Source organism: Kitasatospora sp. DSM 101779, assembly GCF_025655475.1.
Taxonomy (GTDB): domain Bacteria; phylum Actinomycetota; class Actinomycetes; order Streptomycetales; family Streptomycetaceae; genus Kitasatospora.
In genome coordinates this window covers 8,297,620-8,353,426 of record NZ_JAHTIK010000001.1, presented here as the reverse complement: position 1 = coordinate 8,353,426, position 55,807 = coordinate 8,297,620, and the positions used below count along the sequence as shown (strand labels likewise).

At 71.0% G+C, this 55,807-nt stretch carries 54 protein-coding genes and 9 pseudogenes; 27 read left to right on the top strand and 36 right to left on the bottom strand.

The annotated features are described in order from the left end of the window. The first annotated feature begins 1,243 nt into the window (after positions 1-1,243). Positions 1,244-2,266, top strand: coding sequence for an alcohol dehydrogenase (locus KSNIM_RS38260; protein WP_263107776.1), 1,023 nt, complete (start codon positions 1,244-1,246; stop codon positions 2,264-2,266). Positions 2,267-2,326: 60 nt separating this feature from the next. Here the strand turns inward: KSNIM_RS38260 and gndA are convergent, their stop codons facing one another. The 3 genes and pseudogenes from gndA to KSNIM_RS38245 all read right to left on the bottom strand — a co-directional run bounded on the left by gndA (position 2,327) and on the right by KSNIM_RS38245 (position 5,320). Continuing rightward, positions 2,327-3,769, bottom strand: a complete 1,443-nt coding sequence (gndA, locus tag KSNIM_RS38255; protein WP_263107775.1) for an NADP-dependent phosphogluconate dehydrogenase — start codon at positions 3,767-3,769, stop codon at positions 2,327-2,329. 9 nt (positions 3,770-3,778) lie between these two features. Then, positions 3,779-4,039 (bottom strand): co-chaperone GroES, encoded by a 261-nt coding sequence (locus KSNIM_RS38250; RefSeq protein WP_263107774.1) that lies wholly within the window; start codon positions 4,037-4,039, stop codon positions 3,779-3,781. Between the two features lie 277 nt (positions 4,040-4,316). Continuing rightward, positions 4,317-5,320 (bottom strand): annotated as a pseudogene (locus tag KSNIM_RS38245) (IS5 family transposase). Between the two features lie 388 nt (positions 5,321-5,708). Between KSNIM_RS38245 and KSNIM_RS38240 the strand changes: the two are divergent. From KSNIM_RS38240 to KSNIM_RS38230, 3 genes are all read left to right on the top strand, one after another. Beyond that, the gene (locus tag KSNIM_RS38240) at positions 5,709-8,039 is read left to right on the top strand and encodes a hypothetical protein (protein ID WP_263107773.1); all 2,331 of its coding nucleotides are present in this window, start codon (positions 5,709-5,711) and stop codon (positions 8,037-8,039) included. Between the two features lie 161 nt (positions 8,040-8,200). Beyond that, the gene (locus KSNIM_RS38235) at positions 8,201-8,437 is read left to right on the top strand and encodes a hypothetical protein (protein ID WP_263107772.1); all 237 of its coding nucleotides are present in this window, start codon (positions 8,201-8,203) and stop codon (positions 8,435-8,437) included. A gap of 790 nt (positions 8,438-9,227) precedes the next feature. Then, on the top strand, positions 9,228-9,863 hold the full coding sequence (locus KSNIM_RS38230) for an HAD-IA family hydrolase (protein ID WP_263107771.1): 636 nt from the start codon (positions 9,228-9,230) through the stop codon (positions 9,861-9,863). Here KSNIM_RS38230 and KSNIM_RS38225 read toward each other — a convergent pair. Beyond that, entirely contained in the window at positions 9,846-11,129 is a 1,284-nt protein-coding gene (locus KSNIM_RS38225; RefSeq protein WP_263107770.1) for a helix-turn-helix domain-containing protein, read from the bottom strand. The two genes, KSNIM_RS38230 and KSNIM_RS38225, sit on opposite strands and share 18 nt — an antisense overlap. Positions 11,130-11,263: 134 nt before the next feature. Here KSNIM_RS38225 and KSNIM_RS38220 point away from each other — a divergent pair, with 134 nt between their 5' ends. The 9 genes from KSNIM_RS38220 (at position 11,264) to KSNIM_RS38180 (ending at position 18,523) form a co-directional block, all read left to right on the top strand. Then, positions 11,264-12,028, top strand: coding sequence for a 6-carboxytetrahydropterin synthase (locus KSNIM_RS38220; RefSeq protein ID WP_263107769.1), 765 nt, complete (start codon positions 11,264-11,266; stop codon positions 12,026-12,028). Further along, the gene (locus tag KSNIM_RS38215; RefSeq protein WP_263107768.1) at positions 12,025-12,750 is read left to right on the top strand and encodes a 7-carboxy-7-deazaguanine synthase QueE; all 726 of its coding nucleotides are present in this window, start codon (positions 12,025-12,027) and stop codon (positions 12,748-12,750) included. The genes KSNIM_RS38220 and KSNIM_RS38215 overlap by 4 nt, the downstream gene beginning before the upstream one ends. Then, positions 12,740-13,255 (top strand): phosphoribosyltransferase, encoded by a 516-nt coding sequence (locus tag KSNIM_RS38210; protein ID WP_263107767.1) that lies wholly within the window; start codon positions 12,740-12,742, stop codon positions 13,253-13,255. The genes KSNIM_RS38215 and KSNIM_RS38210 overlap by 11 nt, the downstream gene beginning before the upstream one ends. Then, entirely contained in the window at positions 13,252-14,358 is a 1,107-nt protein-coding gene (locus KSNIM_RS38205) for a glycosyltransferase family 4 protein (RefSeq protein ID WP_263107766.1), read from the top strand. Before KSNIM_RS38210 ends, KSNIM_RS38205 begins: the two co-directional genes overlap by 4 nt. Positions 14,359-14,445: 87 nt before the next feature. Further along, the gene (gene folE, locus KSNIM_RS38200) at positions 14,446-15,069 is read left to right on the top strand and encodes a GTP cyclohydrolase I (protein WP_263107765.1); all 624 of its coding nucleotides are present in this window, start codon (positions 14,446-14,448) and stop codon (positions 15,067-15,069) included. Then, a complete protein-coding gene (locus KSNIM_RS38195; protein ID WP_263107764.1) occupies positions 15,066-15,737 on the top strand; it encodes a thymidylate kinase in 672 nt (223 codons plus the stop codon). The genes folE and KSNIM_RS38195 overlap by 4 nt, the downstream gene beginning before the upstream one ends. Next, the gene (locus KSNIM_RS38190; protein ID WP_263107763.1) at positions 15,734-16,786 is read left to right on the top strand and encodes a radical SAM protein; all 1,053 of its coding nucleotides are present in this window, start codon (positions 15,734-15,736) and stop codon (positions 16,784-16,786) included. The genes KSNIM_RS38195 and KSNIM_RS38190 overlap by 4 nt, the downstream gene beginning before the upstream one ends. Further along, on the top strand, positions 16,779-17,870 hold the full coding sequence (locus KSNIM_RS38185) for a DegT/DnrJ/EryC1/StrS family aminotransferase (RefSeq protein ID WP_263107762.1): 1,092 nt from the start codon (positions 16,779-16,781) through the stop codon (positions 17,868-17,870). Before KSNIM_RS38190 ends, KSNIM_RS38185 begins: the two co-directional genes overlap by 8 nt. Continuing rightward, positions 17,858-18,523 carry a PolC-type DNA polymerase III gene (locus KSNIM_RS38180; RefSeq protein WP_263107761.1) on the top strand — a complete coding sequence of 222 codons (666 nt, stop codon included), beginning with the start codon at positions 17,858-17,860 and terminating at the stop codon, positions 18,521-18,523. Before KSNIM_RS38185 ends, KSNIM_RS38180 begins: the two co-directional genes overlap by 13 nt. A gap of 9 nt (positions 18,524-18,532) precedes the next feature. On the opposite strand, the gene KSNIM_RS38175 is transcribed toward KSNIM_RS38180, so the two are convergent. Next, on the bottom strand, positions 18,533-19,027 hold the full coding sequence (locus tag KSNIM_RS38175) for an NUDIX domain-containing protein (RefSeq protein ID WP_263107760.1): 495 nt from the start codon (positions 19,025-19,027) through the stop codon (positions 18,533-18,535). A 148-nt stretch (positions 19,028-19,175) separates the two neighbouring features. Between KSNIM_RS38175 and KSNIM_RS38170 the strand changes: the two genes are divergently transcribed. The 4 genes from KSNIM_RS38170 to KSNIM_RS38155 are packed head-to-tail and all read left to right on the top strand — an operon-like array spanning position 19,176 to position 22,994. Next, the gene (locus tag KSNIM_RS38170; RefSeq protein ID WP_263107759.1) at positions 19,176-20,156 is read left to right on the top strand and encodes a hypothetical protein; all 981 of its coding nucleotides are present in this window, start codon (positions 19,176-19,178) and stop codon (positions 20,154-20,156) included. Next, positions 20,153-21,748 carry a PEP/pyruvate-binding domain-containing protein gene (locus tag KSNIM_RS38165; RefSeq protein WP_263107758.1) on the top strand — a complete coding sequence of 532 codons (1,596 nt, stop codon included), beginning with the start codon at positions 20,153-20,155 and terminating at the stop codon, positions 21,746-21,748. The genes KSNIM_RS38170 and KSNIM_RS38165 overlap by 4 nt, the downstream gene beginning before the upstream one ends. Then, positions 21,745-22,152, top strand: coding sequence for a hypothetical protein (locus KSNIM_RS38160; protein ID WP_263107757.1), 408 nt, complete (start codon positions 21,745-21,747; stop codon positions 22,150-22,152). The genes KSNIM_RS38165 and KSNIM_RS38160 overlap by 4 nt, the downstream gene beginning before the upstream one ends. Further along, a complete protein-coding gene (locus KSNIM_RS38155) occupies positions 22,035-22,994 on the top strand; it encodes an HAD-IA family hydrolase (RefSeq protein WP_317634121.1) in 960 nt (319 codons plus the stop codon). The genes KSNIM_RS38160 and KSNIM_RS38155 overlap by 118 nt, the downstream gene beginning before the upstream one ends. Positions 22,995-23,385: 391 nt before the next feature. Here the strand turns inward: KSNIM_RS38155 and KSNIM_RS38150 are convergent, their stop codons facing one another. Beyond that, positions 23,386-23,742 carry a hypothetical protein gene (locus KSNIM_RS38150; protein WP_263107756.1) on the bottom strand — a complete coding sequence of 119 codons (357 nt, stop codon included), beginning with the start codon at positions 23,740-23,742 and terminating at the stop codon, positions 23,386-23,388. Between the two features lie 426 nt (positions 23,743-24,168). Between KSNIM_RS38150 and KSNIM_RS39260 the strand changes: the two genes are divergently transcribed. Then, positions 24,169-25,497 carry a transglycosylase family protein gene (locus KSNIM_RS39260; RefSeq protein WP_317634100.1) on the top strand — a complete coding sequence of 443 codons (1,329 nt, stop codon included), beginning with the start codon at positions 24,169-24,171 and terminating at the stop codon, positions 25,495-25,497. A gap of 43 nt (positions 25,498-25,540) precedes the next feature. Here the strand turns inward: KSNIM_RS39260 and KSNIM_RS38140 are convergent, their stop codons facing one another. Further along, on the bottom strand, positions 25,541-25,702 hold the full coding sequence (locus KSNIM_RS38140; RefSeq protein WP_263108270.1) for a hypothetical protein: 162 nt from the start codon (positions 25,700-25,702) through the stop codon (positions 25,541-25,543). Here KSNIM_RS38140 and KSNIM_RS38135 point away from each other — a divergent pair. Next, a complete protein-coding gene (locus KSNIM_RS38135) occupies positions 25,701-26,444 on the top strand; it encodes a helicase associated domain-containing protein (protein ID WP_263107755.1) in 744 nt (247 codons plus the stop codon). The genes KSNIM_RS38140 and KSNIM_RS38135 overlap by 2 nt on opposite strands. Positions 26,445-26,678: 234 nt before the next feature. Here the strand turns inward: KSNIM_RS38135 and gvpJ are convergent, their stop codons facing one another. Continuing rightward, positions 26,679-27,089 (bottom strand): gas vesicle protein GvpJ, encoded by a 411-nt coding sequence (gvpJ, locus tag KSNIM_RS38130; RefSeq protein ID WP_263108257.1) that lies wholly within the window; start codon positions 27,087-27,089, stop codon positions 26,679-26,681. Positions 27,090-27,152: 63 nt separating this feature from the next. Between gvpJ and KSNIM_RS38125 the strand changes: the two genes are divergently transcribed. From KSNIM_RS38125 to KSNIM_RS38115, 3 genes are all read left to right on the top strand, one after another. Then, entirely contained in the window at positions 27,153-27,473 is a 321-nt protein-coding gene (locus KSNIM_RS38125) for a hypothetical protein (protein WP_411543834.1), read from the top strand. Positions 27,474-27,777: 304 nt separating this feature from the next. Further along, positions 27,778-29,610, top strand: coding sequence for a hypothetical protein (locus KSNIM_RS38120; protein ID WP_263107754.1), 1,833 nt, complete (start codon positions 27,778-27,780; stop codon positions 29,608-29,610). A 397-nt stretch (positions 29,611-30,007) separates the two neighbouring features. Continuing rightward, on the top strand, positions 30,008-30,502 hold the full coding sequence (locus KSNIM_RS38115) for a hypothetical protein (protein ID WP_263107753.1): 495 nt from the start codon (positions 30,008-30,010) through the stop codon (positions 30,500-30,502). Here the strand turns inward: KSNIM_RS38115 and KSNIM_RS38110 are convergent. Together KSNIM_RS38110 and KSNIM_RS38105 are read right to left on the bottom strand one after the other, a co-directional pair. Next, positions 30,468-31,034 carry an IS5 family transposase gene (locus KSNIM_RS38110; RefSeq protein ID WP_263108256.1) on the bottom strand — a complete coding sequence of 189 codons (567 nt, stop codon included), beginning with the start codon at positions 31,032-31,034 and terminating at the stop codon, positions 30,468-30,470. The two genes, KSNIM_RS38115 and KSNIM_RS38110, sit on opposite strands and share 35 nt — an antisense overlap. Before the next feature lie 86 nt (positions 31,035-31,120). After that, a pseudogene (locus tag KSNIM_RS38105) lies at positions 31,121-31,252 on the bottom strand (IS5/IS1182 family transposase); the annotation flags it as partial. Between the two features lie 356 nt (positions 31,253-31,608). On the opposite strand from KSNIM_RS38105, the pseudogene KSNIM_RS38100 reads away from it, so the two are divergent. Next, a pseudogene (locus KSNIM_RS38100) lies at positions 31,609-32,612 on the top strand (IS5 family transposase). A 19-nt stretch (positions 32,613-32,631) separates the two neighbouring features. Here KSNIM_RS38100 and KSNIM_RS38095 read toward each other — a convergent pair. The 3 genes and pseudogenes from KSNIM_RS38095 to KSNIM_RS38085 form a co-directional block, all read right to left on the bottom strand. Then, positions 32,632-33,443 (bottom strand): IS5 family transposase gene (locus tag KSNIM_RS38095; RefSeq protein WP_263108255.1). Its coding sequence is split into 2 segments (ribosomal slippage): positions 32,632-33,092 and positions 33,092-33,443, totalling 813 coding nucleotides; the frame shifts between segments, so codons are not numbered across the junction. Positions 33,444-33,561: 118 nt separating this feature from the next. After that, a complete protein-coding gene (locus tag KSNIM_RS38090) occupies positions 33,562-34,308 on the bottom strand; it encodes a hypothetical protein (RefSeq protein WP_263107752.1) in 747 nt (248 codons plus the stop codon). Positions 34,309-34,637: 329 nt separating this feature from the next. Beyond that, positions 34,638-35,120 (bottom strand): annotated as a pseudogene (locus tag KSNIM_RS38085) (IS5 family transposase); the annotation flags it as partial. Here KSNIM_RS38085 and KSNIM_RS38080 point away from each other — a divergent pair. Next, positions 35,081-35,889, top strand: a pseudogene (locus tag KSNIM_RS38080) (IS5 family transposase). The pseudogenes KSNIM_RS38085 and KSNIM_RS38080 sit on opposite strands and share 40 nt — an antisense overlap. Before the next feature lie 256 nt (positions 35,890-36,145). Here the strand turns inward: KSNIM_RS38080 and KSNIM_RS38070 are convergent. The 3 genes and pseudogenes from KSNIM_RS38070 to KSNIM_RS38060 all read right to left on the bottom strand — a co-directional run. Next, entirely contained in the window at positions 36,146-36,337 is a 192-nt protein-coding gene (locus tag KSNIM_RS38070) for a hypothetical protein (protein WP_263107750.1), read from the bottom strand. Positions 36,338-36,663: 326 nt separating this feature from the next. After that, the gene (locus KSNIM_RS38065; RefSeq protein ID WP_263107749.1) at positions 36,664-36,921 is read right to left on the bottom strand and encodes a hypothetical protein; all 258 of its coding nucleotides are present in this window, start codon (positions 36,919-36,921) and stop codon (positions 36,664-36,666) included. Positions 36,922-37,105: 184 nt separating this feature from the next. Next, positions 37,106-37,240, bottom strand: a pseudogene (locus tag KSNIM_RS38060) (VOC family protein); the annotation flags it as partial. A gap of 8 nt (positions 37,241-37,248) precedes the next feature. On the opposite strand from KSNIM_RS38060, the pseudogene KSNIM_RS38055 reads away from it, so the two are divergent. Next, positions 37,249-37,491, top strand: a pseudogene (locus KSNIM_RS38055) (hypothetical protein); the annotation flags it as partial. A 221-nt stretch (positions 37,492-37,712) separates the two neighbouring features. Here the strand turns inward: KSNIM_RS38055 and KSNIM_RS38050 are convergent. The 17 genes and pseudogenes from KSNIM_RS38050 to KSNIM_RS37970 all read right to left on the bottom strand — a co-directional run bounded on the left by KSNIM_RS38050 (position 37,713) and on the right by KSNIM_RS37970 (position 50,794). Continuing rightward, positions 37,713-38,108, bottom strand: coding sequence for a nuclear transport factor 2 family protein (locus KSNIM_RS38050; RefSeq protein ID WP_263107748.1), 396 nt, complete (start codon positions 38,106-38,108; stop codon positions 37,713-37,715). A gap of 500 nt (positions 38,109-38,608) precedes the next feature. Next, a complete protein-coding gene (locus KSNIM_RS38045) occupies positions 38,609-38,815 on the bottom strand; it encodes a hypothetical protein (RefSeq protein WP_263107747.1) in 207 nt (68 codons plus the stop codon). After that, a complete protein-coding gene (locus tag KSNIM_RS38040; RefSeq protein WP_263107746.1) occupies positions 38,815-39,204 on the bottom strand; it encodes a carboxymuconolactone decarboxylase family protein in 390 nt (129 codons plus the stop codon). Before KSNIM_RS38040 ends, KSNIM_RS38045 begins: the two co-directional genes overlap by 1 nt. A gap of 349 nt (positions 39,205-39,553) precedes the next feature. After that, positions 39,554-39,790: pseudogene (locus KSNIM_RS38035) on the bottom strand (DUF4193 domain-containing protein); the annotation flags it as partial. Between the two features lie 180 nt (positions 39,791-39,970). After that, on the bottom strand, positions 39,971-40,504 hold the full coding sequence (locus tag KSNIM_RS38030) for a hypothetical protein (protein WP_263107745.1): 534 nt from the start codon (positions 40,502-40,504) through the stop codon (positions 39,971-39,973). A 14-nt stretch (positions 40,505-40,518) separates the two neighbouring features. Then, the gene (locus tag KSNIM_RS38025) at positions 40,519-40,722 is read right to left on the bottom strand and encodes a cold-shock protein (protein WP_263107744.1); all 204 of its coding nucleotides are present in this window, start codon (positions 40,720-40,722) and stop codon (positions 40,519-40,521) included. A 538-nt stretch (positions 40,723-41,260) separates the two neighbouring features. Beyond that, positions 41,261-41,893, bottom strand: a complete 633-nt coding sequence (locus tag KSNIM_RS38020) for a hypothetical protein (RefSeq protein WP_411543833.1) — start codon at positions 41,891-41,893, stop codon at positions 41,261-41,263. 232 nt (positions 41,894-42,125) lie between these two features. Next, positions 42,126-42,608, bottom strand: coding sequence for a hypothetical protein (locus tag KSNIM_RS38015; protein ID WP_263107742.1), 483 nt, complete (start codon positions 42,606-42,608; stop codon positions 42,126-42,128). Positions 42,609-42,948: 340 nt separating this feature from the next. Next, positions 42,949-43,533 (bottom strand): SigE family RNA polymerase sigma factor, encoded by a 585-nt coding sequence (locus KSNIM_RS38010; protein ID WP_263107741.1) that lies wholly within the window; start codon positions 43,531-43,533, stop codon positions 42,949-42,951. A gap of 517 nt (positions 43,534-44,050) precedes the next feature. Continuing rightward, entirely contained in the window at positions 44,051-44,830 is a 780-nt protein-coding gene (locus tag KSNIM_RS38005) for a polysaccharide deacetylase family protein (RefSeq protein WP_411543832.1), read from the bottom strand. Between the two features lie 31 nt (positions 44,831-44,861). Then, complete coding sequence (locus tag KSNIM_RS38000) at positions 44,862-46,013, bottom strand: acyltransferase family protein (protein ID WP_263107739.1); 1,152 nt, start codon at positions 46,011-46,013, stop codon at positions 44,862-44,864. Positions 46,014-46,031: 18 nt separating this feature from the next. Next, positions 46,032-46,835 (bottom strand): class I SAM-dependent methyltransferase, encoded by an 804-nt coding sequence (locus KSNIM_RS37995; RefSeq protein WP_263107738.1) that lies wholly within the window; start codon positions 46,833-46,835, stop codon positions 46,032-46,034. A 90-nt stretch (positions 46,836-46,925) separates the two neighbouring features. Next, on the bottom strand, positions 46,926-47,882 hold the full coding sequence (locus KSNIM_RS37990) for a transporter (RefSeq protein WP_263107737.1): 957 nt from the start codon (positions 47,880-47,882) through the stop codon (positions 46,926-46,928). After that, positions 47,879-48,691 carry an ATP-binding cassette domain-containing protein gene (locus KSNIM_RS37985; protein ID WP_263107736.1) on the bottom strand — a complete coding sequence of 271 codons (813 nt, stop codon included), beginning with the start codon at positions 48,689-48,691 and terminating at the stop codon, positions 47,879-47,881. Before KSNIM_RS37985 ends, KSNIM_RS37990 begins: the two co-directional genes overlap by 4 nt. 93 nt (positions 48,692-48,784) lie before the next feature. Beyond that, positions 48,785-49,216, bottom strand: a complete 432-nt coding sequence (locus KSNIM_RS37980; RefSeq protein ID WP_263107735.1) for a GntR family transcriptional regulator — start codon at positions 49,214-49,216, stop codon at positions 48,785-48,787. A gap of 38 nt (positions 49,217-49,254) precedes the next feature. Beyond that, positions 49,255-49,734, bottom strand: a complete 480-nt coding sequence (locus KSNIM_RS39255; RefSeq protein ID WP_317634120.1) for a helix-turn-helix transcriptional regulator — start codon at positions 49,732-49,734, stop codon at positions 49,255-49,257. Positions 49,735-50,494: 760 nt separating this feature from the next. Beyond that, positions 50,495-50,794: a DUF4193 domain-containing protein gene (locus KSNIM_RS37970; RefSeq protein WP_263107734.1), complete on the bottom strand. Its 300-nt coding sequence runs from the start codon at positions 50,792-50,794 to the stop codon at positions 50,495-50,497. 1,055 nt (positions 50,795-51,849) lie between these two features. On the opposite strand from KSNIM_RS37970, the pseudogene KSNIM_RS37965 reads away from it, so the two are divergent. Next, positions 51,850-51,951, top strand: a pseudogene (locus KSNIM_RS37965) (IS5/IS1182 family transposase); the annotation flags it as partial. 503 nt (positions 51,952-52,454) lie between these two features. Here KSNIM_RS37965 and KSNIM_RS37960 read toward each other — a convergent pair. Next, positions 52,455-52,763: a hypothetical protein gene (locus KSNIM_RS37960; RefSeq protein WP_263107733.1), complete on the bottom strand. Its 309-nt coding sequence runs from the start codon at positions 52,761-52,763 to the stop codon at positions 52,455-52,457. Positions 52,764-53,084: 321 nt separating this feature from the next. On the opposite strand from KSNIM_RS37960, the gene KSNIM_RS39600 reads away from it, so the two are divergent. Continuing rightward, positions 53,085-53,186 (top strand): hypothetical protein, encoded by a 102-nt coding sequence (locus tag KSNIM_RS39600; protein WP_411543831.1) that lies wholly within the window; start codon positions 53,085-53,087, stop codon positions 53,184-53,186. A 52-nt stretch (positions 53,187-53,238) separates the two neighbouring features. Here the strand turns inward: KSNIM_RS39600 and KSNIM_RS37950 are convergent, their stop codons facing one another. Beyond that, on the bottom strand, positions 53,239-54,153 hold the full coding sequence (locus tag KSNIM_RS37950) for a DNA ligase (RefSeq protein ID WP_263107732.1): 915 nt from the start codon (positions 54,151-54,153) through the stop codon (positions 53,239-53,241). A 19-nt stretch (positions 54,154-54,172) separates the two neighbouring features. Further along, a complete protein-coding gene (locus tag KSNIM_RS37945; RefSeq protein WP_263107731.1) occupies positions 54,173-55,336 on the bottom strand; it encodes a Ku protein in 1,164 nt (387 codons plus the stop codon). Positions 55,337-55,807 lie beyond the last annotated feature (471 nt).

The following is a 55,807-nucleotide window of genomic DNA, read 5'->3' as shown; positions in this document are numbered from 1 at the left end:
TCTCAGCAGCCGCGGCCTCGGTCCGTGCACCACCCGAAGGCTGCACCACTCGAAGGCCGTACAGCGTCGGCGCTGCTGGTCACCGCAGAACGTGAACCGGGACGACCGGCCACCAACTCCATGACGCCGAAGACCGCGCCGTCGGAATCGGTGCCGTAGTCGTGGACAGCGACGACATGCCGGTCGCAGATGCGGCCCAACGCCCGGGCCTCGGCGGCGAGACGCCGCTGAGCACGCAGGTCGCCATAGGCGGAGGGCAAGGTCCTGACTACCACCGCAGGGCCGATCCGCTCCTGGACGGCCCGCCAGACAACCCCCATTCCGCCCCGACCGAGAACCTCCTCCAACCGGCACCGCCAAGCCGACGGAGCACCGAAGGCGTTGTGCTCGCCGAGTGCCGGGTGCTCGCCAAGCGGCCTGCCGGGGAGGCCGAGCCGGTCCAGTTCTGGCTCTCCGACCCCCCGCCAACACCCCGCTGCCTACCAGGACCGAACTGTTCTGGCGGTCCGCCGGCGAGGTCGGCGAGGTCTTCACCATGCCCCCGCAGCCGCCCGCGATCCCGTTCGAGGGCTACCTGCCCGAGCCGTGCCTGCTCTCCCCGGAGCAGGTCACCGAGTACTCCTGGCCGCGGATCTGGACCCGGACCTCCGCACGCAGGTCCGGGCCTGGAGCGCCCGCCAGAAGACCGGCTTGGAGCCGCGGCACTGCCCGGAGCGGAGGACGCCTCCTACGACCGCGAGTTGTCCGTCGCGCCCGGTTGGAAGACCGGTGGCTGGGCACCCCGGAGCTTCACCGATCCCGCTCCCCGGTACTGCCGCGTCCGCGACAGCCGGATGGAGCCGCTGCTGACCCTCGCCACGGCGCAGCGGCACGCGGACCTCCACAGCTGGAGCCCGTACGAGGACCGGGCCACCGATTCCGGGCACACCAACTGCCCCGACCCGGCGAGACCGACCATGATCACCGTCGGCGACGCTACAACCAGCAGCTCTACGCCTGCCCGGCATCGCCGGAACACCCGCACACCGCACTGCCCCAGTAGCCGGTCGGGGTGCCGGCAGATCCGCACGCCGTTCACCCGATCGGCACAGGCGCGCAGCCGTGCACGGCCGAACCCGTACGTCCACAACCCGCTGCCCGCCGTGCGCGATCGAGCCGAGACTGATGTGTTGGGCGCGGGAATGCCTTCTGCGGGGGCTGCCGTCGCAGTACCTGGTCGGCCAGTGCTTGGGAGAGATCCGGATTGAGTACCTATCGAGTCGCACAAGTCCCGGCCGCCGGCGGGCGCTTCGAGATCGTCGAGCGTTACGTGCCCCAGCCGGGCCCGGGCCACGTACGGGTGGTGGTGGAGGCGTGCGGGATCTGCCACAGCGACACCGCCTTCGTGGATGCCCTCCTGCCGGGCGTTCGGTTCCCGCTGGTGCCAGGCCACGAGATCGCGGGGCGCATCGACACCGTGGGCGAGAGCGTCCACTCCAGTTGGCAGGTGGGCGACCGGGTCGCGGTCGGCTGGTTCGGCGGCAGCTGCGGCCACTGCCGGCGCTGTCGACAGGGCGACTTCATCGTCTGCGAGAGCCTGAAGGTGCCCGGTTGGGCCTACGACGGGGGGTACGCCGACGCGATGATCGCACCGGTGGACGCCCTGGCCCGGATTCCCGACGGGCTGTCGGCGGCCGAGGCGGCCCCGCTGGGCTGCGCGGGCGTCACGACGTTCAACGGACTGCGGCGCAGCTCCGCCAAGCCGGGCGATCTGGTCGCGGTGCTGGGCATCGGCGGTCTCGGCCACCTGGCGGTGCAGTACGCGGTCGCCATGGGCTTCGAGACCGTGGCCATCGCCCGCGGGGCCGCCAAGGCGGACTTCGCCAAGGAGCTCGGCGCGCACCACTACGTCGACAGCACGGCGGGCGCCGGCGTCGGGGAGGCGCTGCAGTCGCTCGGCGGAGCACAGGTGGTCCTGGGAACGGCCGCGAATTCCGGGGCCATCACGGCGACGGTGGACGGTCTGGCCACCCGGGGCGAGCTGGTGGTGATCGGCGCGGACGCCGCACCGCTGGGCATCAGCCCGAACCAGCTACTCATGAGCGGCAAGATCATCCGCGGCCACCCCTCGGGCACCGCGCGGGACGTGCAGGACACCATGGAGTTCAGCCTGCTCCACGGCATCCGCCCGATGGTCGAGACGGTACCGCTCGAAGGGGTCACCGCGGCCTACGACCGGATGCTCGCCGGCGCCGCCAGCTTCCGGATGGTCGTCACCACCGGCTGACCGGCGCGCCCGCGTGCCACGGCCCCACCGGGCGAACCCGGTGGGGCCGTGGCACGCCGGTCAACGCTCCTCGGGACGGCTCGGCTCCTCCCAGCGGGTGTGGAAGACCCCGTCGCGGTCGACCCGCCGGTAGGTGTGCGCGCCGAAGAAGTCCCGCTGCCCCTGGATCAGGGCCGCCGGCAGCCGCTCCGCCCGCAGGCCGTCGTAGTACGCGAGCGCCGTCGCGAAGCCCGGTGCCGGCACGCCCAGCTGCGCCGCCGTCGAGACCACCCGCCGCCAGGCCGCCTGCGCGGACCCGAGCGCCTCCCTGAAGTGGACGTCGGTCAGCAGGGTGGGTAGCGCCCGGTCCTCGTCGTACGCGGCCTTGATCCGGTTGAGGAACCGGGCCCTGATGATGCACCCGCCGCGCCAGATGGCGGCCATCGCGCCGGGGTCGATCTGCCAGGAGTACTCGGCGCTGCCCGCCTGGATCTGGTTGAAGCCCTGGGCGTACGCGACCATCTTGGAGGCGTACAGGGCCTGCTCGACGTCCTCGGCGAAGCGGTCGAAGGCAGCGCTGTCGAGCCAGGTCTCGGTCGGTCCCGGCAGACCGCGGCCCGCCTCGCGCAGGGGCACGCTGCCGGACAGCGAGCGGGCAAAGACTGCCTCCGCGATGCCTCCGACGGGGACACCGAGCTCCAGCGCGGTCTGGACCGTCCAGCGTCCGGTGCCCTTCTGCTCGGCCCGGTCCAGCACGACGTCGACGAAGGGCCGCCCGGTCTCCGGGTCGGTGTGGGCGAGGATGTCCGCGGTGATCTCGATCAGGTAGGACTCCAGCCGCCCTCCGTTCCAGGTGCGGAACACCTCGGCGATCTGGGCCGGCTGCATACCCGCCGCGTGGCGCAGCAGGTCGTACGCCTCGGCGATCAGCTGCATGTCCGCGTACTCGATGCCGTTGTGGACCATCTTGACGAAGTGGCCGGCACCGTCCGGTCCGACGTGCGTGCAGCAGGGCCTGCCGTCGACCTGGGCCGCGATGTCCTCCAGCAGCGGCCCCAGCAACCGGTACGCCTCCTCCGTGCCGCCCGGCATGATGCTGGGCCCCTCCAGCGCACCCTGCTCACCGCCGGAGATGCCGCTGCCGACGAAGTGCAGCCCGCGCTCGCGAAGGGCGGACTCCCGACGTCGGGTGTCGAGGAAATGGGCGTTCCCGCCGTCCACCAGCACGTCGCCCTCGTCGAGGAGCGGGACGAGCTCGTCGATAACGGTGTCGGTCGGATCACCCGCCTTGACCATGATGACGATCATGCGTGGGCGTTCGATCGCCGCGACGAAAGCCTCCGGCGACTCGGCCGGGACGAACTCGCCTTCGTGGCCGAACTCCTCCAGCAAGGCGTTGGTCCTGGCCTGCGTGCGGTTGTGCACGGCGACCCGGTAGCCGTGGCGGGCGAAGTTCCTGGTCAGGTTGCGGCCCATCACGGCCAGTCCGGTGACGCCGATCCGGGCCTTCGGCTGCTCGGCCATGTGGCTCTCCTACTCGGCGGACAGCGAGAGGACCTCGTCCTCGGGGACCTCCAGGTACGTCTCCCCCTCAACCTCGATCGCCGTACCGGAGAACGTGGCGAAGACGATTCGGTCGCCGACCTTGACGTCCACCGGGTGCGGCTTGCCGCTCTCCAGGGGCCGGCCGGGTCCCACCGCCACCACCTCGCCCGTACGGGTGTCGGCGTCCGCGACGGGCTCCCCGATCGGCCTGACGACCAGGCGATCGTGCTCCGGGTGGAAGTCGGGCATGGGGTGCTCCTCTGAACTGGGCGGTACGGGTGCAAGCAGGGGGACCGGCGGAACCGGGCGACGGAGGCGCGGACGAAGCGGTCCATATTCGATTCTGCCGGGGTTCCCGGATCCTGCACTGTATGACCCCAAGCCTTCGGCCTCACGGAGTCGGGGCCACCCGGCTGCCCGACGCCTCGCCCGCCGAAGTGCGGCTCCGCAGGATCGCACGGTGGCGGACATACCCACACCCAGACGAACCTGACCAAGCCCTACTAGGGCGCGTATTTGGTTGTGATCAAGCGGCGGTCTTGGTGAGGTCTTTGATCCAGATCATTGCGCCGTGGAGGTGGAGGCCGGCGAGGTAGCTCGCAGGGGTCTTGTCGAAGCGGGTGGCGATGCCGCGCCAGGCCTTCAGCTTGTTGATCAGGCGTTCGACGGTGTTCCGCTCCTTGTAGAGCTCGGTGTCGTGGCCGACGGGCCGCCCGCCGTTGCGGCCCTTCTTCTTCCGGTTGGCGGCCTGGTCCTTCTTCTCCGGGATGACTGCCTTGATGCACCGTTCCCGCAGGTAGGCGCGGTTACCGCGGGACGAGTACGCCTTGTCGCCAGCGGCCGCGTCGGGCCGGGTGCGGGGACGACCGACCGGTCCACGAACCCGCGCTTTCTTCAGCACGGGGATGAACTGCGGGCTGTCGGCAGCCTGTCCCTCGGTCAGGACGAACGCCAGCGGGCGGCACTTCCGCTCGCCGGCGACGTGGATCTTGCTCGTCTGCCCTCCCCTGGAGCGTCCGAGCAGTGCGGCCTTCAGCCTCAGCTTGCGCCGACGCCGGACGCGTCGCCGCTCTTCCCGCTCCGCGGCGTCTGAGGTGTCATGCCCGTCTTGTTCTTCCGGGCCGCCCCCTTTTGCCGGGCCTTCTCCGCCTCGTCGGCGGCCTTCTCCAGGACGGTGAGTGTGTCGGGGCTGAGGTGCATCCCGGCAGCATCGTGGTGAGCCCGCACGGTCGTGGAATCCACGCTGACCAGCGACAGGTCCACCTCGCCGCGCTTCGCGGCTTCCGCGATCAGGCCCTCCAGCAGGGCTTCGAAGACACCGGCCTCCCTCCACTGCCGGAAGCGGTTGTGGACGGTCGACCAGGCACCGAACTCCTGCGGCATCTCCCGCCACTGCCCGCCCGTCCGAAAACGCCAGATCACGCCCTCGAACTGCTGCCGCAGCCGCTCGGGATACGGGCCGTACTCGCCGATCGGCAGGTACGGCTCGATGAACTCCCACTCCACGTCCGTCAGTTGCACTCGAGTCACGCAACATGATCTACCGGATCAGACCCAGCCGTGAAGGCGGATCCCGCAGATTGATCACGACCCGATACGTGCCCTAGCACACGGCCTCGCCAGCCCGACCGCATCACGTTCGACCCGCCGAACATCTCCCACACGTCCGGGGCGCTCGAGGCGCACGCACTCGCTCATCACGGGAGGACCGGAGACGAACTCCATCCGATACCGAGTTCCGACGCCGAACGGTCCATCCGTGACCTTCTCGACGCCCTTCATCCTGACATTCCACTGGGGCTCGTTCATCGGAACTCTCGGGGCGCATCGGACCCCACCCCGCCCCGTCCGGCGCAGCCCGGCCAGGCTCTGCCCACCCATAACTACCGAACGTGACCGATCAGACAGGAGACCGGCCATGACCCCGACCCGCACCACCCCCCGACGCACCCGACCCCCCGCCAACAAGACCCCCGCCAAGGCCCCGCCGAAGGCGCCCGAGACCCACCCGGACACCACCGATGAGACCCCCGATGAGACCCCCGCGAAGTCCTCCAAGACGGCCACGACGCAGTCGGACACCGACCCGGTCCTGGCAGATGCCGCCGCCCGCGCGGCCGACATCCTCGCCGAGGACCAGGCGCGCGCCGTCCTGGCGCACGCCGACGAGCAGTCCGGCCGTGAGCTGGCCACCGCCGAGCAGTGGGCGAGCGAGGCCGAGCAGCTGCGCGCGGACGCCGCGGCCGAGGCCGAAGCCATCACGCAGCGTGCCGAGCGGGCGGTCCGGCGGATCCTCGACCTGGCCCCCGACCAGGCCGACCTGCTTCGCCAGGCCGCCGCCGAGGACGCCCAGCGGCGGCGCAAGGAGGCCGACGCCGGCGCCCAAGCGGCGGCCGACCGGCTGCTGGAGGAGGCCACCGAACGGACCGCGGCGCTCCTGGCTGAGGCCGAGCGGCGCGCCGCCGCCGTCCGTGCCCAAGCCGGGCAGGAGGCGGCCCGGATCGTTGCCGACGCCGAACAGCAGGCCCAGGCCGTGGCGGCCGGCATCACCGCCACCGCCGAGGAGCAGGCCGCCAAGCTGCTCGCCGAGGCCGCGCGCGAGGCCGAGCGGACCCGCCGCCGGACTGCCGCCGACCTCGCCGACGTCCAGGACCAAATCGCCGACGCCCGCCAGGCGCTGGAGCACACCCGGACCCGGACCACCGAGGACCGCGCCCAGGCCGAGCACGAGCTGACCGGCGCACGGGAGCTCGCCGCGACCGTCCAGCGCGACGCCGCCGCGGCCGCCGGACGCACCCTCACCGAGGCCGCCGCCGAGGCCGAGGAGATCCGCGCCCGAGCCGCCGCCACCGCCCGCCAGATCGTCAAGGCTGCCGAGGAACTGGCCAAGGAGACGCGGCAGGAGGCTGAGGCAACGGCCGGCCGCATCACCGAGGCCGCCCGCGCCGAGGCCGACGCGATCCGCGAGAACGCCGACACCGAAGCCCGTCAGCTGCGGGAAGAGGCCGAAGCCGAAGCGCAGGAGCTCCGCGAGGAGGGCGCCCAGCAGGCCGCCGACCTGCGCGAGCGCGGCCAACAGGCCGTGCAGCGGCTACGCGAGGACGCCCAGGCCGCCATCGACGAGGCCAAGCACGCCACCAGCGAGCAGCTGCGCCAGGCCGCCTCCGCCCGGGGCAAGGCCGAGGCCGACGCACAGCGGCTCCTCAACACGGCACGCAAGGAGGCCGAGCAGGTCACCGCCGACGCCCTGGCCGAACTCGCCGAGATCGAGCAGCACGTCACCGAGCTGCGCGCCGAGCAGCGGCACCTGGAGCAGAAGCGGGCTGGCCGGAACAAGGGCCGTCTGCGCCGGGCCTGGCGCTGGTGGGAGACCAGCATCCCGAAGCTGCTGCCGAAGGTCGCGCTGTGGGCGGGGGTGGCCTACACCGCGGCGGGCGAGCACCACCTCGCGGTGATGGCGGGCATCGACACGTGGCTGGCCTGGCTGTTCCCGGTCGCGGTGGACGTGTGGGTGGTCGCCGCCACCCGCGCCCACGCCACGGCCGACGCCGAGGAGGAGCGCAAGCGGATCGCCTGGGAGGTGGTCATCGCCCTGGTGGTGATGATGGCCTGCCAGATCGCCGCGCTGCTCGCCGAACTCCACATCTTCGGCGTCGCGCCGCGTAACGGACAGTGGCGGGTGCAGTGGGGCCTCGCCGTCCCGCTCGCCATGGTGGTGCCGGTGGTCATCTGGCGCGTGCACGCGCTCATGGGCCACGGCCCTTCCGCTCACGACGAGCACTCGGCGCCCACGGCCGCCCCCGGCGCGCTCACCGATGCCCCGACCGGCGCTCACGAGGACACCGGGCCGTGCCCGCCGCACGGCGGCCAGCCGCTGCCCACCGTCCACGGCATCCTGCTCCCCGCGCAGGGCGTTCCCACCGAGCGCTCACATGAGCGCGAGATCACAGCAGGTCGCGGGACGAGTGACGCTCACCGCGCGCTGCCGAGCGCGCACCCGCAGGGCGCCGGCGCCCACCCGGCTCCGGCCCTGACCGGTCCTGCGCTCATGTACGCGCGCAAGGCGCTCGTCCGCCCGCTGTACGACGCTCTCGGCCGCCGCCCGCGCGTCACCGAGATCCACGCCGCGCTCACCGCCAAGGGACTGCTCACCGGCGACGAGAAGCAGACCCGCTCGACCTGCCAGCGCGTGCGCGACGCGGTCGAAGAGGCCGAGCCCACACTCCGGCCTGTCGTGCGCTCGGCGTAACCGAGCGCGCTCATACGCGAGTGGCCCCCGGGATGAAGAACGCACCCCGGAGGCCAGGCACCCGAGGGTGCCGGCGGGCCGGTCTCGTCCCCGGCCCGCCCACATCCTCCCGCACCACCCCGCCGCACCCGCACCCCCCTACCGGAAGGAAGCCGCACCCCTTGTTCGCCGTAGAGCGCGACACCCAGATCGCCGCCCACCGCGACGTCCTCCACGAGCGCAGTCAGCCCCTCGCCAACGTCCCCGTCGGCTCCCGCGCCCACGCCCGGCTGCTCGCCGAATGCGAAGACATCAGCGACGAGATCGAGCGCCTCAAGCGCTGCATCAGCATCCCCCGCGCGGCCCTCGCCGCCCTGCTCGTCGCCCTGCTCCTGCTGGCCCTCCTGCTCCTCGGCTGACCGCACCACCTACCTGCTGGACCCGGGCTGGCCCCTGCGCACCTGCACAGGGGCACCCGCGCCCGCCGATCCATTGCGCGGCAGCGGCGCGCACCCCGAACCGCCGGCCTGCGCAGTTGCGCAGCACCGGTGCGCACCCACTCGCACCGGCTGCGCAGCACCCTGCACACCTCGCCTGGCACAGCTGGCCGGCCGTGTACTGGGGCATCAGCGCCGGAATGCTCCTCGGCGCCGCACACGCCGCCCTACTGATCGTCAGCAGGAACGCCGACCGCAAGACAGAGATCGCCTTCGGACCCGCGCTGCTGGTCGGCACGGTCGCTACCTTGATCCTTCCGAGCTGGCGACACTGTCCCAACTGCCACGACTGCAGCACCAACAGCAGGTGGCGGAGGGAGTATCTCCGCGGGTAACACGCCTTCCAGCAGCCATTAGAAATTCACGTCGGCGAGATCCTGCGAACGCGAGGCAGACAAGCCCACCATGGGCACTGCCAACGCACAGCGGAGAGATCCCCGCACGTGCGGGGCCGACCGGTCCTGTCAGGCGCGCAAGACCTCGCAAAGGTTTGTTACGGCACGCTCGCCGGAATCACGCACAGCAAGTCCGCCGTTGACACGCCCGCGAGCGCACGAGTCTGATCCGCTGGTCGGCGGGGAGCTCGGCCAGGATGTTCACTGCCCGCCCGGCAATTGTCGATGGTGTCACCGGCGTGGTGGTCGCAGAGCGCCGCATCGATCGGATCACCAGAGGCCACCCGGAACTTCGCGTTGCGCCGTAGGCTTTTGGGATGGTGAAAGCTGGAGCGTCCGCCTACCGCGGTTTGATCCTCGACTTCTTCGGTGTCTTGACCTTCAACATGGTCGAAGTGATCTCCGCGTTCGAGGGCCGGGAAGGGATTGCCCACGGGACCTTCCTTCGTGCCTGGGCCGACCCTCGGGGGCAGGAGCTTTTCCGTCAGCTTGAACTGGCCCGCATCTCCCAGACCGACTGGAACACCGGGTTCGCTGCCTTGATGGGTGTAGCGCCGGACAACCTGATGGCCCGGTACCTGCACGATGCCTTCCCGGCTTACCCGGTCATCGAGGTCGCACGGCAGGCCCGGGCCGCCGGGGTCAAGACCGCGGTGCTGTCGAACAGCCTCGGGCGAGAGCCCTACGACCCCTACGCCGGGTTCGACCTCGCCGGCTTGTTCGACGAGGTGGTGCTGTCGGCCGAGGTCGGTCTACGCAAGCCGGCCCCGGCGATCTTCCGCCTCGTGCTGGACAGGCTCGGTGTGTCGGCCGAGGAGTGCCTGCTCGTCGACGACAGCGAGCAGAACCTGGCCACCGCGGCGGAGCTTGGAATCACCCCGCTGCTTGGGCTGGACGAGAAGGTGGTGGCCGGCCGGCTGCGCGAGTTGCTGCGCCTACCAGGCTTCTTCTAGGAAGTCTCGGACGGGGCGGTAGGCGGCGTGCGGGGCGAGTTTCTCGCACAGGCTCTTGAGCTGGGAGGTCGACCGAACGGAGTCGACGGAACCGAGGCAGGAGGCCGCACGGCGGGCGGTGGCGACGGCCGCGTCAAGGTCGTCCAGCGCGAGATGGGCCTCCGCAGCACGGGCCAGGTAGATGGCATGGCTGCGGGGGAACTCCTCGTCTCCGGGGTATGCCCGCATGCTGGCCTCGAAGCGGCGCAGTGCTTCGGCCGGGTCGTCGAGATCGAGCGCTGAGGACCCGGCGATCATCTCGATCTCGCCATAGGTCACCCAGTACAGGAAGTCGGGGTCGTGGTCTCTGAGCCCCTTGTCCAGGGCGGCGTGGGCCAGGTGGAGCTGGTGCCCGGCGGCCCTCTTTGCCCCGGTCTTCGACAGCGCGCGGGCGGTGCGGGCGGCGAGCATGGCCTCCATCCGCGGGGTGCCCTGTCCCCTTATCGCCGTCCGGGCTGCGTCGAGGAGCGCCACCGCGCGGTCGGCCTGGCCTGGGGTGGAGTAGCACTGCACGGCCGAGAAAGAGAGCGTGTAGGCGCCGCCGATGACGTCACCGGCTTCGGCGGAGGCCCGCAGGGAGGCGTCGAAGTAGCGCTGGGCGGTGCCGTGGCGTCCCTGGTCGAAGCTGCACCACGCGACCTGCCGGGCGGCTTCTGAGGCGATCCGGTACAGGCGGGTGGAGGAGGCTCCGGTGTAGCGCCCCGTCTTGAGCAGGGTCACTGCGAAGGACAGTTCGCCGGCTGCTTGCTTGCGGACCTCGCCGCTTCCGAGTTCGTCGTCGACCCGTCGCAGGTGGTCCAGGCGGTGCTCGATGTTCGCGAGCAGTTCCGGGCCGCCGCCGGCCACGGCGGGATGGTCGGCGCGGGTTCGACCGAGGGCCTTCTCCCAGTGCCCGGCCGAGGCCGACAGAGCGACACCCGCGCTGATGAAGCTCCTGCGATCCACTCTTCTCCCATCCACCAGTTCGGCAAGGACAGTCAAGGCCGCTCCGTCCTCGTCCCAGCCTGCGGTCGACGGCCCATCAGCCGCCAGTGCTCGGGCGAATCTCCCACCCGACCGCAGAACCCGGTCATAGGCGGCGGCCACGTCGGCGGTCACGCCTCGGTTCCCGTTCTCCACGTTGCGCAGATACGCCGGGCTGAAGCCCACATCCCGGGCGAAGCGCTCCCAGGACAGTCCGGACTCCCGGCGCGCCTCTCTCATACCGTTCCGCAGTCGCTCGGACATCGCGACGCTCCTCGGATTTGGGATCGCTGTTGGATCGCCCGGCTCCATTGTCCCTGCCTCGCTGGCGGTGTGTGCTCGTTTCAGCACAGAACGCAACGACCGTAGGCCAGTTGGCCAGTCCAGAAGGGGGCACGATGCCGAACCCCGAACCACTGCTCCGGCCCTCGCCCCGGGCGGGCGCGCCCTCCCGGGAGCCGAGCCTGGCCGGCACCTACACCATCGGCAAACTCGTCGGATTCGACGCCGCCCGCACGGTGCGCGGAGTCGACAAGAGCGACCTGATCACCGCGGAGATGACGCTGACGGCGCGTGAGCTGACCGCGCCCGGGTTCGTCACCGACTTCGGCGACCTCGCCGCGTTCCGCACCCACATCGACACGGTCCTCGACCACCGCGACCTGGACCAGGTCGTCGTCGACACCAGCGACCAGGGCATCGCCGAGCACCTGCACGCCTGGGCCGCGGGGAACCTGCCCGACGACGCCCGCGACCGCCTGCACACGATCCGCGTGCTGACCGGCCGGCTCCCGCGTGCCGACCAGGCGCACAGCGTCCAGTTCAGCGCCCGGCACTGGCTCGAAGGCCTGCCCGACGGGCACAAGTGCGGCCGGCAACACGGCCACGCCTACCTGGTCACCCTGCCGTCCGGGCCGGACGGCGACCGGCTGCTGCCCGTGCCTGGCGAGCTGCGCGCCCTGCTGGCATCCGGGTTCGAAGGGACGATCCTCAACCGGGTCGTCGACGTCACCCCGACGTCGGAGCACATCGCCGCGCACCTCGCCGGGTGGCTGGCCGTCCGAGGCCTGGCGGACGCGCAGGGCCGGCCGTTCGCCGTCCGGGTGTCGGAGACCGAGAGCACCTGGGCGCAGTTCACCCCGGACGCGCGGGTGCCCGCATGACGACCACAGACGTGATCCTCAGCCCGACCCGGCCGCAGAACGTGCTGGTGTGCGAGGTGTTCGGCCCCACGATCCAGGGCGAGGGCCCGTCGGCCGGACAGCTCGCGTCGTTCCTGCGCCTCGGCGACTGCAACCTCGCCTGCGACTCCTGCGACACCCCGTACTCGTGGAACTGGAAGCGCTACTCCCGTGCCGAGCAGACCAACCGGATGCCGGCCGAGACCCTCGCCGCCGAGCTCCTCCGGCACCCGACGAAGCTGGTGATTATCACCGGCGGCGAGCCAATGATGCAGCAGACCCAGCTTATCCCCGTCGCCGGCCGCCTCACCGGCGCCGGGCGCCGCATCGAGATCGAGACCAACGGCACGATCGCGCCCGATCCCGCATTCGACCGGCACGTCTCGCTCTACGTCGTCTCGCCGAAGCTCGCGCACATGGGCATGCCGGCCTCACGCCGGATCAAGCCCGCCGTGCTCAAGGCGTTCCAGGAGAGTGGCCGGGCAGTGTTCAAGTTCGTCCTCGATACCCCGGCCGACGTCGAGGAAGTCGCCGCCCTCCAGGACGAGCACGGTTTGGAGCGGGTGTGGGTCATGCCGCAGGCCACCACGGCCGCGGCCGTCATCGCCGGCCTGCGGGCCATCGCCGGCCCCGCGATCGACCGCGGCTGGAACGTCTCCGGGCGCCTGCACACCCTGATCTGGGAGGACGAACGTGGCCGCTGACGTCACCACCAAGCATTTGACCTGGGACGACATCGCCGAGCAGACCGAACGGATCACCCGCGGCCTGCTGCCGGACCCTCTGCCGCAGACCGTTGTCGGCGTGGTGCGCGGCGGCCTGGTCCCCGCCGTGATCCTCGCGCACCGGCTCGGCGTCCGCGACGTGCGCGCGCTGGAGATCACCCACACCGTTGACGACGCCACCAACGCCGCGAAGACCGCCCAGCCGGTGACCCGCAACAGCGCCTCGCTGGGAGATGTCGCCGGACGCGACGTCCTGGTGGTCGACGACGTGGCCGGCACCGGCGAGACCCTCGCCGCCGCCGCACACCTGATCGGCCAGGCCGGCGCGGCCCGGGTGCGCACCGCGGTGCTGGTGGTCAACACGTCGAACTGGAGCGGCGACCGGCCGCCGGCCCAGGCGATGACCGCAATCGGGAAGACGGCGCGCGGCTGGGTCGTCTTCCCGTGGGAGAGGGCCGCGGCCCGGACGGGGGAGAGCTCGTGAGCACGGTCGCGTTGTGCCTGCTGTCCTACCGGCTCGACCAGCCCTCGGGGATCGACCGGTCCATCGGCGCCCTGGTCGAGGGCGTGCGCAGGCTGGGACACACGCCGCTGGTCTTGGCGGCCGGACCCGCCCCGAACCGGCCCGAGCCGGGTGTGATCCGGCTGAAGAGCATCAGCCTGCCGCAGCCGGCGACCAACGCCGACGTGCTCGCCGCGCTGACCGACCCCCGCCCGGTGGTCGAAGAAGTCCGCGGCATCCTCACCGACTACCGGGTGGACGCCGCCTGCTGGGGCGACACCCTGTGGGGCCTGGGCTACCTCGACCCGGCACCGGACGGTGTCACCACGGCGCTGATGGTCCACAAGATCCGCCCCAGCGGTGAGGACCGGTGGCGGCGCGCGCTGACCGCGGCCGACGTCATCTGCCCCGCCAGCGACTACCTCGCCGACGGCGGCGCCGCGGCTTGCCTGGACACCAGCCCCTGGGTCACCGTTCCCAACGCCCTGCACACCGTCTTGCCGCCCACGCCGGCCGGAGAACGGGAGAGGCTGCGGGAGGCGGGTCCGGTGCGCATCGTCTCGCGTGCCGACCCGGCCAAGGGACTCGCCGAACTCCTTCACGCCCTGCCCGACGACTGGGACCGGCCCGTCGAACTGGTCCTCGCCGAGGCCGGCTTCGAGCTCCAGCCCGGCGGACAGGCCCAGACCCTCGCTGCCTGCCGGGCGGTCGCGGCCCGGCGCCCGGACATCGTGTCGGTCCTGCCGGCGCTCGGCTGGTCCGAGGTGCCCGGCTTCTTCGCCGGCGCCGCGGCCACCGTCATCGCCACCCGCGTACCCGAGACGTTCTGCTTCACCGCGGCCGAGGCCCTGTCCGTCGGCACCCCGGTGGTTGGCTTCGATCTCGGCAACGTGCCGCTGCTGGCCGGAGCGGCCGGACGCACCGTCCCGCTGGACGCCGGCCCGCAGGCACTGTGGCCGGCACTCGGCGCCCTGCTGGCCGACCCGGACGGCTACCGGCAGGCGAGCACCGCAGCTCCCCAGCAGGTCGCCCGGTTCACCCCCGAGAAGTCCGCCCGCGCGCTGCTGAACGCCCTGGGCCTGTAGCGCCACGTACCTGAGCAACACCGCCGCGCCGCGCGGGCGCACCGCGCGGCCCCGTCGCTCCTTCCCACGGACAAGAGGAGGACCCCCGTGTCCCACACCCTGACCATTCCCGCCCCGCCGGCCCCCTCCTGGGCTGCCGCCGGACCGGTGGACACCGCGGCCGTCGAGGACTGCGTGCGCCAGCTGCTGCGCGCACTCGGCCAGGACGTCGACCGACCCGGCCTGCTGGAGACACCCGCCCGCGTCGCCCGCTTCTGGGCCGAGTTCCTCGGCCACGAGCCCGGCTCCACCGGCACCCTTTTCGAGCACACCGTGCAGGGCGAGGACTGCGTCGCCGTCGGCGGCATCCGCACCGCCAGCATGTGCGAGCACCACCTGCTGCCCTTCACGGTCGAGGTGTCCGTCGCCTACCGCCCCGACGGGCAGGTGCTGGGCCTGTCGAAGATCGTGCGGATCGTCGAGCAGCACGCCCACACCTTGCAGCTGCAGGAGCGCCTCACCGCCCAGATCGCCGAGGACGTCGCCCGACTGACGGGCAGCCAGGCGGTCGCCGTGTGGGCGGTGGGCGAGCACCAGTGCATGACGGTGCGCGGGGTCCGCGCCCACGGCGCGCGCACCGCCACCCAGTACCTGCTTCCCGCCCTCGCCGGCGACTCGCTCCTCACCGAGCGGCTGCGCCGTGCGGCGGCGATGACGGGAGCCAGCCGGTGACCGCCTGGGTCGCGCTGGAAGGGGTGAACGGGGTCGGCAAGAGCCACCTCGGCCGCCGGGCCGCCGCCGCACTGGGACAGCGGTGCGAGGCGCTGGTCGAGCTGCCCGACTCCCCGCCTGCAGGCCTGCCCGGCCAGGTGATCGCCGCGCTGCACGGCGCCGGCGACCGGTTCCTGCGCACCGGGCACCCGCACACCGAGACGCTGCTGCTGGCCGCGCTCCAGGTCCACCGCTGGGAAGCGCTCGCGCCGGTGGCCGCCGGCCGGGTGGTGCTGGAAGACCGCGGCCCCGCCTCGGTCGCCGTCTACCAGGCCGCCGTGCTTGCCGAGGCGGCCGGCACCACCGACACCCGGGCGCTGCAGCAGGCCCTCGCCATCCAACGGACCATCACCGCCTGGCGGCCCGCGCCCACCACCACCGTGCTGCTCACCGACGACCCCGCGGTGTGCCTGGCCCGGTTCGAGGAGCGCACCGGCCGCCAGGCCTGCGCCGACGAGCGGGCGCTGATGGCCCGCGCCCACCGCCTGTACCACCTGCTCGCCGCCGACCGGCCCGAGCAGTACCTCGTGCTCGACCGGCGCGTCCTCGGCGAGGACCAGGCCGTCGAGTCCATCACCGAGGCGTGCCGCACCGCGGCCGCCACAACCCCGGAAGGGGTGACGTCGTGAAGCCCGTCAAGCCGATCAGCCTGCTGTGGGGGCTGCGTTCGTACTGCGCCTCCCACGGCTGCCTGTACTGCTACTTCGGGACGATCAGCGAGCACCGCGAGCAGATGCCCACCGCCCCCGGGGTGCTCTCCCACCTGTCGCCGAACGACCTGACCGCTGCCGACGTCCTGGCCTTCGCCGAGACGCTGCACGACTCGCCGGTCGGCAGGGTGTTCCTCGCCGGCGGCGAGCCGTTGCTGTGGAAGCCGATCATCAAGCTGATCGAAGTCCTCAAGGCGGGCGGCCTGGAGGTGGTGGTGTGCACCAGCGGCGTCGCCCTCAACCGCCCGGACCTGCGCGAGCCGCTCATCGAGCTCGGTATCGACGCCGTGTCGGTGTCGCTGGACAGCGCGGACCCTGTTCACAACGACCGGTGGCGGCCCCCGCGCCGGGACGGCGACGGCTGGGAGGCCGTCGTGTCGGGCATCAGCGCGCTGATCGCCGCCCGCGGCCCCGGGCCCCGGCCGAAGGTCGGCATCTACAGCGTCATCACCCGCCGTAACCTCGCCGACATCGTCGCCGTGCCCGAGCTCGCCGCGAGCCTGGGCTGCGACTACGCCGTCCCGCAGCCGATCGCCCTCGACTCCGACCACCGCCTGGCCGCCAAGCTGTCGCTCACTGCCGAGCACCTGCCCGAGCTGCGGCAGCGGTTCGACGACCTGTACGCCGCCGAGATGCCGTTGGTCCTGCCCGAGCGCAGCTATGCGGGCCAGGTCGCCTCCGCCGTCGCCCGGCCGACCGACCTCGTACCGGGCTGCTTTGGCGGCGACACGCTCTTCTTCGTCCAGCCGGACGGCACGGTGTGGGACTGCCCGTCGTCCCTGAAGATCGCCGCCACCCCGCCCGGCCGCCACCGCAGCATCAAGGGCGCCCGTGCGCGGGAGCTGTTCCCCGCCCCGACCGGCTGCGGCAGCGACTGCGCGCTGTTCTCCGTGGACTGCGTCAACATGTGGCCGCTCACCGGCTTCCCCGTCCTCGCGCCGACCGGACCGGAGGTCCCCCGTGCCTGAGAACCCTGCTCACCGGGCGATGGCCGCGGCCGTCGCCCGCATGCCCGACCCGACGAGCTACCGGGAGGCCACTCTCCTGGAGGCCGAGCTCGCCCACGTCTTCGGTGCCCGCCGGGCCGTCGCCGTCTCCTCCGGCACCGCGGCGATCACCACCGCGCTGGCCGCCTGCGGCATCAAAGCGGGCGATGAGGTCCTGCTGCCCGCCGTCACCGTCGTCATGACCGTCGCCGCCGTCGCGGCCTCCGGCGCCCGCCCCGTGTTCGTCGACGCCGCCGCCGACGGGCTGGGCATGAACCTCAAGGACGTCGCGGCGAAGACCGGACCGGACACCAAGGCCGTGGTGGCCGTGCACCTGGCCGGCCGCACCGACGGCATCCACGAACTCGCCGCCTACACCCGCACCGCAGGGCTGCGCCTGGTCGAGGACACCTGCCAGGCCCAGGGCACCACCACCCGCGGCCGCCACGCCGGCACCATCGGCGACATCGGCTGCTTCTCCCTCAAGGACGGCAAGATCATCTCCTGCGGCGAGGGCGGCTACCTCCTCACCGACGACGACGCCCTCGCCGACCGGGCGGCCGCGCACCGCACCCACTGGCAGACCCCCGCCCCCGGCGCCCCGGCCGGAAGCCGGCTCGGCTTCAACCACCGCCTGGCCGAGCCGCTCGCCGCTCTCGCCCGCCACCAGCTCGCCCGCTTCCCCGAAGCCCTGGCCCTGCGCCGCGGGCAGGCCGCCGCCCTACACCGGGCGGTCGACGGCACCCCGGGCCTTGAGCCGATCCCACCGGCCGCGGGAGAGGAACCCAACGGCTACAGCGCCCTGTGGCGGCTGACCCTGCCCCGGCCGCGCGGCTTCAGCATCCGCCTGGCCGAGGCGGGTGTGCCCAACAGCGTCGGCACCCACCGCCTCACCGCGGCCCACCGCCACCCGGCCTGCGCCCGTTTCGCGACCTGCGATCTTGACCGCGCCCAGGCTACTGTGGATGCCCTGCTGGCCGTCCCATTCACCGCGCACGACAGCGAACAGGCAATCCAGCAGCTGGCGTTGACGATCCAACAGGAGGCCGCAGCGTGGACCGGTTGATGCAGGACCCGCGCTTCACCGGCACGACCTTCGTCGTGATCGACTTCGAGAGCCTCACCCCGGCCGGCCGCCCAGCCGAACCGATCGAGGTCGCAGCCCTGGCCCTGCGCGCCGACGGCGGCCGCCTGGTCGAGGTCGGACGGTTCGAGTCCCTGATCCGCCCGCCCGCCGACGTCCCCGTCACCGCGTTCGACACCGCGCAGACCGGCATCACCGCGCAGAACCTCGCCGCCGCCCCTGCGGCCCCCGAGGTGATGGCCCGCCTGGACGCGCGCCTGAGCGTGCCTGCGTACCGGCTGGTCGCCCACCACGCCTCCACCGAGGCCGGACTGATCGCCCACCAGGCCGAGCACTGCCCGACCCTCGCCTCCACACCGCTGCTGGACACGGTGCGCCTCGCGAAGGCCGTACTGCCCGGACTCGGCACCTACCGGCTGGACAACCTGCTCGGCTACTACGGCATCCCGCGGCCCGCCGACCGGCACCGGGCGATGCCGGACGTCGAAGTTACCGCCCAGCTCCTGGCCCGGTTGCTGGCCGAGGGGTGCGCCGCCGGCCGGTGGCGCACCCTCCTCGACCTCGACGCGGCCGCCGGGCTGCAGCCCAAGCGCCTCAGCGCCGAGCCGGTGCTGGAGCAGAGCGCCCTGTTCTGACCCAGGGGCTCACGCCGACAGGCGCAGCGAGCCGTCCGCGATCATCGCGAAGAGCTGCTTCACCTGAAGACGCGAGTCCTCCGACAGGCCCTCGACCTCGGCGATCTCCTGCTCTGTGAACCACCGCACCTCGTGCACCGCGCCCTGGTCCACCGGGCCGTCGTGGACCTGGGCGACGAAGACGTGGTCGATGTGGACGTGCGCCTCGCGGGTGTGGTTGTCGGCGCAGGCGTCCATCTCGACCACCCACCACGGAGCGGGAACCGCGCTGTGCGGGAATCCGGCCGGAAGGGGCAGCGACGGGCCGGGCAGCAGTTCGGCCCGCAGCCCGGTCTCCTCCCCGACTTCGCGCAACGCGGCCTCGGCCGCACTCTCGTCCGCCTCCACGTGCCCGCCGGCCGGCAGCCACAGCTCCAGCCGCGGATGCCACACCAGAGCCGCCCTCGGGACGCCGTCCCCGCGGGTGCGGAAGACGAACGCGCTGGCCGTCGGTTCCTTGATCACTTCTACTCCTCGGCATTCGGCCCACGGCGCCGCCCGGGCCCACCCCCGGGTGGCAGGGGCCGAGCCTTTCACACCCCGCACCGCCCACATGACCAAAACGTCACCGATCCGGCCACCGCGCCGCCCGGCCCCGGCAAAGGAGAACCCCGTGGACGAAGTCTGGAAGGGCCTGCTCACCTGCGACTACGAGCACACCAGGCCCGGCAGCACCGCGCTGGAGCTCGACCTGTACACCACCTCGCTCACCCGCTGGCCGCTGGTCTTCATGGACGACCCCCGCCCGTACGGGCGACTGCGGCGCGCGGGCATCGTCGACATCCCCGAGCCGGATCACCTCGCCCTCACCGGCCGCTGGCACCACCTGCTCGCCGACCCCGCCTACGCCACCGCGATGGTCACCGCAGCCGAGCAGCGCCACCGGCGCACCGACGCCGCACTCCTCGCCCTGGAACACCAGCTGGACAACGGCGAGGCGCCCGAGCGGCACCTGGCCGGCGCGACCGAGGCGTTCCTCGGCGTGATGAGCGCCCACATCGTCAACTGGCTCTTGCCCGACGACCAGTGGCAGAAGCTGCTCGCCGGCCTGCTCGGCAGTGACGCCGACGGGCGGTCCTGCCGCCTCGCGTTGAACACCCCCGACGCCACCGGCCACCTCCTGGACGCCCACCTGGTGCTGCTGGACGGCGCCGCCGCCCTCGCCGAAGGCACCGACCTCGCCACCGCCGCCGGCACCCTTGCCGCCCGTGCCGGAACCCTGTACGGCGACGGCTCCCCGGCCGCCGCCGCGATGCCGCTCGAAGACCGCACCCGCGCCGATGGGCTGCTCACCGCCGCCGCCACCGACACCGATGGCCAGCGAGACCGCATCGACGCGTCACGCCGCCGAGCGGTCCAGCTGCGCGACGCGTGGGCGCTGGCTTCCCAGCTTGCTGCCGCCGGCAACCCCACCGCCACCGCGCGGGTAGAGGCGCTGACCTGCGTGTGCCGGTGGGCGGCCGGCAGCGAGGAGAGCCGCAAGGTCCATCGGCACCGCTTCCTCGCCGCCGCCCGCCGCTGGTGCCAGCTGGCCGCCGCCGACCCTGTCACCATCACCACCGCCGACCTGCTGAACTCGGGGAGCGTCCGATGACCGCCACCGACCTGCCCTCGCTCGACCAGGATTTGCACGCCGAGATGGCCGGAGCGAAGGCCGCCACCCTGGCCCGCCTGGCCGCCGCTGGCCTGCCCGTCCCCGCCGGGATCGTCATCCCCGTCGACCACCCCGACGAGTGTCTGCCGGCCGCCGTCGCCGAGATCCTCGCCCGCTGCCCCGCCCCCCGCGGGCTGATCGCCCGCTCCTCCGCCGTCTCCGAGGACGGCACCACCGCGTCCTTCGCCGGCCTCTACACCTCCCGCATCAGCCCCGCCCGCCCCGAGGCGCTGCTCGACGCCATCCGCGCCGTCCGCGCCTCCGTCCACCACTCGACCGTCACCGCCTACAGCCAGGCCCGGGGCGTCATCGCCCTGCCGCGCATGGCCGTTCTCGTGCAGCCCGCCCTGCGCCCGGCCTGCTCGGGTGTCCTGGCCGCCGCCGTCACCGACGGCCTGTGCACCCGCTGGCGGATCGAGGCTCTCCGCGGTCTGGCCGAGCCGCTCGTCAGCGGCACCCAGACCGGCGAGATCCACACCACCGGCCAGGGCCACCGCGCCACCGTCCGTTTCACCGTCCAGGACACTATCCAGCTGCCCGGAACACCGGAGGAGTTGGAGATGCCCCCGGGCGAGTGGGTGCGCCTCGACCCGGCCGGCTCCGTCCGGGCGAAGATCCAGACGTCCGACGCGGGCGTGCTCCACCTCTACACACCAGCCCAGCTGGCCGAACGCCCCGTGCTCACCCCAGATGCGCGCGAGCGGCTGCTCGCCGCCGCCACCACGGCCGCCACCGCCCTCGGCCTGCAGCACATCGACGTCGAGTGGGCGATCGATCCCCACGGCAGGCTCCACCTCGTCCAGGCCCGGCCGCTCACCGTGCCCCTCACCGACCACGCCACCGCCGGCCAGGCAGCCGCCGACGACGACCAGGTGCTTCACGGGATCGCGGCCGCTCCCGGCCGCGGCACCGGCCCCACCCTCCACACCGGCGACGACATCACCGGTCAAGTCCTGATCTGCCGGGCACTCGGCCCCGAAGCGGTCCCGGCACTGCTCACCGGTCCGGCCGCCGTCGTGGCCACGACCGGCGGTGAGCTCTCCCACACCGCGATCATCACCCGCGAACTCGGCATTCCCTGCGTCACCAATGTCACCACCGCGCTGACCGCCCTCCTCCCCGGCGCCGTCGTCGAAGTCGACGGAGGTGCCGGCACTGTCCGCCCCGCCCCGACCGTCCCCGCCCAGCGCAATACTCAGGACACCGGCACGCTCTGCGCCACCGCGGTCCTCACCCGCGCCCTGGAGCAGCCCGTGCCCGACGACGGCCGCGCCGCGACCCTGCTCTGGCACGACACAGGCGGCCCCGCCCCCGACCTGCCTACCTTCGGCACCGGCGCCTCGCACCCCGTCGGCGTGCTGCTTTCCGGCGACGCCCCGGTCCCGGTCACCGTCCCGGCCGGATACTGCCCGATCCGGCTGCCCGGGTTCGGCATGATGCTGTGGCCGCAGGACGCCCCGCCCCCGCCCTCCGAGATCGCCGTCCTCGGTCCCGACCGGCGGATCCTCTACCGCAGGACGGTGTACCGGTGACCGCTCCTGCCGCCCTTCTCCGCCATGCGCAGGCGCTGATCGTGGACTGGGACGGCACCGTGGTGGACAACACTGGCATCCGCCGCGCCGCCGCGCTCGCCCCGTACGGCATCCCGGTCCCCGCCGAGCGCTACCGGGCTCTGGCCGGCCTGCCCGTGCGCGAGGTGATCGCCCGGCTCGCCGCCAACTCCGCCCTCTCGCAGCCCCCGGCCCAGGACGTGGTGGTGCGTAGCCGGGCCGCGCTGCTCGCCAGCCCGGCGCCGCCGTCCCCTGCACCCTCAAGCTGCTGCACATCACCCGCAACCTCGGCATTCCGCTGGCCGTCGCCTCCAGCGCCGCCGCGGTCCCCGTCCACGACGGCATCCAGCGACTCGAGCTGCGAGCGCTGCTGCCGGTGGTCGTGACCCTCGAGAACGTGCCCCGGGGCAAGCCCGCCCCGGCCGCCTACCTGGAAGCAGCGCGCCGCCTCGGCGCCGCTCCGGCGCGGTGCCTGGCCGTCGACGACGCCGACGACGGCAATGCCGCCGCCCTCGCGCTGGCATGCAAGCCCTCACCATCCGCCACGGCCGCCTCGTCCCGGCCTCCACCGCCAACACCTCGGGAGCTGTCCGTGCCGCGCAACCCTGACGACCAGCTGGCAAGACCGCAGTCCGTGCTCGCCGTGTTCGCCCACCCCGACGACGCCGAGCTATGGGCCGGCGGCACGCTCGCCCTCCACGCCCAGCACGCGCCGGTCCACATCGCCGTCCCCCTCCATGACCCGGTCCGCGACGCCGAAGCCCAAGCCGGAGCCGCCGTCCTCGGCGCCGCCCTCCACCAGCTCCCCGAACTCACCCCAACCGCAATCCGGGCCCTGCTCATCGAGCTGACGCCCCACGTGGTCATCACCCACCCCGTCCACGACACCCACACCGCCCACCGGCGCACCGCCGAAGCCGTCCTCGAAGCCCTACCCGAGGCAAAGATCGAAACCGGCCGACCACGCCGCCTCTACACCTGCGACACCTACAACTCCCTCACCCTCATCGGGCAGGTCACCCCCACGGTGATGGTCGACGTCACCGCCACCTTCGCCACCAAAATGCAGGCCCTGCACTGCCACAAGTCCCAACCCATCGACCAGCACTTCGGCCCCATGGCCGAAGACCTCGCACGCCTGTGGGGACGGCGCAGCGGCGCCGACTTCGCCGAGGCGTTCACCGCCCTGCCCGTCCTCGGCCGCGTGCCCGGAGCCGCCCACCTGTGACACCGACGGCAGAAGGCCGCGATCAGGCGTGACTACTGTCGAAGCAGGCGCCGGGTCCTCCAGCTGACCGCCGTCCGGCGGCTTGTGCGTGCCGCCCACCGTGGCACGCACAGGCCCCGGCCCCGCACCCACCGGCAGGCCGGTGCAGCCGCCCCGCCGGGCTACTGGACGGGCTTGTTCTGGGCCAGGTTGACGGTCAGGTTGCGCAGGCGCACCCCGCACCCTTCGCGCTCGCCTCACCCAGCGTGGTGTCCCGGACTCCTGCTCGACGGCCCGCTGCTCGACGGCGGCCATCTTCGCCGCGCTCGACGACTGGGCCCACCTTCTGCCAACGGCCGCCCATGCGACGCCTGTAGGCGTACGAAAATCGGGTACCCCGACCGGGGAGCTCTTAGGGCTCATGTCCACGATGCACAGGATCGACAGGCGTGCCCCGTCCGCTGCGGCGTACTGGGTGGGTTGTCCCATGTACTTTGGTGCGGTTGCTGGGAGACGGGTATTTTGGCTCGCTCACCCGGACGCCGCGCTTGTACTGCTTGCTCCAGGTCATCATCAGCCCGATGCGGCCGATGGCAGTGAACAGGCGGCAGAACGCCTGGAGTTGCTGCTCGTCGTATCCGGCGTGGCGGAGGCCCTCGTACAGGGCGAGCAGCCGCTCGTCGAAGACCGGGTAGTTGGTCAGGGTTCCATCGCGTCCGCGATCGTGAGTCTGTGCCGTCCGGCGGCAGCTGGGGCGGTCGGGCCGCATGCTCGGACAACTCTTCCACTGCCTGCAGAACCGGCAGCGAACACCGCGCCTTCAGCTCGCCATCTGTCCCATCGCTGACGACCGCGGCTTGACTCCCTGGCTCCCTGAGATGTCTTTGATGGGTCAGGACGGCAGTATGCCGGGCGCCGGGCCGCCCCGGACGTGGCCCCGCCCGTACTGCTCGCCGGGGCGAGGGCCACGTCGTGGAGAGACCGTACACCGGGCCACCGACAGGCCCTCCCTGAACCGGCCCGGGCGGCGGGGCAGGGCCGGGACGGTGTGGTGCGGCCACCCGGCTGCGCGCGGCCGGGCGGGTGACCCCGGCGGGATGTCGCGGGTCCCCGGCGGCGGGGTGTGCCAACGGTGGAGGGCGGTGCCCCGGGGTGCCGGCCGTCCGATCGCCGACCTCTCGGGGAGTGTTCCGCCGTGTCCATCGCCCACCGGATCCTGCAGTTACTCCTCGCCCTCGCCTGCGCCACCGGGTTGTGGGCCGCCTTCGCCGGCCCCGCGCAGGCTGCCCCCTCGCATGCCGCGTCCGCCGCAGCGGGCGCGGTCGCCGCAGCGGGCGCGGTCGCCGCAGCGGGCGCGGTCGCCGCAGCGGGCGCGGTCGCCGGGGCCGTTCCGGCCGCCGGGCAGGGCATCGACTGGGACAAGGTCGCGGCCTGCGAGAGCTGCGGCCGCTGGCACGCCAACACCGGAAACGGCTACTACGGCGGCCTCCAGTTCAACCAGCCAACATGGAAGGTCAACGGCGGCACCGCGTACGCCGCCCGCCCCGACCTCGCCAGCCGCGAGCAGCAGATCACGGTCGCCGAACACCTCACCTCCCGGATGCTGCTCCAGGTGCACGACGAAATCGTGCTGGAGCTGGCCCCCGACGAGCGTGCGCAGGTCGAGGCGATCGTCCGCGAGCAGATGGCCGGCGCCTACCCGCTGCGCGCCCGCTCGACGTCTCCATCGGCGTCGGCGCCAACTGGGAGGCCGCCGCGCACTGACTTATCGTCACGTAGGTGGCGGGCAACCGGAATTACCGCCCCCCGCCACCTTCCGGCCGGTCGCGTCCGGCTCTACCGTGGCGGTATGGCTGATCGTGCGCCGCTTCGCCCCGGACCAGACTCCACCACCGACCTCGTCCTCCACGAGGGCGGCGGCTCCCGCGCGTGGGTGGTCCCGATCGTCCTGACCGGGGCCGCGAAGTCGCTGCTGGTGCCGGTGGCGCTCGGCGCCATCACCGGGGCGGTCGCCGTCTTCGCGCTGGTGACCGGCACCGACGCCGCGACCGTCGGACAGGTCGTCCTCGGGATCGCCGCCGTCGAAGCCGCGCTGGCAGCACCGCTGACCGTGTGGATAGAACTCACCACGGTCCGCCGGCTGCGATTCGCCCCGGCCCAGGCCCCCACCCGGTTCCGGACGGTCCGCGCCGCCCGCCCCGGCCCCTGGCAGCCGATCACCCAGCTGTGCGGAATCGGGCTGGAGCACCGAGTCACCGAGCCCTACCCGGGGGACCAGCAGCCGGCGACCGAACAGCTCACCGTCCGGTTCGACCTCGCCGGCGACGAACTGAAGTGGACCCCGCCCGCCCTCACCTCGCCGCAGCGGCTGTACGAGGCCCTCACCGCGCTGCTCGGCCCCGCCGGGGTACGGGTCGAGCTGGTCACCGAACGCACCGTCCGGGCCCGCCCGTCGCGCGGGCCCGGCTGGACCGGCGGCGGCTCGGCCTCCGCCAACTCCGGCGGCTTCTCGGGCGGGGGCTGACCTCCCCGCCGCGGCGGCGCCGCGGGTTCGTCGAGGACGGGCCCTACCTGCGGGCGTTGGTGCGCCGGGTGGGCTCGGCCGTGGCCGGGTCCTCCGGCCAGGGGTGGCGGGGGTAGCGGCCGACCTGGCCGTGGAAGCCCAGCAGGGTCAGGTCGGCGGTGATCGCGCCGGTGGCGGCAGCGGTGATGGTACGGGTCACGGCCATGGGGAACTCCTTGTTCGGGTTCGGCGATGCCGGCCGGGCGGCCGCGCCGCACACCACGGCGACCCGCCGCTCCGGCCTGGCGGCGCCGGCGCGGGCGTCTGTCGGCGGGTACGCCATCGGGACGTGGCTGGCGGAGCTGAGGGCGGCGGCCCAGGTGCCCGTGGGCGAGCCAGGAGGGCTGGCGCCGGAGCGGCGCCGCGCGCTGGAGGAGATTGACCCCTTCTGGTGCCCCACCTGGCCGATCACCTGGCAGCGCGCCTACTCGGTGGCGCGGATGTGGTGGCTGGAGTTGGACGGCCAAGTGGACTGGGCGCAGCTGCCCGCGGAGACCGTGCTCGAGGGCGAGCAGCTCGGCCGCTGGGTCGTGGCGCAGCGGGCCGGCTGGTCCGGCCTGGAGCCGGATCAGCAGGACCTGCTGGCGGCGATCGGCATCGAGGAGGACCCGGGGCTGGTGGCCGCGAAGGCCGGGGCGGAGGCGAAGCCGAAGGTGTCCCGGGCAGACCGCTTCGCCCAGGGCCTGGCCGCCCTGGCGCGGTTCGTGGAGCGGGAGGGCCACGTCCGCGTCCCCCGCCCGCACAAGGAGCCGCTGGAGGTCACGGTGGCCGGCCCCGGCGGCGCGGAGAGCACTGAGGTCGTGCACGTGGGCCTGGGGGCGTGGTTGAACAACCAGAAGGCCAGGCGGGCGAAGCTGACGCCGGGGCAGCTCGCGCAGCTCGCCGAGCACGGCGTCGAGTGGGCGTAGAGCGGGCGGCGGTGTGGTCTCGGGTGGGCGTTGAAGGTTCACTCGGCCGGAGCAGTCTGGTCGCCTCGCATACGGTCTGTCTTGCCTCTCGCCCGCAGGGGCCAGCAGGCGTAGCAACGCCGGGAAGACCTGATGCCGGGTGGCGCTTCGACCGGGTCTTCGTACCTTGAGTGATGGCTCGACCACTCAATCGTGTGATTGATCTAAGTGATCGCGTACACGTAGAGGGCCATCTCACTCCTCCCTCGACCGGGTCCTGCGCGAGCGCGGTCTGGCAGCGGGCTCCTCTTCGTCGCGCCCGCTCAGGCTGTCGGTGAACGACTCCACGGCACTGGCGATGGCCCCTTTGCTCTTCTTGTGGGCCACGCCCTCCACGGCCTTGCCGGTGCCGCTGCTGATCACGTCGGTGAACTTGGCCGGGGCATTGCGGCCGGATTCCAGATCCAGCCGGTTGCACGCCTCCGCGAACCGCCGGTAGGTGTCCACGCTGGCCACCACGACCCTCGCGTCGATCTTCAGGATCTCGATCCCCACCAGGGAGACCCGCACGAACACGTCGAGGCCACGGTCCAGGATCAGCTCCACGACGTCGTACAGCGTGCCCGTGCTCGCACCGCCCGTCGCGGGCGGGCCGACCGACCTCAGCTCGCCGGTTACCTCAATAACCTTGCCCTGAGGCTCAGGTATATCGGGCAACCGGAAGACGCCTTGGCCGCAATTGAGGAAGCCGCCACCCTCTACCGCAACCTCGCCACCACACGACCCGACACCTACCTCCCCAACCTCGCCGGCAGCCTCCACAACCGCACCCTGAGGCTCGGGGACGTCGGGCGGCTGGAGGACGCCCTGGCCGCGATCGAGGAAGCCGCCACCCTCTACCGCAACCTCGCCACCACACGACCCGACACCTACCTCCCCAACCTCGAAAGGGCTCAGGAGCTACGAATCTTCCTCCAAGAGCTGGCCGAGGCCAGGGGGACCCTGCGAGTCAGACCGGTAGCCAACCGGGCTGCCGGGCCGGCCATGTGACCTGGAATGCGGCAAGACCGGCTCGAGGCGAGGGGGCGTGTCGTTTCGTTCGGTTCCGGTTTCAACGGGTGGTAGGCACCCCGAGACGCGGATCGGCCCGTCACCCGGGCAGTCCAGCCCTGTTGAGGTTTCCTGCCCTGGAGTGGACGGTGGGATCGTCCCGATCCGTGCCGTTGCCGGGGTCCGCGGCGCCCCGAGCCCTCAATCGCCCGGGGCACTTTTCCTGCGGCGCGCAATTCTGAGGGGAATCATGGCGTTGGCCACAAACCGCGGAGCAGCAGTGCATGGCCGCATCCGCGCCACGATGGCGCTCACCACGGCCACCGTCCTGCTGGCAGGCTGCTCCTCGACGTCCAAGAGCGGCCAGCTGCCGGCCGGGGTGGCCGAGCTGAGACAGCGCCTCGCCGCGTTCGAGAAGCCGCTCGGCGGAGATGATGCGCAGCGGGCTTGGGAAGGTCTCGCGGCGGCCGTGGACGACGCCACTGCCCAGGGCACCAGTCAGAGCATCCTCAGCAGGGAAGTGCTGCTCTGGGAGTCGGGCCAGTTGGGTACTGCGGACGGCCAGAAGACCTTCATGGCCAACGCCGCTGCCCTGAACGGGCGCATCGTCTCGGTGGGCGTCCCCTCGACGCCGTCCGCGCCTCCGCTGGGCGCGGGAACCACGCAGGGCCGAGTGGAGCGGCCGGCGGTGTACCGGCAGGCTCCGAACGGCGGCGGACTCTCCTTCTACTTCGTCAACGGTGTGCTCAACAACTTCGACTCCTCGACAGTTGGGGCCGGGCTGCTGTCCACCACGTTGAGTCAGCAGTTGGGTTATCCCGTCAACGTCCACCTCCAGTTCAACGCTTCCAGCGCCAGTATCGCGGCCTACACCTACAGTGCCTGCCAAGAGGCGCAACGCGTCACCGCGGATAACCCCATCCCGGAGAACCAGGACCTCGTGAAGGGCATCTGCCGGCTCAGTGCGGCTGGTGCGGCCGTCCTGCCGGAGGCTGTCATCGCGGACGTCAGCCAGGTGATCGGTCAGAAGGTGGCAGACCCGGACTTCGCGTCCGATCCGGTCAACGTGAGTTTGCTGCAACACGTGCGGGACGACCTGAGCAAGGGGCTGCGCGTGGTGCTGATCTCGCACAGCCAGGGCGGACTCTTCCTGCGCAACGTGCTTCCGCGGATCGGTTCCGGGAAGCCTGTCGGGGCGCTTTACATCGCCCCGCCGTTCGGCTCTGGCCAGGAGCTGAACAGCAACCCGACACGCTATGTCATGTTCGAGTGGGACTGGTTGCTGGCGGGGATCTCCTCAGTGGATCCCACGGTCAAGGCGGCGCCGCCGCAGACCGTCTACGACGGCAGCGCAGGCTCACGCCTGAACATCCACTACCTCTCCAACTATCTGTACTGCGGTTCGGATTCCGCCAAGCAGGTCGGAGACCGGACACGCGAGTTGGTGGACTACGTCAACTCGGTGCCCTCACGAGTCGGCCCGCCCCCCGAGCTGCGCACGTCGTCGGGGTTGCCCGGATCGGCGGCGCCGGTGGCACTCGGCGGTGACGGTCTGCTGCCGGTGCAGGCTTCTGCGTCGTGTGTAGCGCCGCCGCAGTCGCCGAGCGAGTCGCAGTCCTCGCAGAGCCCGTCGGCCCCTAGCGAGTCCCCGTCCGCCCCGAGCGAGAGCCCGTCTGCCACCACCGAGAGCCCGTCGGCTCCTAGCGAGTCCCCGTCCACCCCGAGCGAGAGCCCGTCCGCCACCACCGAGACCCCGTCGAGCCCCGCCGGAACCCCGACCACGCCCACCCAGACGCCCCCGGGCACACCGTCGGCCTCGGCCATCCAGTACTACGTCTTCCTGCTCACCAACGTCTCTGGTGGAAACGTCCTGGTGGGCACACTCCAGGACGTCATGGGGAAACGAACCTGCGACTTCGTGGACGGCGGCCTCTGTGCCGACGCGGGCGGTGCGGACGTTCCCGTGCAGTACGTCGCGAAACTCGGCCCGTACCCGACACTTACGGATGCGCAGGCCGCGTTCTGCGCAGCCGCCACCAACCAGCGCCCGGGGCCGCCGGCGGCTGGCGGTACCAAGGTCGACATCTTCGGCGGGAGCTACTGGATCGACAACATCTCCTTCACCTGCCCGTCGTGAATGGCCCGCTTGTTGGGACAGGGAGCGACGACCAGGCGATTGCCACCGTTCTACACTGGCGCGCCCTGCCCGCCGCCGACGGACAGGCCTTCGGCACTGTCCTGCCCACCGGCGGCCAACTCGCCGACGCCGAAGCCGCCGTCGAGTAATTGTCAATACCTGTGGATTGGCGGCCCGGCAGGGAGAGGGAGGCTTGAGTCTCCCGTAGGGGGAGGCGCGAGAGTGAGGACATGGACGGCGACACGCTCTTCACGATCGGTGGCCTGGCCCGGCGGACCGGGCTAAGAAGCCGTTGTCTTTCCGAGCGTGATGAGTGCGTTTCCGCTGCTCAGGCATAGGGTCGGCGCTTCGACGGCAGGGATGACGTGTCGTGTCGTCTCTGTGGTGGAGGTGCGGGGTGCCGTCGGTGATGGGGCTGCTGGAGGAACGTGAGCGGATCGCCCGGCAGCGGGTGGATGCTCTTCAGGCCGAGTTGCGGGAGGCGGAGGCCGCGTGGGAGCGGTTCGTGATCGCCCGTGAGACGGTGGCCGAGGTCCTGACGGAGCCTCGCGAGGATGAGGTGGTTCCGCCGGTCGTGGCGGCCGGCGAACGGCGGGCTCGGGTCGCGGCGGCGGTGCCGGGCTCGGTGGTGCCGGTGTGGCGGGACGGGCTCGATGCCGGCGTTCTGGCGCCGGACTACCGGCGGATCATGAAGATCCTGGCCGCCCCCCGGCGCTCGGGCGGTGCGGCGGTGGACTGCCGGCAGCTCGCCGTAGGGCTCGGACTGGAGGCGGTTCCCGCGAAGGTCGAGGGAGTGCGGTCGAAGGCGAAGCGCCTGGTCGCGCGGGGCTGGCTGGTCGAGGAGAGCCCGGGACTGTTCAGTGTGCCCGCCGGGCGAGTCGGCGGCTCATGACCATGCTCATCGACCAGCGGATCATCGCCTCCGAGCTGTCGGTGCGGGTCTCGTAGTCGCGGGCCAGGCGGCGTGAGCGCATCAGCCACGCGAATGTGCGCTCCACCAGCCACCTCTTCGGCAGTACGGTCAAACCGCTGGTGTTGTCGCTGCGTTTGATCACGGTGAGTGCGACGCGCAGGACATCGCGGGCGAGGTCGACCAGGCGCCCGGTGTAGCCGCCGTCGGCCCACACCAGAGTGATACGCCGGTGCCGCCTCCGCAGCCGCTCCAACAGCGTCTCGGCGGCCTCGCGGTCGGTGACCGACGCCGCGGTGACCATCACCGTCAACAGCAGCCCCAGAGTGTCCACGATGATGTGTCGCTTGCGGCCGTTGACGTTCTTCCCGCCATCGAAGCCCCGACTCGCGGCCGGCACCGACGAGGCGCCCTTGACCGACTGCGCGTCGATGATTCCCGCGGTCGGCTCCCGGTCGCGGCCCGCCGCCTCGCGGACCCGGTCGCGCAGCCGGTCGTGGAACTCGGCGACCAGGCCCTTGTCGCGCCAGCGCCGGAAGAACGCGTAGACGCGGTCCCACGCGGGGGGAAGTCCCCGGGCATCGCGCGCCAGGTGATGCCGCCCGCGACCAGGTAGCGCACCGCGTCGACCATCTGCCGGTGGCAGTAGCCCTCCGGCTGCCCGCCCCGGCCCTCCAGCCATCCCGGAACCGGCAGCGCTTCACGAACGACTGCCCACTCCGCGTCCGTCATGTCCGAGGGGTACCTCGGTCGCCTGTGCGGCCGATCCCCGGCGTTCCCGAACCGATGAGCGAGACAATCACACTCCCGGGTAGCCGAGTTGGAGCCGGCCGGCGCGAGGGCGTACAACTGCGACAACAGGGCCTCCTGATGTGCTCAAGGTCTCAACAGCCCCGAGCTGCACCAGAGGCCCTGTTTTCATGCACGGACAGACCGAAGATCGCCCGACCGAGCCGCCGCACTCGAACCCATGCTCACCATGATCGTTACGGCAACTGCTTCTAAGAGGAGCTAGGGCCCGTATCGGGTTGTGATCAATATGCGGGTTTCGCCCTCGTGGTCGCGCCCGATCCGATAGATCATGCTGTGTGACGCGAGTGCAACTGACTGACGCCGAATGGGAGTTCATCGGGCCGTACCTGCCGATCGGTGAGTACGGCCCGTACCCCGAGCGGCTGCGCCGGCAGTTCGAGGGCGTGATCTGGCGGTTTCGGACGGGCGGCCAGTGGCGGGAGATGCCGAGCGAGTTCGGGGCCTGGTCGACGGTCCACAACCGCTTCCGGCAGTGGAGGGACGCCGGGGTCTTCGAGGCCCTGCTGGAGGGCGCGATCGCGGAGGCCGCCAAGCGGGGTGAGGTGGACTTGTCGCTGGTCAGCGTGGATTCCACCACCGTCCGGGCCCACCACGACGCCGCCGGGATGCACCTCGACCCCGACACGCTCGCCGACCTGGAGAAGGCGGCCGAGGAGGCGGAGAAGGCCCGGCAAAAGGGGGCGGCCCGAAGGAACAAGACGGGCAGGACACCGCAGACGACCCGGGACGGGACGAGCGGCGACGTGTCCGACGCAGACGCAAGATCCGCCTGAAGGCAGCCCTGCTCGGACGGTCCAGAGGCGGGCAGACCAGCAAAGTCCACATCGCCGGCGAGCGCAAGTGTCGCCCGCTGGCATTCGTCCTGAGCGAGGGGCAGGCCGCCGACAGTCCGCAGTTCATCCCCGTGCTGGCGAAGGTCCGGGTTCGCGGGCCCGTCGGCCGCCCCCGTACCCGGCCCGACGCGGTCGCCGGCGACAAGGCGTACTCGTCCCGCGGCAACCGTGTTCACCTGCGCGAACGGCACATCAAGGCCGTCATCCCGGAGAAGCGGGACCAGGCCGCCCATCGAAAGAAGAAGGGCAGCAGGGGCGGCCGGCCCGTTGCCCACGACGCCGAGCTCTACAAGGAGCGGAACACCGTCGAGCGCCTGATCAACAGGCTGAAGGCCTGGCGGGGCATCGCCACCCGGTTCGACAAGACACCCGAGAGCTACCTCGCCGGCCTCCACCTCCGTGCATCGATGATCTGGATCAAGAGCCTCACCAAGACCGCCCCTTGATCACGACCAAATACGCTCCCTAACACAAAGCGCGGACGCGCCGGTAGGTGATCACGCAGCAGGCCAGCTTGAGGACGGCCTCATGGATGTCGTCGCGTATGTCCCATCGGATGCGGAGGCGTCGGAAGCCGTGGATCCAAGCGTTCGTCCGCTCAACCACCCACCGGATGGTGCCCAGGCCGGAGCCGTGCGGCACGCCCCGGCGGGCGATGACCGGCTTGATGCCGCGCTTCCACAGCAGGCGGCGGTACTTGTCGAAGTCGTAGCCCCGGTCCGCGAACAGCTGCCTGGGACGGTGGCGCGGGCGACCGGTCGCTCCGCGGATGCGCGGGATCGCGTCCAGCAGGGGCAGCAGCTGGGTGACATCGTGGCGGTTGCCGCCGGTCAAAGTGATGGCGAGCGGAGTGCCGCCTGCGTCGGTGATGATGTGGTGCTTCGAGCCGGGCCGGGCGCGGTCGACCGGGCTCGGGCCCGTTTTGGGCCGCCCCGACGCGCCTGATGGTGGGAGCCGTCGATCACCGCCCGGGACCAGTCCAGCTTCCCCGCGCGGTGCAGCTCGGTCAGCAGGACCTGGTGGAGCCGGTCCCACACCCCGGCTTCGTGCCAGTCCCGCAGCCGGCGCCAGCAGGTCATCCCGGAGCCGAAGCCCAGCTCCTGCGGCAACCACTCCCACTGGATCCCGGTATGCAGCACGAACAGAATCCCCTGCAGACACCCGCGATCATCCAGCGGCAACCGACCTGGATTACGAGACCGCCGCTGCCTCACCGGCAGCAGCGGCTCGATCCGCGCCCAGAGGTCGTCCGACACCACCCACGGCGGACCCTTCAGCTTTCCCACGGATGGACCAACGAGCAGACCGACGAGGAGACATGGCCGAACGACGGCTTTGTGTTAGCTCCTCTAAACGGCCGCACATTCTTGGGCCGGCGGGCCGTTCGCTTATCAATCAGAAGGGAGGTTCGAGATCGCCGCGGCCATGGCTGTGTGGCCCGCAGTCCCAGGGCTCCTCCTGAAAAGGTTCAATGTCGGTGACGTCGTGGCCCCATGCTTTGAGGGCCTTCCAGGCAATTCGACGGTTAGGGGCGTCGCTGCTGGTGTCCAGGATGCGGCGCGCGTGCACGGCGAGGTGATTGCGGTGCTGGGCGAGCGCCGGGTGTTCGGCGAGGATGAGCGCGGCGAGGCCGGCGGCTTCGCGCACGTCCTCGTGACTGTCCTGAAGGAAGGGCGCGACGGCTCGATAAAGCATCGGGCGCAGGTCCCGGAAGGCCGCCACGATGCTGCCGGGAGTGAGGAAGCCAGGGAAGTACTGCTCGATGCGGTCGACAATCTCGTCGGAGGCGTCGTAGGCCGTGGATACCAACCAGTTCAACAATGTCGCGCGGAAGGGGACATTGCGGTACGGCCGAAGGGTCATGGCCGCCGGGTGGGTGAGGATGCCGGCGACATACATGGCGACGGGTGCGGTGGCTTCGTAGATGGTGTTCTGGTGGCCGACCAGCTCACTCAGTTCCGACAAAGCGGTGACCTGCACCTTGGGATCAGGCTCCAGCAACCGTGCCAGGACTTTGGGCAGGCACTCACCGTTCCCGAAAGCTGTCTGGAGCGAACCCCAATCAGTCTCCGCCAGAACTGCCTGGTAGGGCGGCGAGTCAGGCTCGCGGGGCGCCCCGGCCGTGAGGCTGCTGTGGTTCACAGGCCAAACCTAGACCAGACTTCTGACACGATTCCTGTGCGGGCCAGTTAGAAGCCGCTGCCCTTCCGAGAGTGACGGCTGCGTTTGCACTGGTCAGGCATGGGGTCGATGCTTCGGCGGCAGAGACGAGGTGTTGTGTCGTCTCGGCGGTGTAGGTGCCGGGATGCCGTCGGCAGGGCCTCCCGGTGTGCTCAAGGTCTCGACAACCCCGAGCTGCACCAGAGGCCGTGTTTTCATGCACGGACAGACCGAAGATCGTCCGACCGAGCCGCCGCACTCGAACCCATGCTCACCAAATTCGGTACGACAACGGCTTCTAACAAGTCATCTCATTTGGCTAGCCTGCGGTGGCAGATGAGTGCTGCGGCGATGCTGGCGAAGGCCGCGAAGTGGTCGGCCTTGCGTTCATAGCGGCGGTGGAGCCGGCGGAAGCCGCCCAACCAGGCGACGGTCCGCTCGATCACCCAGCGGTGTCGGCCGAGGCGGGTCGAGGACTCGATGCCGCGGCGGGCGATGCGGGCCGTGATCTGCCGTCGCCGCAGGTAGGAGCGGATGAACCGGTGGTCGTAGGCTTTGTCGCCGTGGAGCTTGCCGGGCCGACGGCGCCGGGGCCCGCGGCGGGAGCGGATCGGCGGGATCGCCTCCACGAGCGGAATCAGCGCCTGGCTGTCGTGCAGGTTGGCGCCGGAGATCGCGAGCGACAGGGGTAAACCGGTGCGTTCGGTGAGTAAGTGGATCTTCGACCCGAACTTGCCCCGCGTACCCGAGCGACCTGTCTGACGCACGATGGGCCTTGATCGGACCGAAACGGACGGCCTGGAGGAAAGCCAGGCTCGACCGAAGGTCCACCGGAAAGCCGCCGAAAGTCGACCTGCGCGACGTCTTCAACGCGATCCTTTATATCAACCGCACGGGAATCCCTTGGAAGTACCTTCCGCACGACTTCCCCAAGCACGGCACCGTCTACGCCTACTACGCAGCTTGGCGCGACGAGGGAGTGTTCGCGGAACTCAACTACGACCTGACCGGCCTGGCCCGCGTGAAGGAAGGGCGCAACCCCGAACCGACCGCGTCCGTCATCGACACCCAGAGCGTGAAGACCTCCGCCAACGTGCCCCTGACCGGCCAGGGAACCGACGCCGCGAAGAAGGTCGTCGGCCGCAAGCGCGGCATCCTCACCGACACCATCGGCCTGCTCCTCGCCGTGACCGTGACCGCCGCGAGCCTGTCCGAGAACGCCCTGGGAATCCACCTCCTCAACCAGGCCAAGAAGACCTACCCGAGCATCTCCAAGAGCTGGGTCGACACCGGCTTCAAGAACGCCATGATCGAGCACGGAGCCGGCCTCGGAATCGACGTCGAAGTCGTTGCCGGAAGTCCGACGTCCGCGGCTTCCACGTCGTGAAAAGTCGCTGGGTGGTCGAACGCAGCCTGGGCTGGATCATGTTGCGCCGCCGGCTCGCCCGCGACTACGAGACCCTGCCGGCCAGCTCTGAAGCCATGATCCACATCGCCTCGATCGACAACCTCACCAAGCGCATAACGGACGAGACCACACCAACCTGGCGAGGGACTTACTAGGGCATAAAGGGCAATCCGTTCATACCAAATGCCCTCTCAGTGTTGCCGACCAGGTACATTCCGCAGCCAAAAAGCGACCGCCCCCAGAGCCGCCCCCGACGCGTGTCTCGGACTGGCTCCAGCGCCTCCTGTGCTGGACCCAAGCGGCTCAGCGCAGGCCGGAGTACCCCCTCACTCCCAGGGTCGTGCAAGCGAACAAAGCGATGCAGCCCACCTCGCCGCCGGCGCGCCGACCTCGACGTCCCCGCCCAGCCGATCAGCTGTCCCCGCTCTGCGCCCCGGTCCCGGCGTCGAGGTGGTCGGCGACCAGGTGCAGGGTGTCGGTGAAGACCATCAGCCGGTCCAGCTCCGCCGTCGACGCCGCCAGCCCCACCACGTGCCCGGACCTGCGCACGTACACGCACGCCTGCGCCAACGCGGCCGCCCCCGCCGCATCGCACTCGGTCACGCCCCGCAGATCCAGCGCCAGACCACCCGGACACACCCGCCCCGCCGCCAACAACGCCCCCGGCAGCTCCACCGCACACCGCGCATCCAGCACACGACACCGCAGCGCGGTCACCGCGCCTACAGCCACCAGGCGCAGCGACAACACACCGCCGGCTAGTGCTGTGACCGGGAAGGTTCACCGGGTTGCGGTTGGCGGTGGTAGTGCTCGGCCCGGGTGGATGCCTTGGTGAACGAGGAGTCGGGAGGCGCGTGGCGAAGTCGATCAAGGTTCGGAGGCTCAACCTGTACACCAAGATCCGCCAGTGGGCGAAGCGTCGGACGCCGCTACATCGAAGCCGTCTGAACGTCATAGCCCGACCACAAGAACTGCTCGTCCGGCTCCTCCCGTCGTTCCAGCACTCCAGCAGCGGCCAGCTGGAGAAGCACCTCGTGAAGCGCGTTTCCCAGGGTGTTGTCAGTCCAGAACACCCACTTGACCTTGGTGAACGTCTCGGACTCGCCAAAAATACCCAGCGAGCGGCCCACCTCGAAGGCGGCACCGTCCCAGTCAGTCCAGCCAGTCAAGCCCTCTGAAAGATCCATAACGGGATCCTGCCAGCACACAGTCAAACCCGGTAGGCGTTTTCGGTGGGAGTGCGGGATCAACCGGCTCAAACGCCACCGGGCCGTTGCAACCCGGTATGACGAACTCGTCGTCCGGTACGAAGCGACAGTGCTGGTCGCTGCCATCAACGAGTGGCTGTGACCAGTACCGTCACGACGGCCCTCAGGCCACGTCGAATTCGTTGCCCTCGGGGTCCTGCATGGTGGCGGCGTAGAGCCCCATGTCCGGCTCATCCTTGATCCGCAGCACGGTGGCACCAGCTTTGACCAGCCGCTCCACCGTGGTCCTGACCCGCTCCATCGGCCCTGTCCGTGATCGCCTGGGCCACCTCGGTCAAGGCGGAGAAGCACGCCGGTGTGGAGCGCGCCGACCGGTGGGGCATCTTCGTCGGCGAATGGGCACCCACCTTCTTCTGCCTCGGCCTCGCGCTCGCCAACTACGAGACCACCGAAGCCGCCGGGCTCGGCATCCACCAAGCGCCACCACGACTGACAGCAGCCACGGTCCGCACGCCGCCGACCACGCTTCCGCACGGGCGCTCGTCCTGAATGTCTGCCGCATCTCCTGATGGCACTGGTAGGCGACGGGGCCGTGGTGGCCGCCCCTGGTTGAGGTCGGCCCCCACGTTGCGCCAGGGACGTCAGGCGGTGGGCTGGGGCCGGCGGAGCAGTCCGAGCCCCAATCGATCAGGCCGACGGAGCCACACTCATCAGCTGGCGGACGGCGGACGAAGAGGCTCCCCCGAAGGTGGCCCTGACGTGCCTGGCAATCAGCTCCAGAACTCGTCGCCGACCGACAGGTCTTCGACGCATTCGTCCAGGTCGGTGACCTTCTCACCGACGATTCTGAACATGATCCCGCCCATGGCGTCCAGCTGCTTGCCGCCACGTTCGGCGGTGGCGCGGTGCACCGACATCACGTGGCCCCGGCCGTCGACGAACAGGTGCTGCAGCTCGACCCTGAAGGAGCCGGCGCTCTCGGTGCCGAGCCGCTGGTAGTACTCCAGGACCGCCTTCAGCCCCTTGTGGTCACCGGAAAGCATGTGGGTACCGGGCACGTGGTGGGTCACGTCCTTGGCAAGGATCTCGGACAGAGTGGTCATGTCCCCGCGGGAGAACGCCTCGTACCCCTTGCGCACCAGCGAGACGTGTGGGTGTTCGGTCATGACGGATCACCTCTTGGGCCGCAACTCCGTGCCTCCAGCCTGCCACTGCCCTGGCGGCACGACGACTCGGCAGCGTGCCCGGCCCAGACATCTCCCGGGCTCCTTCGTCGCCGCCTGCCTGCGGCGCCCGCCCAGGCGGAGCGGCCGTGGTGCGGCGCGCAGGTCGCGCATCCGGGGAAGAGGAGGGTGGGCATGAGCCGGCACATGCCTTCCTGCGGAAGCCCCGCCGACGCCGACGGGACGAAGTACCACCGGCTGCGCGGCAGTGGTGAGGGCACCGCCCCGATCGCAGCGCCACCCGGCGGCACGCGGCGCGGGGGGCAGCCGCATTCGGGCACGAGGCATGCCCACGGCGACCCGGCCGCGGGCCAGCCCTGCTCGACGACGCACATCCGCAGCCACTCCCGGTCGTGACCCGCCGTCACTGCCCCGCCCTGCCCTCCTGGATGAGGAAGGCAGTATGCCGGGCGGCTGTCCGTACGCCCCCGGGCCCGGCGCGATCAGCCCTCCGCCGGTGCCGTCGTCGGCAGGGTACGCAGCTGCCGGTCGTAGTCGGCCAGCAGCTGCGCGAGCTGCTCCAGCGCCTCAGCGGGGACGTCGTCGGGTGCGGTGTCGACCACGTAGCGGGCAGCGGCGACGAGCGCGGCCAGCTCGTAGGCGTGGAAGGTTGCGCGCAGGACGGCGGGTCGTACGCGCTCGAGCTCCATCAGGTGGCCTTGGCGCGGACGTAGTCCGCGACCTGGGCGAGTTCGGCGGCGAACTGGTCGTAGTCCTCCTGCATGCCGTTGATGTAGGCGCTCCAGCCCAGGCTGGCCTTGGCGTAGTGGACGGCCTCCTGGATCTCCTCGTCAGTGGCGCCGAAGAGCTTGGCAGCCTCGGTGTGGAACAGGGTGCAGTACCTGCACTTGGTCTCGGCATGCAGGCCGACCCCGATCAGTTCCTTGTACTTGTTGGGGATCAGCGTCTCGCCGAGTTCGATCCGCTTGAAGATCTCCCACTCCGGGCCGAGCAGCTCGGTGGGGATCCGGTGCGGGACCAGGCCGAGGGTCTCCTTGATGTCGGCCTCGATCTCGCCACGGTTCGCCGGAGCAGCCATGGCGGCCTCCTCCTCGTCGGCCGTCACACCCGACCGGGCCCCGCCCGCACCGGCCGCGCGGGCTGCCGAGGGCCAAGCACTTCCGGCACCCGCACAGAGGCATCACCAAGCCGTGGGAACCGGCCCGCGGACCGCCCTGGAGGTTGCGGGTGACGGCGGCATGAGGCGGTACCACCAACCTAGACACGCCGCCGCGCATTTCCAGACCTCCGCCCCTCCTCAGCACCATAGGCGGGACGGCCAGGTGAGAGGAGCCTGAGCATGCGCCGCACCGGCCCCGGGACACAGCAGCTCCAGCCCGGTCTTCGACCGGATCCGTCCCGGTCCGGGCGGTCCGGTGGAGCGGTGGTCAGGGCGCGCAGTCACGGCAGATCGGCCGGCCGTTCTTGTCCGTACCGGCGAGCTGGGTGCGGTGGTGGACCAGGAAGCAGGTCATGCAGGTGAACTCGTCCTCCTGCAAGGGCACGACCTGGACCGTGAGTTCCTCGCCGGACAGGTCGGCACCCGGGAGCTCGAGGTCTTCGACGGCCTCGACGTCGGCGTCGACCGCTCCGCTCTGCTTGTCGTCGCGCCGTCCCTTCAGCTCAACGCTCCGCCGCCCAACGGGTGGGTACGCGGTGCGGTCAGGAGCGGAAGAAGCGGCGCCGGGACGCGGGCGGTGCAGGTGCCGGCGGGGCCGGGGCGGGGACGGTGGGCGGCTGGGGGTCGGCGGCTGGTTGAGGTCGGGGAAGGTGATCTGCCCGTCGGGGCCGATCTTCCGGGTGGCCTAGATCCGGTCGAGGTCGGGGCGTTCGTCCCGCTCGACGGCCTGCGTGGCGGCTTCCCGCTGCTGGGCCTGCTGGCGGGCGGCTTCGCGTCGCTGCTCGGCTTCCTTGCGTTCGGTCTCGCGGCGCCGCTCTTCGGCTTCCTGCGCCCAGCGGCGTTCCAGGTGGGCGGCGTAGCCGTCGGGGTTGGCGAGGGCGTCGTGGAAGGGTTGCCAGGTGCGGTGGCCGTAGCGCCACCAGGTGGGGCCGTTGGTGAGGCCGTGGCGTTGGAGTCGATCGAGGGTGGTGGCCAGGAGGGGGATGGTGCCGGTGTAGTTGCGGCAGATCGATTCGGTGTCGTAGCCGAACCGGTAGGGGCTGAAGGCCCAGTGCTGATAGGTGAGGTCGCCGATGCGGTCGAAGCGGTTACGCTGGGCGGGGTTGTTCGGTGACCACGATGGCGTGGAGAAGCCCCACCGCGGTGATGGACTCTGCTCGCCGAGGTCGTGATCTCCACCAACCACCGCGGTGCCCGGCCCCAAGACGGAGCCGGGCACCGCAGGGCGCAGGATCAGGCCGGGCGGATGTGCTCCGCCTGCGGGCCCTTCTGGCCCTGCGTGACGTCGAACTCGACCTTCTGGCCTTCCTGCAGCTCGCGGAAGCCCTGCGCGTCGATGTTGGAGAAGTGGGCGAAGACGTCGGGGCCGCCACCCTCCTGCTCGATAAAGCCGAAGCCCTTCTCGGCGTTGAACCACTTCACAGTGCCCTTGGCCATGCTGGTGTCCTGTCGCAATCGGTGCCGGGCACGCACTGTGCGGCCCGTGCGGAGGTGATCGCCATGGCCGGGACAGCAAAACACCCGCGGCACCTGACCGCGGGCGATGACTCGGAACCACGACTGCTGATCACAACGCTACTCCGGTCGGATCGGAATCGCAGAGGGGCGCGCTGCGCCGGGGCGGCGGTCCGAGTGCAGCGCGAGCAGGGCTCGGCGACGGCGTCGCAAGCTTCTTCTACCACCCCTCCTACGGGCAGGATGCGCTGAAGCAGACCGTCAGCGGAATCAAGGCGCTCGGCTACAGCTTCGTCCCTCCCGACACCATGCTCGGTCCCTGACCGGCCATCACCCCTGCCGCCGGCCGCGCCCCCTTCCCTCCGCTCCAGGTACTGACTTCGGCGTTTCAGGGGGGCGGTGGAAGGCCGAGGGCGGCGCTCGCCTTGCGGCCCGTGTGGCGCCGCAGCCGGTGGCAAAGCCTTGACCGGGAGCCCGGCCGCAACACGATCAGACCGGCGACGCAGACCGTCCGGACGGCTCAGCGCGCCAGGGAGGCCGCGTCCCCCATGACGATGACGGGGTGGAGGTCCGGGTCGAGCGCCAGCAGCAGTTCCTTCATGTGCTCCTTGGCGATGCTGACGCAGCCATGGGTGGGGCCGCCATGGTCGACGTGGACCCAGATGCCTCCGCCCTTCGTGGCGCCCAGTGGCCGGCTCCAGTCCAGGGGAGTCATCCCGGACTTGCGGTTGTAGTTGACGGCGATCACGTAGTCGAACGAGCCGGCCAGCGGTTCACCTGTGAATCCGGTCCCCGAGATGCTGAAGGCGCGCGAACGGTCGTAGGGCAGGCGGGTGCCGGGGTGGGCCAGCAGGCCGCCGGCGTCGGTGAGCCCGAACACGCCGATGGGTGACCGCAGGTCGTCCAGGCGGTGGTCGTCGGTCCAGCCGCGCAGCGCGTTGTGCGCGGCCCAGGGTCCCGCCTTCTGCTCCCAACCATCCGCGGAGCGCTCATAGAGGGCGACCGTGGAGGTGTTGGCGTTCCTGCCGTCGCCCGTGGCGAGCAGCACTTGCCGGGTGGTGTCGGGTATGTCGGCGAGCATGGCCGCGCCCACGCCCGGCAGCGACATCTCCCGCGCAGACCGGCTGAGCGTGGCGTCGGCCTGGACTGGCACGGGACGGCCAGCGACTACCGGGGAGGCAGTGGCGGGCGCTGCTGCCCCGGAGGTGGTGGCGGGCGCACAGCCGGCCAGCACGGAGACTGCACTCACAGTGATCGCGAACAGCTGTAGGGGCGTGCGGGTGGACGGGCACGTTCGGTTTGCGGGCATGGCGAGGAGCCCCTTCTCGCGTGGTGACGGACGGTAACTGACGGTGGGGTGGTGGCGGCCGCGGGTCTGCGGTGGCCTAGCCGAAGTGGACGGTGCGCAGCAGCGTCCGAGCCTGCTCCAGAGCCGGGATGGCACTCGTTGCCGGAGCGGCCGGGGTGATCGTGACGTCCCTCGTCCCGGGTTCGTTCGGTTCGGGAGTGCTGGTGCGGGAGGGGCTGGGCTCGCCGGTGCCGGGGGCCGGTGCCACGCAGATGCTGACCTGGAGCGCCGGATGTCCGTCTTCGGCTGGGAGGACGAGTGCGGAGGCGTACTCGAGCTGGCCGCCCAGGGACCGGCAGCTGGCGCCGGGCGCGGCCGCCGGAGTGAGGGTGGGGGCTGGGGTGGGAATGGCGGCGTTCGGGTCCCACGGCTCGAGGGCAATGACGACGGCTCCGGTCTCCAGCGCAGGCAGCGGTGCGCAGGAGAAGACGTCCCTGGTCTTGGTGGCGTCGCGCTGGCACCGTGTGGTGAAGCCGTCCAGGGGCTGGTTTGCGGCATAGACCACGCTGGGGTGGGACATGCGCGGCGTGGCGAGAGCCTGCCATCCCTCGGGAAGGGTCAAGGCCAGATTGGCCGCATCCGCAAAGCGCACCCGGTGGCTGGCCTCGGCTGCCGGGGCCAAGGCCGTCGCCGCCGGAGCGGTGGGGCGGGGCGCCGAGAACCGGTGCGGGCCGGTCCACAGGACCAGGCCCGTCATGGCCAGGCTCCCGGCGGCGACGGCGGAAGCGATGTGCTGCCGTCGGCGGCGGACACGGCGCCGGACCTGCTCCATACGGCCTGGCGGGGCCGCCAATCGGGGTACCGACCGTGCCAGGAGCACCCTGAGCTCGGCTTCCTCGTCCGAATGCCTCAGGTGAGGATCAGGCATGCGGCCGTCCTCCGATTCGACTCAGGGCGGCCTGTGGGCCACGCCGCGATTCGGGACCGTCGGAGGACAGGAAGGGGGTGTCGCCGAGAAGGGCGCGCAGCGTTCTGAGGGCTTTGCCGCTCTGGCTTTTCACGGTGCCCGGCCGGCATCGCAACGTCTCCGCGGTCTCCTCGACGGACAGGTCCTCGAAGTAGCGCAGCACGAGCACGGCGCGCTGCCTCGACGGTAGCTGCCGTACGGCGGCCGCCAGAGCCTGTTCCAGGTCCACGCCGGCGAAGGGGTCGCCGCCTGCGACCCGGTCGGGCAACTCGGCGTGCGGCACTTCGCTGCGCCAGCGGCGTTGCCACCACGAGGCGTGTGTGTTGACCATCGTCTTGCGGACATAGGCTTCCGGGTGTTCCGTGGCGATCCGGCGCCACTTGGGCCAGACCTTGGCCAGCGCGGTCTGCAGCAGGTCCTCGGCCAGATGCGCATCCGCGGTCAGCAGCCACGCCACGCGCAGCAGACGCGGACCGCACGCTTGGACGAACTCCTCGAAGTCCGGTGCGCCGCCGTTGTTCCCTCTCGCCCCGACCATGCCCTTGCCACCGTGCCTGTGCAGTGCTTGTGTCTTTCACACCTGGTCAACCAGTTGGCCCCTGTGCCGGGTTGCCTCGCGGGGGAAGAATTTTTTCGGCCGTACGAGCCACCCGGTCTCCGAAGGCTCGGCCGGCCGGGCCAGCACAGCGCAGCTGTGGGGCGGGCGGCCGGGCGTACACGCCATCTGGGTTCGGCTGTCCGATGCCGAGATCGGTGCCGTCGCGGGCAACGGAGTCAGATCTGGCGGCGGTCGCCCCGGTGTCGTCTGACACGCCTCGGCCTGCCTGCTCCAGGAGCTCGGGGCATCCTGTTCGGCATGTGGGGCAGGAGGTCGGCAAGTGACGCGCCACGGCATGCGGCCGGGCTCTGAGACGTCGGGCGCATGCCCATTGCACGGCCCGACGCCAGAAGCCGAAGCCCTCGAAGCCGTGACCTGGCTCAGTCCGGCCTTTTTCTATCTGTCTCCAACGGATCGCCTCGCCCGCGGCGCTCAGGAGCGCGCTCGCGGCGCTCCCTCATGGCCGGTAGACCATGCCCGGCTGGGGCTCGGCAGGGGCGAGCAGCTGCGACACCGTGACGATGGTGTAGCCGCGCTGTTCGAGCCCCTTGATCACCCCGGGTACGGCGGGCACGGTCCCCTCGTGCAGGTCGTGCAGCAGGATGATGCCGTCGCGGTGCGTCTGGTCGAGCACTCTCTTGGTGATCAGAGCCGAGTCGGTCGTCTCGTAGTCCTTCGCCGTGACGCTCCACAGCACCTGCGCCAGCCCCAAGTCCCGGCAGATTTTCGCCACTGTGCGGTTGGTACGGCCCTCGGGCGGACGCATCAGAACGGGTCTGAGGCCGATGATCTTCTCGATGGCGTCCTGCGTACTGGTCAGTTCCCGGCGGACGTCGTCCTCGTCGAGGTCTGTCAGCCTCCTGTGGTTCCAGGTGTGGTTGCCAATCTCGTGCCCCTCGTCCGAGATGCGACGCAGGATGTCGGGGTACTTCGCGATGTGGCCCTTGCCCTGAACGAAGAACGTGGCGTGCAGACCCTCTTGCTGGAGGATGTCCAGCAGCCTGGGGGTGGTCGGGCTGGGGCCGCCGTCGAAGCTGAGGGCCACGCACTTCGCCTTGCGGCAGTCGACGTTTCCTGCCACCGATCCCGATGCCTCTGCTCGAGCAGCGCGCGGCGAGGTGTCGTCGTAGGTCGTGACCGTCAGGGCGACCGTCAGCGCGATGGCCGGCACGGCGGCTATCGCTGTCGCGACGGCGATGAGCGGGCGAGAACGTCTCATCCGTGTGATGGGAGGCATGCGAGATCTTTCTTCGGACGGATTTTCCGGGTTACCGCGTGCGGGCAGGAGTCGGTTTCACGGCAGGAGACTGAAGCCGCATGTCGAGCGTCAGGCGATGCCTCAGCAGGCGTCCGAGCCGACGCTCCACCGTTGTGTGGATGAGCAGGGACAGCGCCAGCACGCAGACGACGGACACCGCCATCGAGGGCAGCGGTTCCAGCCTCGGGACGGCCCGGATCAAACCTTTGGCCATGGGAATTCCGATGCTTTGGTGGATGAGGTAGAAGGGGTAGGTGAGTCCCCCCGCAGTGACCAGCCAGCGCCATCGCAGCGTCGTCAGCGGTCCTCCGACACCGGCCAGCGCCAGCAGCCCGAGGCAGAGCGTGAGAACGGCCGCACTCACGGCCCAGGAAGGTCGGCTCTCGCCGAGGGGCACGTTGGCGTGATCGGCCACCCGGAGTTCGAGCACGGTGAGTTCGTAGGACCAGGCGAAGCCCAGCAGCAACCACAGCAGGAGGCTCTGTCCGAACCTCTGCATGAGGTGGAGGACGATTCCGGCGACGAAGAGGCCGGTGTAACGGGACAGGACGAATTCGTCGAGCAGCGGCGACTGGAGTTCGAGGGTGATGACACCGGCCAGGAGCCAGGCTCCGCAGAAGATCACCACCCGCCGGTACGACAGCCCGAAGACGATCAGCAGGCCCATCAGCAGGTAAAAACGGGCCTCCACCCAGAGCGTCCAGCTGACGCCGTCAACCAGTTCGAGCCCCAGCGGCCCCGGAGCCATCGTCAGGTTCCCCAGGACGGTACGAGGATCGATGCGGGTGGCGACAGGCCAGTGGCCCATCCGCGAGACCAGGACGAGCGCGATGACGAGGAGTACGGCGCACCAGTAGGCGGGGAAGAGCCGGGTGATGCGGGAGACGGTGAACTGTGCGAGAGTCCGTCCCCAGCAGCTCATGCAGATGACGAAGCCGCTGATGGCGAAGAAGAACTCGACGCCGAGCCAGCCGTAGCGGCTGATCTCATGCAAAAACGGCGTGAAATCCCGAAGTTCGGTCCTTCCCCAGAAGTGTGGGGTGGGTGTCCCGAGGAAGTGGTACGCGGCCACCATGACCGCTGCCACCAGGCGGAGCCCGTCTATCACGGCCAGACGCGCCGGCCCGCTCCGCGGTCTGGGAAACGATCTGTCGGACGGCATGGGGCGACCAGAGCCGGTTCAGACGGTGGGCAGGGGCGAGCGGCTGACACGTATCTTCGACTGGCCGTGCGGGCGCTTCTCCCAGTCCTCCATGAACCGCGCGTGCAGGCCGTGCCGCCGCGCCAGGTCCAGGAGGGTCTCGGTGCGGTAGTAGAAATCCTCGCGCAGTACCTGGTGTTCGGTGCCCTCGGTGCGGTCGAAGGTGAAGTCGAAGAACCCGGTGTCGGTCAGTACGCGGCCGACGTGCGTCAGGCACTGGTCGATGACCTCCAGCGGCGAGTGGGAGAAGACGCTGTGCGCGTGGACGACATCGAAGTGGTCGTCGGGCAGGAAGTCCAGGGTGAGGTCGCCGGTGATGGTCAGATGCGGCAGCTTGTCCTGGATACGGTGCTCGACGAGGGTCTTCTTGGCGGCCATGAGGATGTCGGGCGAGATGTCGATGCCGTAGTAGTTGCCGGTGTGGAGGTGCCTGATGAAGCGCCAGCCGCCGCGCAGGTTGCCGCAGCCGATGTCGAGCATGCGGTGGTCCGGGCGCAGCCCGTGTCCGATGAGGTAGTCGAACTGCATTTGCCCGAGTGCCAGCCAGCGGTCATGGGTCTGGCTGCCGACCGCGGCTTCCGGGTTGCGGCGGGTGTCCGAGGCCATCACGGCGCGGTAGTAGCCGACGTGGTCGGGGTGCTTGAGGCGCAGCCAGGTGTCTCGGCCGGCCCGTCGCAGGTACGGGATGACGCGGCCGGGGTGGCGCAGGGCGTAACCGGTCTTGTGGGTGAGGGCGGCGCGGTTGTTGCGCAGTTTCTTCGGTGTCTTGGCGTCGGCGGGCATGGTGAAGCGACCTCCGTGCAGAAGGGGATCCCGTGGGGGATGAAGGAGAGGAAGGGGATGAAGGCGATGTGTCGCGATGCGGTCCCGCGGTCAGACGCGGCGACGCAGGAGCAGCACGGTTGCGATCGTGAGCCCAGCGGCGAGAGCGCCGAGGACGGCGGTGTCGGCCCACTGGAAGATCCAGTAGTCACTGGCCGGGTTGGCCTGGTAGAAGCGGGCCACGTACCCGTGTCCCGCCATGCACTCCTTGAGCTGGGCGCCCGACGGGAAGGGGCAGCTCATCGCGTCGTCGTGGCGGCCGGTAGCGGTGATCAGGCCGTAGTCGCCGGTCGACCACTTCTCGGCCATCGGCGGCTTGGGGATGCTGCCGGCGCTCACGTAAGTGTGCGGCGGGACCAGCAGCCGGGCCCGGTGCGTCCACTCCAGCAGGAGCGTCATCACCCCCGTTGCCAGCAGGGTCAGGACCATCGCCGCCAGCACCCGGCGAACCAGCAGACCCAGCAGGGTGCCGGCGGCCAGGCCGAACAGGGCAGCCGCGACAACGCGGGGGCCTGAGCCGCTCAGGGCTGCGTTCTCGTACCAGAACAGGCCGTAACTCCGATCGGCGGCCGGCCGCCACCACCAGGCGAACACTCCCGCGAGCAGGCCGGAGAGGGCGATCGTGGTCACCGCGGCCAGGGCGAACCGGGAGGCGAACCATTGGCCGCGCCTCACGTCCTGCGCGAGGACCATGCGGTGCGTGCCCAGTTCCCGGTCGCGGCCCAGGAGCGGGGCGCCCCAGAAGACGCCGATGATGACGGGCAGGGTGATGTTCAGCGCTCCGAGGTACTTCAGCGGCTCGACGTCCAGCAGCAGGGGCAGACCGGTGTCGGGCCGTGTGCAGTACAGCGGACCGGTGGCGCAGTGGTCGAACAGCCCGCTGTGCAGGGCGTCCAGCATGCCCGAGCGGTAGTACGCGGCGATCGCCGCAGCGACGAGCAGGACGGTCGCGCCGATGCCGGCCGACACGCGCTGCTGGCGCCATGCGAGCCAGAGGGAGCCCTTCACGCCGCCGCCTCCGTCCGCTCGGCGGGGCTGCGGTGCCCCGGCTCACCGGCCTGGAGGTAGCCGATCAGGATGTCCTCCAGGCAGGGCCGTTCGATATGCCAGTCGCCGCGTATCGGTCCGCGCTGCCGTATCAGGGCGGTCAGCTGCCTGCCGCCGGTGCGGCTCCGTACGACGGTGTGCTGTCCGGCAAGGATGTCGGCCTGGCCGGCGGGTCCGGTCAGTACGGCATGGCTCCTACGCAGTACCTCGACGTCCTCGCTCAGCTCGACGCGGCCGTCCCGCAGTACCAGCACCCAGTCGCAGGTCTCCTCAAGCTCGGGCAGGACGTGCGAGGACAGCACGATGCTCATGCCCCGCTCCACGGCCTCGGCCATCAGCTGCGCCATGATCTCGCCTCGTGCCACGGGGTCGAGGTCGGCCAACGGTTCGTCGAGAAGCAGGAGTTCGGGTCGCTTGCCCAGGGCCAGGGCGAGCGCGACGCGAGTGCGCCGCCCGGGGGACAGCTCACCGACGCGGGCGCGGAGCGGGATGTCGCCCTCGCGGACGATCCGCTCGGCCGTCGTCCGGTCCCACGAGGAGTTCAGCTTCTCGCCCATCAGCAGGGTGTCCGCCACGGTGAAACGCGGGTAGAGCGGCTTGTCCTGGGTGAGCAGAGCGACGCGGGCACGGGCCTCCGACGTGCCGGGGGCCGCTCCCAGCACACTCAGCTGCCCGCAGGCGGGTCGGAGCAGCCCGCCGGCCAGGTGCAGCAGTGTGCTCTTGCCGGCGCCGTTACGCCCGACGAGCGCGGTAATACGACCGCCAGGCACGGTGAACTCGCAATCCCGCAGGGCCCAGCTGCCCCGTCCGGTGCCGGAATCCCAGCTCCGTGGCGCACAGCGCCGCCGACGCGTCAGGCCCGGTCATGCGTTCTCCTTCTTTCGTTCCCGGTCGCCCGGGGTTGTGCTGTCGTGCTCGTTGTCGTAGACGTCCAGGGCGGCTGTGACCAGGGCGAGGACATCTGCCCGCTCCAGCCCCGCGTCCCGCGCGCGGGCCACCCAGTCGGCGACCTTCTGGCGCAGCGGAGAGTCGCTCTCCGCTTCGGGCCGGGCGAGCGACCGCGTCACGAACGTCCCGAGGCCACGGCGCAGTTCGACCAGGCCAGCCTGTTCCATGTCGCGGTAGGCCCGCAGCACGGTGTTGGGGTTGATGGCGGTCGCCGCCACCACCTCCCTGGCCGTGGGCAGCTTGTCCCCGACCCGCAAGGTGCCCATCCGCAGCGCACGTTCGGTCTGCTCGATGATCTGCACGTAGGCCGGTACGCCACTGCCACGGTCGATCCGGTAGTCGATCACATCGCCTTCCCCCGCCCGATCATGCTTGTGTTAATGAATTAATGGAAGCCTAGTTGATGTCCGGCGGCGATTTCAAACCGGCCCGGTCGAGGACTGCACGGATAGCCCTGGAGGGCTCGGCGGTCGTGCCCGGCCAGCGAACGGGCACCCCTGCGCCACAGATGCCGTTCACCGGGTGCCTCACGCCAGGCCCAGGCCGCGATTCCCACCCGGGTGCGGGCGCCCGGTTTGCGTCGGACCGTCGCGAGGTGGTTCTTCACCGTTCCAGCGCTGATGAACAGCACCGAGCCGGTTTCCGCGTTGGTTGCGCCGTCGTTGGTTGCGCCGTCGCCGACCAGATGGGGCGATTTCCGCCTCGCGGGCAGTGCGTACCTCCCTGGCGGCACCGGTACCGTCCACCGGGCCCCCTCAGGGAGACCGGCAGACACGGCGCGGCCGGACAGCCTTTGCAGCAGACGCACGGTATGTGGCCTCGCCCGCCGTTGGGGCCACACTCTTCCCCACAGGGCCCCTCTCATCGGCGGCCGGCGGGTGCGCCCCCTCGCCGCGACCGTCGCGGCCGGGCTCGGCGCCTTGCTCCTCACCGCCCGGGGCTTCCTGGGTGTGCTCGGCTGGAACAGCCCCGAGAACATGGTCAGCCCCGAAGCACCTCACGGCTTCGCCGGTCCCGCCATGACCCTGTGCTACCCGCCCCTGCCGGCCTGGGGGCCACTGCTCGGCGCCGTCACCGTCGACCCTGCGCGCCGCACCCTGCACCGCCGGGCATCCACTCACGCGCCCGGTGGACCGTCCGTCCGCTGCCGACGGCCGCGCTATGGGGCCGCGAGCGCCCTGGGCAGCCTATGGCGCCCGCTCCATCCGCCCCGGTGGCCACCACCCCGTCCCCGTGCAGCGGCCCGCTGCCGAGAAGCCAGCCGCCTCGCGGTGGGCCACCGATCAGAGCCCTACCGGACATCTGGGCGAGCCGCACCCCGATCCCGTCCCTCATCCCGCTGAGCCAGACCCCGTGGCGGCCGGGGCGGACGGGCTACTGCGGCCGGTCGTTGCGGTTCGCCGCCGCCTCGGGCCCGAGGCAGCGGCGGGTGCAGTGGAGGCGGTGCGGTGGGTTGGCTTGGGACACCCGGGCCGCGGCATTACCAGGCCTCCACCCAGCCTCAGTGCAGCGCAGCTACCGCGAGACGGCTCGGGGACATACGCCACACCGGCCCCGGACACGCGGCGGCACCCGGGACCGTATCGGCCGGGTGCCTGCCACGGGCGGGCCGGTGGGAATCGCGCTCAGGATGCGCAATCGCGGCAGACGGGCTGGCCGTGCCTGTCCTGGCCCGCGAGCTGGGTGCGGTGGTGGACCAGGAAGCAGGTCATGCAGGTGAACTCGTCCTCCTGCAGGGGCACGACCTGGACCGTGAGTTCTTCCCCGGACAGGTCCGCGCCCGGAAGCTCCAGACCCTCGACAGCCTCGGCGTCCACGTCGACCACGGCGCTCTGCTCGTCGTCCCGCCGGCCCTTCAGGGCCTCGATACTCTCGTCGGCGACGCCGTCACCAGTGTCGCGGGGCGCGTCGTAGTCGGTTGCCAAGATCGGTGCCCTCTCGTCGTCATGCCACCTCGTGCAGGTGGGATCGGTCCCCGGCACGGGGCCGGTGAGGTATCGACCGGGCGCGACTCTGCTCGGTCCCGTCCCATCGCGCACCACCCTCCCATCTGCTGGCCGCCAGGGGCGCGAGACGCGAGTGCGCTCCGCAAACGGACCAGGACGGACCAGTGCCGGCCGCGGGCCCCGATGGATGGCCGCGGGCCCCGGTGGAGGGACAGGTCCGGCCGGCCAGGGGCTTCGCCGACTGGGCCGCGGTCGGGGCTCTTCGCCGGCGTGTCCGTATCCGGTCGGAGATTCGGCAGACGGGCCGTCAGGCCGTGCGCGCACCGTTGACGGCGATCCTGATCGGCGGGGCCTCGCAGCCCGCACGAGGCGGCAGGTCGGGCACGAGCGGTGCGGGTCGGCGAGCCGCGCCGAGCGCCGGGGCGCGCCGCGTACTGGAGGTCACCAACACTTCGACGGCGCAGGGCCAGGCGTTCGAGGGGCGCCGAAAGCGAGGAGCATCACCTCCAGTGACAGACATATGATCAGACCGATCGTCGGGGTGGAAGCCGAGCCAGGTGTCAGATTCAATCCGAAGCCACCACGCTCACGCCTCACGTTACGTTCGGGTCGAGGAGGAGACAGTTGGCTCTGCGGAAGAAAGGCACCCGCCTCATCACGGTCGATGGCACGGCGTACCGGTGGCGTGTGTCCGGCGGGGCCGGTTGCTGCACAGGGTGCGCGTCGGGGCGGTTCGAGTTCGTGGTTGAGCAGGCCGATCAGAAGGGCGCGGTGTTGATGGCGGCGACCTCGGCCTTTCCCGTGGTGCCCTCCATCGTCGGGGCGGGAGTTCGCGCCGCGCTCGATCACGGGTGGCAGTCGGCGCGAAGGGGATCAGCTTTCCGACTGACGGGGCTGGTGTAGACCACATCCCAGCCGCCGGAGGCCCGGGATCGTAGGGCACGCGTGGCGTCAGCGGTCCGGCGTCCCGACCGGGCGGGTTGGGGCCATGGCTAAGATGAGCGGGCTCCCGCTGGCTATCGGATGAGGGTGATCTGACTGACGCTCAGTGGTTGCGGCTTCAGCCGCTTCTGCCGGTGAGCAACGGGCGTTGTGATCGGCGGCGGGATCACCGGCAGGTGATCAACGGGGTGTTGTAACAGATCAGGACTGGTGTGCAGTGGCGTGATGGAGGCGGTGTCCTGGTCCTCCGTCTGCTGCGGGGCCGCCCAGATGGCGTGCTCGGTCACTGAGCGGGGCCCTCTCGTCATGATCGCCCGGACAGCCCGCAGATCACCAGCGAACCCGTTGAACAGCACCCTGCGCCTGCGCTCAAGAGAGCAGGTCAGAGCCGCACTCCGTACGACTTTACAGGCGCTGCAGAAGAGGCCAGGGGAGGCTTCGCCCCGCTGGGGCCGGCCAATTCATGCTGGACGCTGCCGACGTCCACACGCGAGCGGGCCGTCCTCCCGGGGCGCGCCTTTGCCGCAGAACGGGCCCGGATGCCACAGACCGCCTCGGCAAGGTCGGCTGCCAACCAGCCGCGGGCGGTCCGCTGCTCGTTCACGGCACCGATGAGGGCCATCCGCCACCCCGCTGAGACTGCCGCCTGCGAGGTGCACTCGGCACGGCACTGATCCAAGGTCCGGTACGCATGAAGTCAGTGAAGTTCGCATTCCCATGGCTCGATGTCCGGCTCGCCCAGGGGCAGCTCCCCGGTGCAGTACTGGTAGAGCCACGTCGCAGCCCTGCGCTCAGCGTGCTTCTCGTTGACTGGCTCTCCCAGCTCGTCCAGTTCAAGGACGTTGGCAAAGATGGCGAAGCAGATCTCCACCTGAGAAGGCGAGTCACGGAGCTCTTCCCAGTAGTCAACCCCTTCGAGAAGTGGGTGGCCCACCGAGCCACGGGCGAGCCATCCGGCAAAGCGCCGGAAGGCGCCCGAAGTACCGCGACTGAGGTGTGAAGGCATACCAAGAATCTAGCCACAGCGAGCCGGGGTCACATCACCGACCTCGCATCGCTGGGCCGCACGCCGGAGCCGTGGTTGGCGTCGGCCATGCGGCTCTGCTTGCCGTCGCACTGGCTCCGCGCCGTGATGCCGTCGTCACTTGCGAGTTGGTGCGGTGGCGGACCGGGAAGCAGGTCATGCAAGTGAACTGGGTTCCGCCGGGTCATCGAAAGGCCTCGTGATCCAGAACGGTGACCTGCTTGGCAACGGGACCGGCGGGCCCGCGTACAAGTTCAAGGACGAGTTCGACCCCGACCTGGCGTGATGCCGTACCCGCTAGGCATGGCCAATACCGGACCGGGCACCACCAGCTCCCAGTTCCTCATCACCGTCTCGCCCGCCCCGCATCTCCAGGACGCACCGGTCAGGGCCGGGGCGACGTGAGGCGGCAGGCGCGGAAGGTGTCGCCGGGCACCGCTGCGCCGTGGGGCGGGGTTCAGTCGGGCGGGCGGAGGCGGATGTAGCGGACGTCGCCGTGGCGGCCGCTGCCGGCCAGCACCTCGACGACGGGCTGCGGTTCGGCGACCCAGTGGATCCGCGCGGCTGGTCCGGCGGTGGCCGGGTCGAGTCGGCCGGCGACCGCGGCGGCGACCTGCTGGGCCTGGGGTCCGGTCAGCCGCGGGGCGGTGACCTCCTGACGGCCGTCGGGCAGGCGCACCAGGCAGGCCTCGGGGCGGGTGACCGGGCCGGTGATGCCGACCAGGTCGGCGTCGGTGGTGTCGGCGTGCCTCACCTTCCACCAGCCGGCGCGAACGCCGGGCAGGTACCGGCCGTCCAGGGTCTTCACGACCAGGCCCTCGACGCCGAAGGGCTGCATCTGCTCCAGCCAGCGCAGCGCCTCGGTGCGGTCGGTGGTGGCGATGATCTGCTGCAGCGGCGGGCGCACCCCCGCCATCAGCCGCGACAGCACCTCCCACCGCTCCCCCGCCGTCCGGGCACGCAGGTCCCGGCCGGGCTCCGCCAGCAGGTCGAAGACCACGTAGGTGACGTGGATGCCGTCCCGGGCTCGGGCGGCCGGGGTGCGCAGCAGTTGGGTGAAGTCGATGTGGGCACCGTTCCAGGCGACGAGTTCGCCGTCGACGACGGTGCCCTCCGGGAGCGTGGTGAGGGCGCGGGCGATGTCGGGGAAGTCGGCGGTCAGGTCTCTGCCGGAGCGGGACTGCAGCAGGGTGCGGCCCGCGTCGAGGTGGAAGCCGGCGGCGCGGAAGCCGTCCATCTTCGGCTGGAACAGTACCGGGCCGGGCAGCTCGCGCTCCGCGGGCAGCAGCGGCCAGGAGGCGGGGCGCACCAGCTCCACCGGCGGCCGCACGGTGACCGGGGAGGAGGTGGCGGGCTTCTTCGATGTCGCCATGGTGTGCGGGGTCCGGTGGTCAGGAGGCGCGGCGCAGGCGGCCGCTGCTGCGGGTGGCCTTGGCGACGGCGTCCTGGAGCTGGTCGCGGGTCATGGTGGAGCGGTGCGGGATGTCGAGATCGGTGGCGCGCTTGTAGAGTTCGCCCTTGGTCAGCTTCGACAGGTCCTCGGCCGCCACCTTGCCGCCGGCGGTGACGCGCTTCTTCGACGCCGCGGTCTGCTTGCCGGCCTTCGCCGCGGTGGAGGTGGACTTCGTCCCGGCCTTCGCCTTCGGCGCCCGGTGCGACGCCGGGGCTGGGGCGCTCGCGCGGCCGCGCCGCCCGCCCGCCACCTTCGCGGAGTCCTTCGCGGTCGGTTCCTCTGCCTGGCCGCCGGCGTCCGCGGACGCGGACTTGCCGGAGCGGGCGGCGTCCACGCTGCGCCGCAGCACGTCCATCAGGTCGATCACGTTCGTGGACTCGGGTGCGGGCCCGGCGGAGACGGTGATCTCGCGGCCGGCCTGCTTGTCCTCGATGAGCTTGCGGACCTGTTCCTCGAAGGTGTCGTGGTACTCGTCGGGGTCCCAGTCGACGGCGAGCATCTCCACCAGCTGCTCGGCCGTCTGCAACTCCTGCGGGGAGAACTTGGCGTCACCGGTGGGCAGGTCGTCGATCTCGCGGCGCGGGTCGCGGACCTCGTCGGCGAAGTGCATGGTGTGCAGTTCCAGCAGGCCGTCCTCGGCGCGCACCGCGGTCAGGTACTCCTTGCCGCGCATGGAGAACATCGCCAGCCCCGCCCGGTTGGAGCGCTCCAGCGCCTTCGTCAGCAGCTGGTAGATCTTGGCGTACTCCTTGCCCTTCGGCCCGAGGTAGTACGTCTTGTCGAAGAAGATCGGGTCGACCTCGCCGAGGTCGACGAACCCCGAGACGTCGATCGTCCGGGAGCGGCCAGGCGAGATCTGCTCCAGCTCCTGCGGCTCGACGACCACGTACTCGCCGTCGCCGACCTCGTAGCCCTTCACGATGTCGCCGAAGGCGACCTCCTCGCCGGTGCGCTCGTTCACCCGCCGGTTGCGCACCCGGTCCGAGGTGCCGCGCTCCAGCTGGTGGAAGCGCACCGTGTGCGACTCCGTCGCCGTGTACAGCGCCACCGGCACGGTCACGAGCCCGAACGTCAGCACCCCCGTCCACACCGGCCTGGCCATGACAGCCTCCTCCACCACACGACACCCGAACCGCTTCGGCCGGGCACTCGGACGACGACGCCCCGCCCGCGGTCGCGGCACGGACGGGACGCCCTCAGCATCACCGCCACCCGACGGCACCGCCTGCGATGCACGGCCACCTGGCCCCTGCGGGCCGCCGCTCACCGCACCGGGCGCCTACGCAGAAACCCGCAGGTCAAACTCCTGGCTCGGGTGGCTGGCCCGCTTCAAGTCCACGACACGCACCCGTGGAGCCCACGCCTTCGTCGGCGTACTGCCGGCCTTCGCCGAGCCAGCCGCGCTGAGCCCGGCCGTCCGGGGCAGCTGCCGGTTCCCGAACCCCGGGGTCGTACGAAGGCCGCTGCCCTGCGGTCGAAGGGCAGCGGCTCCTGGCGGGTGCGGGCCGCCGATTTCGGGGCGGCCGATGTGTACGGTCGGCCGCCCCGGCGGGCGGAGTCCTGCCGGCCCGGC

Coding starts and splice junctions, on each gene's coding strand:
- KSNIM_RS38065 (WP_263107749.1), bottom strand. CDS start 36,921: ATGGATCTTTCAGAGGGCTTGACTGGCTGGACTGACTGGGACGGTGCC.
- KSNIM_RS38250 (WP_263107774.1), bottom strand. CDS start 4,039: ATGCCCGACTTCCACCCGGAGCACGATCGCCTGGTCGTCAGGCCGATC.
- KSNIM_RS38220 (WP_263107769.1), top strand. CDS start 11,264: ATGCCGAACCCCGAACCACTGCTCCGGCCCTCGCCCCGGGCGGGCGCG.
- gndA (WP_263107775.1), bottom strand. CDS start 3,769: ATGGCCGAGCAGCCGAAGGCCCGGATCGGCGTCACCGGACTGGCCGTG.
- KSNIM_RS38135 (WP_263107755.1), top strand. CDS start 25,701: ATGGGGAACTCCTTGTTCGGGTTCGGCGATGCCGGCCGGGCGGCCGCG.
- KSNIM_RS38150 (WP_263107756.1), bottom strand. CDS start 23,742: ATGCGGCCCGACCGCCCCAGCTGCCGCCGGACGGCACAGACTCACGAT.
- KSNIM_RS38215 (WP_263107768.1), top strand. CDS start 12,025: ATGACGACCACAGACGTGATCCTCAGCCCGACCCGGCCGCAGAACGTG.
- KSNIM_RS38005 (WP_411543832.1), bottom strand. CDS start 44,830: ATGCCTCCCATCACACGGATGAGACGTTCTCGCCCGCTCATCGCCGTC.
- KSNIM_RS38015 (WP_263107742.1), bottom strand. CDS start 42,608: ATGTCCCACCCCAGCGTGGTCTATGCCGCAAACCAGCCCCTGGACGGC.
- KSNIM_RS38045 (WP_263107747.1), bottom strand. CDS start 38,815: ATGGAGCTCGAGCGCGTACGACCCGCCGTCCTGCGCGCAACCTTCCAC.
- KSNIM_RS38230 (WP_263107771.1), top strand. CDS start 9,228: ATGGTGAAAGCTGGAGCGTCCGCCTACCGCGGTTTGATCCTCGACTTC.
- KSNIM_RS37960 (WP_263107733.1), bottom strand. CDS start 52,763: ATGCCTTCACACCTCAGTCGCGGTACTTCGGGCGCCTTCCGGCGCTTT.
- KSNIM_RS38050 (WP_263107748.1), bottom strand. CDS start 38,108: ATGACCGAACACCCACACGTCTCGCTGGTGCGCAAGGGGTACGAGGCG.
- KSNIM_RS38025 (WP_263107744.1), bottom strand. CDS start 40,722: ATGGCCAAGGGCACTGTGAAGTGGTTCAACGCCGAGAAGGGCTTCGGC.
- KSNIM_RS37950 (WP_263107732.1), bottom strand. CDS start 54,153: ATGGCGACATCGAAGAAGCCCGCCACCTCCTCCCCGGTCACCGTGCGG.
- KSNIM_RS38140 (WP_263108270.1), bottom strand. CDS start 25,702: ATGGCCGTGACCCGTACCATCACCGCTGCCGCCACCGGCGCGATCACC.
- KSNIM_RS37945 (WP_263107731.1), bottom strand. CDS start 55,336: ATGGCCAGGCCGGTGTGGACGGGGGTGCTGACGTTCGGGCTCGTGACC.
- KSNIM_RS37995 (WP_263107738.1), bottom strand. CDS start 46,835: ATGCCCGCCGACGCCAAGACACCGAAGAAACTGCGCAACAACCGCGCC.
- KSNIM_RS38010 (WP_263107741.1), bottom strand. CDS start 43,533: ATGGTCGGGGCGAGAGGGAACAACGGCGGCGCACCGGACTTCGAGGAG.
- KSNIM_RS38000 (WP_263107739.1), bottom strand. CDS start 46,013: ATGCCGTCCGACAGATCGTTTCCCAGACCGCGGAGCGGGCCGGCGCGT.
- KSNIM_RS38240 (WP_263107773.1), top strand. CDS start 5,709: ATGACCCCGACCCGCACCACCCCCCGACGCACCCGACCCCCCGCCAAC.
- KSNIM_RS38120 (WP_263107754.1), top strand. CDS start 27,778: ATGGCGCTCACCACGGCCACCGTCCTGCTGGCAGGCTGCTCCTCGACG.
- KSNIM_RS38225 (WP_263107770.1), bottom strand. CDS start 11,129: ATGTCCGAGCGACTGCGGAACGGTATGAGAGAGGCGCGCCGGGAGTCC.
- KSNIM_RS38165 (WP_263107758.1), top strand. CDS start 20,153: ATGACCGCCACCGACCTGCCCTCGCTCGACCAGGATTTGCACGCCGAG.
- KSNIM_RS38040 (WP_263107746.1), bottom strand. CDS start 39,204: ATGGCTGCTCCGGCGAACCGTGGCGAGATCGAGGCCGACATCAAGGAG.
- KSNIM_RS39600 (WP_411543831.1), top strand. CDS start 53,085: ATGGCCAATACCGGACCGGGCACCACCAGCTCCCAGTTCCTCATCACC.
- KSNIM_RS39255 (WP_317634120.1), bottom strand. CDS start 49,734: ATGAGAGGGGCCCTGTGGGGAAGAGTGTGGCCCCAACGGCGGGCGAGG.